General features: G+C 69.8%; 54 protein-coding genes, 2 tRNA genes and 1 other RNA gene (2 of these 57 only partly in view). 27 read left to right on the top strand and 30 right to left on the bottom strand.

Annotated features, from left to right (window positions below):
- Positions 1-130, bottom strand: partial view of a hypothetical protein gene (locus tag ACTJJ4_RS01825; RefSeq protein WP_440941767.1) — the start only. It extends 1,277 nt beyond the left edge of the window; only the first 130 of its 1,407 coding nucleotides appear in the window; its start codon is at positions 128-130; its stop codon lies off the left edge, out of view.
- Between the two features lie 125 nt (positions 131-255).
- Between ACTJJ4_RS01825 and ACTJJ4_RS01820 the strand changes: the two genes are divergently transcribed.
- Positions 256-966: a DUF4191 domain-containing protein gene (locus tag ACTJJ4_RS01820; protein WP_440941766.1), complete on the top strand. Its 711-nt coding sequence runs from the start codon at positions 256-258 to the stop codon at positions 964-966.
- A gap of 64 nt (positions 967-1,030) precedes the next feature.
- Here the strand turns inward: ACTJJ4_RS01820 and ACTJJ4_RS01815 are convergent, their stop codons facing one another.
- A complete protein-coding gene (locus tag ACTJJ4_RS01815) occupies positions 1,031-2,218 on the bottom strand; it encodes a RimK family alpha-L-glutamate ligase (RefSeq protein ID WP_285630659.1) in 1,188 nt (395 codons plus the stop codon).
- 25 nt (positions 2,219-2,243) lie between these two features.
- On the opposite strand from ACTJJ4_RS01815, the gene ACTJJ4_RS01810 reads away from it, so the two are divergent.
- Entirely contained in the window at positions 2,244-2,723 is a 480-nt protein-coding gene (locus ACTJJ4_RS01810) for an ATP-dependent zinc protease family protein (protein ID WP_285630656.1), read from the top strand.
- Positions 2,724-2,784: 61 nt separating this feature from the next.
- Here the strand turns inward: ACTJJ4_RS01810 and ACTJJ4_RS01805 are convergent, their stop codons facing one another.
- Entirely contained in the window at positions 2,785-3,201 is a 417-nt protein-coding gene (locus tag ACTJJ4_RS01805) for an RDD family protein (RefSeq protein ID WP_285630653.1), read from the bottom strand.
- Positions 3,202-3,318: 117 nt separating this feature from the next.
- Between ACTJJ4_RS01805 and glnA the strand changes: the two genes are divergently transcribed.
- Positions 3,319-4,743, top strand: coding sequence for a type I glutamate--ammonia ligase (gene glnA / locus ACTJJ4_RS01800; RefSeq protein WP_440941765.1), 1,425 nt, complete (start codon positions 3,319-3,321; stop codon positions 4,741-4,743).
- Positions 4,744-4,801: 58 nt separating this feature from the next.
- Here the strand turns inward: glnA and ACTJJ4_RS01795 are convergent, their stop codons facing one another.
- Positions 4,802-5,722 carry a DMT family transporter gene (locus ACTJJ4_RS01795; RefSeq protein WP_440941764.1) on the bottom strand — a complete coding sequence of 307 codons (921 nt, stop codon included), beginning with the start codon at positions 5,720-5,722 and terminating at the stop codon, positions 4,802-4,804.
- Positions 5,723-5,761: 39 nt separating this feature from the next.
- Between ACTJJ4_RS01795 and ACTJJ4_RS01790 the strand changes: the two genes are divergently transcribed.
- Positions 5,762-6,247, top strand: coding sequence for a MarR family winged helix-turn-helix transcriptional regulator (locus tag ACTJJ4_RS01790; protein ID WP_292702231.1), 486 nt, complete (start codon positions 5,762-5,764; stop codon positions 6,245-6,247).
- Positions 6,248-6,297: 50 nt separating this feature from the next.
- Here ACTJJ4_RS01790 and ACTJJ4_RS01785 read toward each other — a convergent pair whose 3' ends face one another.
- The 6 genes from ACTJJ4_RS01785 to ACTJJ4_RS01760 form a co-directional block, all read right to left on the bottom strand.
- Entirely contained in the window at positions 6,298-7,779 is a 1,482-nt protein-coding gene (locus ACTJJ4_RS01785) for a SulP family inorganic anion transporter (RefSeq protein WP_440941763.1), read from the bottom strand.
- Between the two features lie 71 nt (positions 7,780-7,850).
- Entirely contained in the window at positions 7,851-8,279 is a 429-nt protein-coding gene (locus ACTJJ4_RS01780) for a hypothetical protein (protein ID WP_440941762.1), read from the bottom strand.
- Positions 8,280-8,311: 32 nt separating this feature from the next.
- The gene (locus ACTJJ4_RS01775) at positions 8,312-9,247 is read right to left on the bottom strand and encodes a diacylglycerol/lipid kinase family protein (protein WP_440941761.1); all 936 of its coding nucleotides are present in this window, start codon (positions 9,245-9,247) and stop codon (positions 8,312-8,314) included.
- 21 nt (positions 9,248-9,268) lie between these two features.
- On the bottom strand, positions 9,269-12,241 hold the full coding sequence (locus ACTJJ4_RS01770) for a bifunctional [glutamine synthetase] adenylyltransferase/[glutamine synthetase]-adenylyl-L-tyrosine phosphorylase (RefSeq protein ID WP_440941760.1): 2,973 nt from the start codon (positions 12,239-12,241) through the stop codon (positions 9,269-9,271).
- A gap of 9 nt (positions 12,242-12,250) precedes the next feature.
- Entirely contained in the window at positions 12,251-13,588 is a 1,338-nt protein-coding gene (locus tag ACTJJ4_RS01765) for a glutamine synthetase family protein (RefSeq protein WP_285630633.1), read from the bottom strand.
- 2 nt (positions 13,589-13,590) lie between these two features.
- Positions 13,591-13,815 carry an SPOR domain-containing protein gene (locus ACTJJ4_RS01760; protein ID WP_292702247.1) on the bottom strand — a complete coding sequence of 75 codons (225 nt, stop codon included), beginning with the start codon at positions 13,813-13,815 and terminating at the stop codon, positions 13,591-13,593.
- Positions 13,816-13,882: 67 nt separating this feature from the next.
- On the opposite strand from ACTJJ4_RS01760, the gene ppgK reads away from it, so the two are divergent.
- Positions 13,883-14,629, top strand: coding sequence for a polyphosphate--glucose phosphotransferase (ppgK, locus tag ACTJJ4_RS01755; RefSeq protein WP_440941759.1), 747 nt, complete (start codon positions 13,883-13,885; stop codon positions 14,627-14,629).
- Positions 14,630-14,701: 72 nt separating this feature from the next.
- On the opposite strand, the gene ACTJJ4_RS01750 is transcribed toward ppgK, so the two are convergent.
- The 4 genes from ACTJJ4_RS01750 to ACTJJ4_RS01735 all read right to left on the bottom strand — a co-directional run bounded on the left by ACTJJ4_RS01750 (position 14,702) and on the right by ACTJJ4_RS01735 (position 18,060).
- Positions 14,702-15,001 (bottom strand): hypothetical protein, encoded by a 300-nt coding sequence (locus ACTJJ4_RS01750; RefSeq protein ID WP_440941758.1) that lies wholly within the window; start codon positions 14,999-15,001, stop codon positions 14,702-14,704.
- 137 nt (positions 15,002-15,138) lie between these two features.
- An RNA gene (gene rnpB / locus ACTJJ4_RS01745) (RNase P RNA component class A) lies at positions 15,139-15,504 on the bottom strand.
- Between the two features lie 29 nt (positions 15,505-15,533).
- The gene (locus ACTJJ4_RS01740; RefSeq protein WP_440941757.1) at positions 15,534-17,297 is read right to left on the bottom strand and encodes a bifunctional 3'-5' exonuclease/DNA polymerase; all 1,764 of its coding nucleotides are present in this window, start codon (positions 17,295-17,297) and stop codon (positions 15,534-15,536) included.
- Between the two features lie 28 nt (positions 17,298-17,325).
- Positions 17,326-18,060 carry a zinc ribbon domain-containing protein gene (locus ACTJJ4_RS01735; RefSeq protein WP_292702257.1) on the bottom strand — a complete coding sequence of 245 codons (735 nt, stop codon included), beginning with the start codon at positions 18,058-18,060 and terminating at the stop codon, positions 17,326-17,328.
- A gap of 93 nt (positions 18,061-18,153) precedes the next feature.
- On the opposite strand from ACTJJ4_RS01735, the gene ACTJJ4_RS01730 reads away from it, so the two are divergent.
- From ACTJJ4_RS01730 to ACTJJ4_RS01705, 6 genes are all read left to right on the top strand, one after another.
- Entirely contained in the window at positions 18,154-18,993 is an 840-nt protein-coding gene (locus tag ACTJJ4_RS01730; protein ID WP_440941756.1) for an aldo/keto reductase, read from the top strand.
- Complete coding sequence (locus ACTJJ4_RS01725; protein WP_440941755.1) at positions 18,990-19,943, top strand: methyltransferase family protein; 954 nt, start codon at positions 18,990-18,992, stop codon at positions 19,941-19,943. Before ACTJJ4_RS01730 ends, ACTJJ4_RS01725 begins: the two co-directional genes overlap by 4 nt.
- Positions 19,944-19,948: 5 nt before the next feature.
- On the top strand, positions 19,949-21,034 hold the full coding sequence (locus ACTJJ4_RS01720; RefSeq protein WP_440941754.1) for an acyltransferase family protein: 1,086 nt from the start codon (positions 19,949-19,951) through the stop codon (positions 21,032-21,034).
- 82 nt (positions 21,035-21,116) lie between these two features.
- The gene (locus ACTJJ4_RS01715) at positions 21,117-21,749 is read left to right on the top strand and encodes a hypothetical protein (protein WP_440941753.1); all 633 of its coding nucleotides are present in this window, start codon (positions 21,117-21,119) and stop codon (positions 21,747-21,749) included.
- 166 nt (positions 21,750-21,915) lie between these two features.
- A complete protein-coding gene (locus ACTJJ4_RS01710; RefSeq protein ID WP_440941752.1) occupies positions 21,916-22,962 on the top strand; it encodes an iron-containing redox enzyme family protein in 1,047 nt (348 codons plus the stop codon).
- Positions 22,959-23,165: a CDGSH iron-sulfur domain-containing protein gene (locus ACTJJ4_RS01705; protein ID WP_292702270.1), complete on the top strand. Its 207-nt coding sequence runs from the start codon at positions 22,959-22,961 to the stop codon at positions 23,163-23,165. The genes ACTJJ4_RS01710 and ACTJJ4_RS01705 overlap by 4 nt, the downstream gene beginning before the upstream one ends.
- A gap of 9 nt (positions 23,166-23,174) precedes the next feature.
- Here the strand turns inward: ACTJJ4_RS01705 and ACTJJ4_RS01700 are convergent, their stop codons facing one another.
- Both ACTJJ4_RS01700 and ACTJJ4_RS01695 read right to left on the bottom strand, forming a co-directional pair.
- Positions 23,175-23,732 (bottom strand): dihydrofolate reductase family protein, encoded by a 558-nt coding sequence (locus ACTJJ4_RS01700; protein ID WP_440941751.1) that lies wholly within the window; start codon positions 23,730-23,732, stop codon positions 23,175-23,177.
- Between the two features lie 47 nt (positions 23,733-23,779).
- Positions 23,780-23,852: transfer RNA gene (locus ACTJJ4_RS01695), tRNA-Val, on the bottom strand.
- A gap of 153 nt (positions 23,853-24,005) precedes the next feature.
- Between ACTJJ4_RS01695 and aceE the strand changes: the two genes are divergently transcribed.
- The 6 genes from aceE (at position 24,006) to ACTJJ4_RS01665 (ending at position 31,646) form a co-directional block, all read left to right on the top strand.
- Entirely contained in the window at positions 24,006-26,732 is a 2,727-nt protein-coding gene (aceE, locus tag ACTJJ4_RS01690) for a pyruvate dehydrogenase (acetyl-transferring), homodimeric type (RefSeq protein ID WP_440941750.1), read from the top strand.
- Positions 26,733-26,760: 28 nt separating this feature from the next.
- Positions 26,761-27,951 (top strand): PucR family transcriptional regulator, encoded by a 1,191-nt coding sequence (locus tag ACTJJ4_RS01685; protein WP_440942800.1) that lies wholly within the window; start codon positions 26,761-26,763, stop codon positions 27,949-27,951.
- 106 nt (positions 27,952-28,057) lie between these two features.
- Complete coding sequence (locus ACTJJ4_RS01680; protein WP_440941749.1) at positions 28,058-28,978, top strand: ACP S-malonyltransferase; 921 nt, start codon at positions 28,058-28,060, stop codon at positions 28,976-28,978.
- Positions 28,975-29,976 carry a beta-ketoacyl-ACP synthase III gene (locus ACTJJ4_RS01675; RefSeq protein ID WP_440941748.1) on the top strand — a complete coding sequence of 334 codons (1,002 nt, stop codon included), beginning with the start codon at positions 28,975-28,977 and terminating at the stop codon, positions 29,974-29,976. Before ACTJJ4_RS01680 ends, ACTJJ4_RS01675 begins: the two co-directional genes overlap by 4 nt.
- A 63-nt stretch (positions 29,977-30,039) precedes the next feature.
- Complete coding sequence (locus ACTJJ4_RS01670; RefSeq protein WP_193596127.1) at positions 30,040-30,288, top strand: acyl carrier protein; 249 nt, start codon at positions 30,040-30,042, stop codon at positions 30,286-30,288.
- Between the two features lie 122 nt (positions 30,289-30,410).
- Positions 30,411-31,646, top strand: coding sequence for a beta-ketoacyl-[acyl-carrier-protein] synthase family protein (locus ACTJJ4_RS01665; RefSeq protein ID WP_440941747.1), 1,236 nt, complete (start codon positions 30,411-30,413; stop codon positions 31,644-31,646).
- Between the two features lie 61 nt (positions 31,647-31,707).
- On the opposite strand, the gene yczE is transcribed toward ACTJJ4_RS01665, so the two are convergent.
- Positions 31,708-32,370: a membrane protein YczE gene (gene yczE / locus ACTJJ4_RS01660; protein WP_440941746.1), complete on the bottom strand. Its 663-nt coding sequence runs from the start codon at positions 32,368-32,370 to the stop codon at positions 31,708-31,710.
- A 95-nt stretch (positions 32,371-32,465) separates the two neighbouring features.
- Here yczE and yczR point away from each other — a divergent pair, with 95 nt between their 5' ends.
- Positions 32,466-33,869, top strand: coding sequence for a MocR-like transcription factor YczR (yczR, locus tag ACTJJ4_RS01655; RefSeq protein ID WP_440941745.1), 1,404 nt, complete (start codon positions 32,466-32,468; stop codon positions 33,867-33,869).
- Between the two features lie 148 nt (positions 33,870-34,017).
- On the opposite strand, the gene ACTJJ4_RS01650 is transcribed toward yczR, so the two are convergent.
- Together ACTJJ4_RS01650 and ACTJJ4_RS01645 are read right to left on the bottom strand one after the other, a co-directional pair.
- Positions 34,018-34,521, bottom strand: a complete 504-nt coding sequence (locus ACTJJ4_RS01650; RefSeq protein ID WP_285630577.1) for a DUF3145 domain-containing protein — start codon at positions 34,519-34,521, stop codon at positions 34,018-34,020.
- A gap of 183 nt (positions 34,522-34,704) precedes the next feature.
- Complete coding sequence (locus ACTJJ4_RS01645; protein WP_344289100.1) at positions 34,705-35,478, bottom strand: hypothetical protein; 774 nt, start codon at positions 35,476-35,478, stop codon at positions 34,705-34,707.
- A gap of 172 nt (positions 35,479-35,650) precedes the next feature.
- On the opposite strand from ACTJJ4_RS01645, the gene ACTJJ4_RS01640 reads away from it, so the two are divergent.
- Entirely contained in the window at positions 35,651-37,648 is a 1,998-nt protein-coding gene (locus ACTJJ4_RS01640; RefSeq protein WP_440942799.1) for a DUF262 domain-containing protein, read from the top strand.
- Positions 37,648-38,901 carry an alpha/beta fold hydrolase gene (locus ACTJJ4_RS01635; protein ID WP_440941744.1) on the top strand — a complete coding sequence of 418 codons (1,254 nt, stop codon included), beginning with the start codon at positions 37,648-37,650 and terminating at the stop codon, positions 38,899-38,901. The genes ACTJJ4_RS01640 and ACTJJ4_RS01635 overlap by 1 nt, the downstream gene beginning before the upstream one ends.
- A gap of 15 nt (positions 38,902-38,916) precedes the next feature.
- Here the strand turns inward: ACTJJ4_RS01635 and ACTJJ4_RS01630 are convergent, their stop codons facing one another.
- Positions 38,917-39,123, bottom strand: coding sequence for a hypothetical protein (locus ACTJJ4_RS01630; protein ID WP_440941743.1), 207 nt, complete (start codon positions 39,121-39,123; stop codon positions 38,917-38,919).
- Positions 39,124-39,264: 141 nt separating this feature from the next.
- On the opposite strand from ACTJJ4_RS01630, the gene ACTJJ4_RS01625 reads away from it, so the two are divergent.
- Together ACTJJ4_RS01625 and ACTJJ4_RS01620 are read left to right on the top strand one after the other, a co-directional pair.
- Complete coding sequence (locus ACTJJ4_RS01625; protein WP_440941742.1) at positions 39,265-40,122, top strand: DUF72 domain-containing protein; 858 nt, start codon at positions 39,265-39,267, stop codon at positions 40,120-40,122.
- Positions 40,123-40,190: 68 nt separating this feature from the next.
- Positions 40,191-40,454 (top strand): hypothetical protein, encoded by a 264-nt coding sequence (locus ACTJJ4_RS01620; protein WP_440941741.1) that lies wholly within the window; start codon positions 40,191-40,193, stop codon positions 40,452-40,454.
- A gap of 39 nt (positions 40,455-40,493) precedes the next feature.
- Here ACTJJ4_RS01620 and ACTJJ4_RS01615 read toward each other — a convergent pair whose 3' ends face one another.
- The 4 genes from ACTJJ4_RS01615 to ACTJJ4_RS01600 all read right to left on the bottom strand — a co-directional run bounded on the left by ACTJJ4_RS01615 (position 40,494) and on the right by ACTJJ4_RS01600 (position 43,349).
- Entirely contained in the window at positions 40,494-41,537 is a 1,044-nt protein-coding gene (locus ACTJJ4_RS01615) for a hypothetical protein (RefSeq protein WP_440941740.1), read from the bottom strand.
- A gap of 116 nt (positions 41,538-41,653) precedes the next feature.
- Positions 41,654-41,727, bottom strand: a tRNA-Ile gene (locus tag ACTJJ4_RS01610).
- Positions 41,728-41,778: 51 nt separating this feature from the next.
- The gene (locus tag ACTJJ4_RS01605) at positions 41,779-42,786 is read right to left on the bottom strand and encodes a YihY/virulence factor BrkB family protein (RefSeq protein ID WP_440941739.1); all 1,008 of its coding nucleotides are present in this window, start codon (positions 42,784-42,786) and stop codon (positions 41,779-41,781) included.
- A gap of 17 nt (positions 42,787-42,803) precedes the next feature.
- Positions 42,804-43,349 carry a gamma carbonic anhydrase family protein gene (locus ACTJJ4_RS01600; RefSeq protein ID WP_440941738.1) on the bottom strand — a complete coding sequence of 182 codons (546 nt, stop codon included), beginning with the start codon at positions 43,347-43,349 and terminating at the stop codon, positions 42,804-42,806.
- A 141-nt stretch (positions 43,350-43,490) separates the two neighbouring features.
- Between ACTJJ4_RS01600 and ACTJJ4_RS01595 the strand changes: the two genes are divergently transcribed.
- Positions 43,491-43,976 carry a Dps family protein gene (locus ACTJJ4_RS01595; protein WP_285630550.1) on the top strand — a complete coding sequence of 162 codons (486 nt, stop codon included), beginning with the start codon at positions 43,491-43,493 and terminating at the stop codon, positions 43,974-43,976.
- A 53-nt stretch (positions 43,977-44,029) separates the two neighbouring features.
- Here the strand turns inward: ACTJJ4_RS01595 and ACTJJ4_RS01590 are convergent, their stop codons facing one another.
- The 6 genes from ACTJJ4_RS01590 to ACTJJ4_RS01565 all read right to left on the bottom strand — a co-directional run bounded on the left by ACTJJ4_RS01590 (position 44,030) and on the right by ACTJJ4_RS01565 (position 50,529).
- Entirely contained in the window at positions 44,030-45,526 is a 1,497-nt protein-coding gene (locus ACTJJ4_RS01590; protein WP_440941737.1) for an amidohydrolase, read from the bottom strand.
- Complete coding sequence (locus ACTJJ4_RS01585; RefSeq protein ID WP_440941736.1) at positions 45,523-46,164, bottom strand: FMN-binding negative transcriptional regulator; 642 nt, start codon at positions 46,162-46,164, stop codon at positions 45,523-45,525. Before ACTJJ4_RS01585 ends, ACTJJ4_RS01590 begins: the two co-directional genes overlap by 4 nt.
- 71 nt (positions 46,165-46,235) lie before the next feature.
- Positions 46,236-47,714 (bottom strand): alanine/glycine:cation symporter family protein, encoded by a 1,479-nt coding sequence (locus ACTJJ4_RS01580; RefSeq protein WP_440941735.1) that lies wholly within the window; start codon positions 47,712-47,714, stop codon positions 46,236-46,238.
- Positions 47,715-47,818: 104 nt separating this feature from the next.
- Positions 47,819-48,817, bottom strand: a complete 999-nt coding sequence (locus tag ACTJJ4_RS01575; protein WP_440941734.1) for an Fpg/Nei family DNA glycosylase — start codon at positions 48,815-48,817, stop codon at positions 47,819-47,821.
- 1 nt (position 48,818) lies between these two features.
- On the bottom strand, positions 48,819-49,304 hold the full coding sequence (locus ACTJJ4_RS01570; protein ID WP_440941733.1) for a ribose-5-phosphate isomerase: 486 nt from the start codon (positions 49,302-49,304) through the stop codon (positions 48,819-48,821).
- A 31-nt stretch (positions 49,305-49,335) separates the two neighbouring features.
- Positions 49,336-50,529 (bottom strand): ferrochelatase, encoded by a 1,194-nt coding sequence (locus ACTJJ4_RS01565; RefSeq protein ID WP_440941732.1) that lies wholly within the window; start codon positions 50,527-50,529, stop codon positions 49,336-49,338.
- A gap of 134 nt (positions 50,530-50,663) precedes the next feature.
- Here ACTJJ4_RS01565 and pepN point away from each other — a divergent pair, with 134 nt between their 5' ends.
- From pepN to ACTJJ4_RS01545, 4 genes are all read left to right on the top strand, one after another.
- On the top strand, positions 50,664-53,234 hold the full coding sequence (gene pepN, locus ACTJJ4_RS01560) for an aminopeptidase N (protein ID WP_440941731.1): 2,571 nt from the start codon (positions 50,664-50,666) through the stop codon (positions 53,232-53,234).
- A 75-nt stretch (positions 53,235-53,309) separates the two neighbouring features.
- Entirely contained in the window at positions 53,310-54,374 is a 1,065-nt protein-coding gene (locus ACTJJ4_RS01555) for a mechanosensitive ion channel family protein (protein WP_440941730.1), read from the top strand.
- Entirely contained in the window at positions 54,329-54,814 is a 486-nt protein-coding gene (locus ACTJJ4_RS01550; protein WP_440942798.1) for a globin, read from the top strand. The genes ACTJJ4_RS01555 and ACTJJ4_RS01550 overlap by 46 nt, the downstream gene beginning before the upstream one ends.
- 31 nt (positions 54,815-54,845) lie before the next feature.
- Positions 54,846-54,860, top strand: partial view of an FAD-binding dehydrogenase gene (locus ACTJJ4_RS01545; RefSeq protein WP_440941729.1) — the 5' end (the start) only. It continues 1,644 nt past the right edge of the window; only the first 15 of its 1,659 coding nucleotides appear in the window; it begins with the start codon at positions 54,846-54,848; the stop codon falls past the right edge of the window.

Raw genomic sequence — 54,860 nt, 5'->3', positions numbered from 1 at the left:
TCTGCTCACCGTCGCTGACGAGGTCGCCCGTGAACGGCGACTCCCCGCCGTCGAGCCGGCGGATCAGGCGATGCGCTCCCGGCACGAGCCCGAACAGGGACTCCGGATGCTGCTCCTCGACGTTCTCCATCGCTCCATGAGAGCGCATGCCTGCGACCCGCGAGGGCCGGCATCGCGACGATGGTGGAGAAGTCACGGGATACCCGCGGCTGTGCAGGGAGAACGACAGGGCGATGACTCGGTAGGCTGGTACCCATGGCAAAGCGTGCTCCCGAAGCTGAGAAGCGTCCCGGCTTCTTCTCCCAGATCCGTTCCCTGTTCCGGTTCACCCGGGAGGTCTACGGCTGGCTTCCCTGGGCGCAGCTCGCCATCCTCATCGGCGGCGTGCTCATCGGCCTGATCCTCGGCTTCCTTGTCGGCGGCGGCGCCGTGCTCTCGCTGATCCTGTGGGCCGTCACCGGTCTGATGTTCGGCATCCTCGGCGCCATGTTCCTGATGACCCGTCTGTCGACCAAGGCCATGTACGCCAAGATCGACGGGATGCCCGGCGCCAGCGGCCACGTGCTCAGCACCAGCCTCGGCCGCAGCTGGCAGGCATCCGACACCCCCGTGGGGATCAACCCGAAGACCCAGGAGGCCGTCTACCGCGCCATCGGCCGCGGCGGCATCGTCGTGGTCGGCGAGGGCACCCGTGGTCGCCTCACCCGCCTCGTGAACGAGGAGCGTCAGAAGGCGCAGCGCGTCGCCAACGGCGTGCCGGTGACCGTGCTGTACGTCGGCCACGGCGAGGACGAGGTCCCGATCTCCGACCTGGCCAAGCGCATCAAGAAGATCCCCAAGGCGATCGACAAGGCCACCATGGCCGCTGTCATCCGCCGCATCGACTCCGTGTCGCAGTCGCTCTCGTCGCTGCCGATCCCCAAGGGCATCGATCCCACCAAGGTCCGCGCGCAGCGTCCGCGCTGATCCGCGCCGCACTGCACGCAGCGAACGGCCCCTCACTCCAGCGGAGTGAGGGGCCGTTCCGCATTCACTCCCCCAGCGGCTCCTTGGGGAGGCGGCGCACGCGGGGCCGGCGGCGACGCTTCTCCGGGATCATCGAGCGCATCTCCTCGAGCTTGCCGAAGCACAGCAGCCGGTCCTCGGCCTCGAGCACCACGTGCTTGCGCGGGTTCGGGATGACGCTCACGCCCCGATGCAGGGTGAGCACCGTGATGTCGCGGTCCCACAGCCCCAGGTCGCCCAGCTTCATGCCCACCTGCTCCGCACCGCTGTGCACCATGAGCTCGGCGACGCCGTAGCCGGTGGAGACGCTCAGCCGCTGACGGATGTCGATGTCGGGGAACGCCACCTGGTTCGCGATGTAGTCGATGATCGCGCCGGCGACGTCGAGGTTGGTGGCCGCCTCGATGCCCTGCAGTCCGGGCGAGGAGTTGACCTCCATGACCAGCGGGCCCTCGTCGCTCTCGAGCATGTCGACACCGGCCACTCGCAGGCCCATGATCTGCGCGGAGCGGACCGCGGTCTGCTCGTACACCGGGTCCAGCGTCACCGGCTCCACGCGCCCGCCGCGGTGCACGTTGGAGCGGAACTCGTCGCCCTCGGCGACCCGTCGCATCGCGGCCACGACCCGATCTCCGACGACCAGGGCCCGGATGTCGCGTCCGCGGCTCTCGGCGATGAACTTCTGGATCAGCACGTTCTGCTTGGTGGAGTGCAGCGTCTCGATGATCGCCTCGGCCACCTTCACCTGCGGAGCGAGGATCACGCCGATCCCCTGAGTCCCCTCCAGCAGCTTGATCACGACGGGGGCGCCGCCCACGCGCTCGATCGCAGGACGCACGTCCGCGCGGTTGCGCACGAAAGCCGTGGCCGGCATGGCGATGTTGTGGCGGGAGAGGATCTGGTTGGCCCGCAGCTTGTCCCGCGCGCTGGAGATGCCGTTCGCGGTGTTCGGCGTGTAGACGTCCATCTGCTCGAACTGACGCACCACCGCCGTGCCGAAGTACGTGATGGAGTTGCCGATGCGGGGCAGGATCGCGTCGTAGTCGCTGAGCTGCCTGCCGCGGAAGAACAGGTCGGGGGCGTCAGCGGTCAGGTCGATCGCGAACCGCAGGGTGTTCAGCACCTTCACTGTGTGACCCCGCTGCTGCGCGGCTGCGCGAAGGCGCTGGGTGGAGTACGACTGCGGTGCCCGCGAGAGAACGGCGATCTTCACAGATGTTTCCTGCCAGGATGTAGGGGTGAATCGGTCTTCTCATTCAAACACGTCCACGGGGTGGCGCGAGTGGGTGTCGCTGCCCGAGCTGGGTGTCGACTGGATCAAGGCCAAGATCGACACCGGCGCGAGGACCTCGTCGCTGCATGCGTTCGACGTCGAGGAGTTCACCCGCGACGGCGAGGACTGGGTGAGGTTCGCCGTTCATCCCTGGCAGGAGACCAGGGAGGATGCCGTGGTGCACGAATGCCCCGTCCACGATCGCCGCGCCGTGCGCAGCTCATCCGGCCACGCCGAGCACCGGATCGTGGTGCTGCTGCGGATGCGGCTGGTCGGCCACGACGTGCAGGGCGAGGTGACGCTCACCAACCGCGACGAGATGGGCTTCCGGATGCTCATCGGCCGCCAGGTGCTGCGCCGCGGCTTCGTCGTCGATCCCGCCAAGTCGTTCCTGGGCGGCCGTGCCCCGCGCGAGATGCGCCGGAGGAACCGCGGGCGCGACTGAGCCCGGCCCTTCTACAGGCTCCGGGATCCGACTCGACGGGGTCGCTGAGCCTGTCGAAGCATCAGGACCTGATGAGCACCGTGCCGGCGATCTTGTCGTGCAGACCGCGCTGATCGGCATCCCAGATGACGGCGGGGATGACGACCACCAGCAGGAGCGTGCGGACGATCGGACGCCACAGCCCGACCCAGCCGCCCCCGAAGCGGACCACGCGCATGCCGAGGATGCGATGTCCCGGGCTCCCCCCGGCGGTCGGGATGAACAGGATCTGCAGCACCGCGAAGACCATCATCGGCGCGAACTGGCGCCAGCCGGCCTCTGCGGGCAGCGCCAGCGGGTCGTATCCGAGGAAGCCGAGCGCGATGAGCGTCGAGGCGAAGTAGTCGATCGCCAGCGCGCCGATCCTGCGTCCGGGGCGGGCGATGCTGCGAGGTCCGGTGGCGGGCAGACCGAGGCGTTCACCGGGGTAGTCGTTCACTCCCCCAGCCTACCGAGCACACGTAACATGCCCGAAACATGGCGGACACGGCTGGGAAACTCCCAATGCATAACCTGCGTAAGGTTGATGCAACCGATACCCGATCAGGAGTCGTACATGTTCAAAGAGCCCGCAGACGTCCTTCGCTACATCGAGGAGAACGACGTCAAGTTCCTCGACATCCGTTTCACCGACCTTCCGGGCGTGCAGCAGCACTTCAACATCCCGGCGTCCACGGTCGACGAGGACTTCTTCCGGGACGGACAGCTGTTCGACGGCTCCTCGATCCGCGGGTTCGCGTCCATCCACGAGTCGGACATGCAGCTCATCCCCGATGTCACGACCGCGTACCTCGACCCGTTCCGCGAGGCGAAGACCCTCGTGATGGTCTTCGACATCTACAACCCGCGCACCGGCGAGATCTACAGCAAGGACCCGCGTCAGGTCGCCAAGAAGGCCGAGAAGTACCTCGCCTCCACCGGCATCGCCGATACCGCGTACTTCGCCCCCGAGGCGGAGTTCTACATCTTCGACGAGGTGCGCTACTCCGTCACCGCCGGCGAGAGCTTCTACAAGGTCGACTCCGAAGAGGCGGCGTGGAACTCCGGCCGCGAGGAGGAGGGCGGCAACCTCGGCAACAAGACGCCGTTCAAGGGCGGATACTTCCCGGTCGCTCCGGTCGACAAGACCGCCGACCTGCGCGACGACATGACGCTGCGCCTGATCGACGCGGGCTTCCACCTGGAGCGCTCGCACCACGAGGTCGGCACCGCGGGCCAGCAGGAGATCAACTACCGCTTCGACACCATGGTGCACGCGGCCGACGACATCCTGAAGTTCAAGTACATCATCAAGAACACCGCCCAGGAGTGGGGCAAGACGGTCACGTTCATGCCCAAGCCGCTCTTCGGCGACAACGGCTCGGGCATGCACACCCACCAGTCCCTGTGGCTGGACGGCAAGCCGCTGTTCTTCGACGAGGCCGGATACGGGCAGCTCAGCGACATCGCCCGCTGGTACATCGGCGGTCTGCTCAAGCACGCGCACGCCGTGCTGGCCTTCACCAACCCGACGCTGAACAGCTACCACCGCCTGGTGAAGCACTTCGAGGCCCCGGTCAACCTGGCGTACTCCGCCGGAAACCGCTCCGCCGCGATCCGCATCCCGCTGACGGGCTCGAACCCGAAGGCCAAGCGCATCGAGTTCCGCGTGCCGGATGCCTCGGGCAACCCGTACCTGGCCTTCGCCGCGCAGATGATGGCGGGCCTGGACGGCATCAAGAACCGCATCGAGCCGATGGAGCCCATCGACAAGGACCTCTACGAGCTTCCCCCGGAGGAGGCCAAGAACATCCCGCAGGTGCCGAACTCCCTGCTCGACTCGCTCGAGGCGCTCCGCAACGACCACGACTTCCTGCTCGAGGGCGGCGTGTTCACGCAGGAGCTCATCGACACCTGGATCGACTACAAGTACGAGAAGGAGATCCTGCCGATCGCGCAGCGTCCGCACCCGTACGAGTTCGAGCTGTACTACGGCGTCTGAACCGCGCCTCTCTGCCTCGAGGGCCTGACTTCTTCCCGGAGTCAGGCCCTCGTGGCGTCTATCGCCTCTTCACGACCTGTCGCTCTCCCTCCAGGACGACGGCGGTTCGGCGTCGAGCGTTGACGATCGCGATGCTGACCAGCACGAGCGCGATGCCCACGGCCTGGAGCGGTGTGAGGATCTCGCCGCCGGCGAAGACTCCGAGCGCGACCCCGGTGACGGGATTGAGCAGACCGATCACGCCGACGACTCCCGCCGGAAGGTGGCGGAACCCCGTGAACCAGCAGACGAAGCCCAGGGCCGTCGCGATCAGGCTCGCGTAGGCGAACGCGGCGACCTCGACCGGGGTGACGGCGGGAGGCGCGCCCTCGATCACGGCTGCGGCCACGAGCAGCTCGAGCCCTCCGACCACGAGCTGCCATGCGGTCACCGTGAGCACCGGAGTGTCGTCCTGCCAGCGCCTGGTGAGGATCGCGCCGATCGACGAGAGCAGCATCGAGGCGATCGACGCCGCGATCCCCCACCCGTCCAGGGCTCCGGTCGCCGTTCCGACGATCAGCAGCACGCCGGCACCTCCGATCACCGCGCCGACGATCACGCGCGGTGCGGGCCGCTCGTCGATCAGCAGCCACGCGGCTCCCGCGATCGCGATCGGACTCAGCGACATCAGTGACGCGGCGACACTGGACGGCAGCAGCTGGGCCGCCACGTACACCAGGCAGAAGAACAGCCCCATGTTGAGCGTGCCGAGCACGACGGAACGCCACCACCACGCCCCCGTCGGCAGGCGTCGAGCCACGAGCAGCAGCACCAGCCCCGCCGGCAGCGCGCGGATCGCCGACCCCCACAGCGGCGACCCGGCCGGAAGGTACTCGTGCGTCACGAAGTAGTTCGACCCGAACGCGATCGGGCCGATCGCCGCGACGAGCGGCCACCGGGCCCTGTCCCACGCACGTCGCGGCCAGCGGTTAGTTTCCATGGAAACCATTATATGTTCCGCGGAAACTATGCTGGATGCATGGGCACGAACGACCGAGTGGGAACCTTCATCGAGCAGTGGCGTCGCGAGCGCCCGGATCTCGATCCGAGCCCGATGGCCGTCATCGGGAGGATGCGGCGCATCTCCGACGACTTCACGAGCGAACTGATCAGGAACTATCGCCGCTTCGGCCTGGGCGAGGGCGAGTTCGACGTCCTCTGCGCTCTCCGCAGGGCGGGATCGCCCTTCGCGCTCTCGCAGGGCGACCTCGCCCAGCACACGATGGTGACAGCCGGCGCCACGTCCAAGCGCGTCGACCGGCTCGAAGCGGCCGGTCTCGTGATCCGCAGTCAGCGCGAGGACGACACCCGTGGCCGCATCGTCGAGCTCACGCCGGAGGGACGCGCGCTCATCGATGAGGCCTATCCTGCGCATCTGCAGACGGAGCGCCGGCTGCTCTCGTCTCTCAGCGACGAGGAACGCTCGCAGCTCGAGCGCCTGCTCCGCAAGCTCGTGCGCGACTGAGCTCCCCACACCCTCGACCGGCGCGGCCCCGTCGGCAGCCCCAGTGGCCCTCAGGCGCCCAGGTAGCCGCTCAGGCGGCCATGGAAGCGCTCGCTGCGAGCGTCGAGACCGGTGATGCTGATCGTGGCCCCACGGCGCTCGTAGCGCGCCGCGATCGAGTCCAGGGCGGCCACGGTCGAGGCATCCCAGATCTGCGCCGCACCCAGGTCGATGACCACGGACGCCGGATCCTCGGCGTACCGGAAGTGCTCGACCAGATCGTTGCTGCTGCCGAAGAACAGCGGTCCGCGCACGGCGTAGCGCACGCTCGCGCCGTCGGAGGACGGCATCCGCTCCACGCTGATCACGTGCGCCACACGGCGCGCGAAGAGGATCATCGCCAGGATGACTCCGGCGATGACGCCGTAGGCGAGGTTGCTCGTCAGCACGACGGTGCCGATGGTGACGACCATGACGATCGTCTCCGAGAGCGGCATCCGCCGCAGCGTCGACGGACGCACGCTGTGCCAGTCGACCGTGGTGACGGCGACGACCATCATCACCGCGGCCAGCGCCACCATCGGGATCTGCCCCATCAGCGAGCTCAGCCCGGTGACGAGGGCCAGCATGAACCCGCCCGCCACGAACGTGGAGATCCGCGTCCGCGCACCGCTGGTCTTCACGTTGAGCACGGTCTGCCCGATCATCGCGCATCCCGCGACGCCGCCGTAGAAGCCCGCGGCGATGTTGGCGACGCCGAGCGCCCACGACTCCCGCCCCTTGTGCGACGGGGTCTCGGTGATCTCGTCCACGAGCTTCGCCGTCAGCAGCGATTCCATCAGCCCCACCAGCGCCACGCTGATCGCGGTCGGCAGGATCAGCTGCAGGGTCGACAGATCCAGCGGCACATCCAGCGGGGTGAAGCCGGGCAGGCCGCCGCCGACGGGGCCCTCGTCGGCGACGTCGGGCACGGTCATCCGGCCGATGATGACGACCGCGGTCACCACCACGATCGCGACGAGTGGAGACGGAATCGCCGTGGTCAGCCTCGGCAGGAGGAGCACGATCGCGAGAGTCAGTGCGAACAGACCCCATACCGGAAGGCCCGCTCCGATGACGTGCGGCAGCTGCGCGACGAAGATCAGGATGCCGAGCGCGTTGACGAACCCGAGCATGACCGACCTCGGCACGTACCGCATCAGCCTGGCCAGCCCCAGGACTCCGAAGACGATCTGCAGGAGGCCCGCCAGGACGACGGTCGGAAGCACGTACTTCACGCCGTGCTCGTGCACGAGCGGCGCGATGACCAGTGCCACGGAGCCCGCGGCGGCCGTGATCACGCCGGGTCGCCCGCCGAGGAACGTCATCGTCAGGCAGAGCACGATCGACGCCACCAGGCTCGTCATCGGGTCGACGCCGGCGACCACCGAGAACGAGATCACCTCCGGCACCAGCGCGAGGGTCGTCACCAGCCCGGCGAACACCTCGCGGGAGAGCTGTCGCGGGCTGCGCAGCGCAGCGAGCACGCCGAACGTCGGGTGCGATGAGGGCATCGGGACTCCTGCCAGAGGGGACGCCCGATTCTATCCGCGCCGGTGGGCGCATCCGGCGCCCGAGGTCGACGTCAGGCCGACTCGTCCGCGAGCACTCGACGGTAGACGCCCGAGACGAGCTGCTGAAGCTTCCCGTCCGCAGGTGCGGCGGCGAGCCGCATCGTGAGCCGATCGCCGTCGGATGCCAGGACCATCACGTTGCGCCCGCGCTCCGAACGGCGCTCCAGGATCAGTTCGCCGTCCTCCCACGCGGACGATCCCGCCGAGACGGGGACGAACCCGTAGGAGTCGAACCACCACCAGCCACCGTCCGAGACCACGCCATGCCCGGTCATGTCCCCGTCGGCGCGATGCTCCGCGTAGTCCACGAGCAGGGTGCCTCCGGGTCCCGGGGTGAGGAGCAGCTCGGCCGTCGCGCGGCCGGCCGGCGTCCACGCCGTCGCGTACACGTCCTCCTGCCCCGCCCATCGTCCGTGGAGTGCCTCGAAGCCGCCGTCCATCCTGCGCCCGTCCTCTCCTCGGTCCGTGGCCGTCAGCACAGCACGCGGAGCGCGGCCGGCTGCACGCGCACCTCGAGCGCCGAGACGTCGCCGGCCTCCTCGCCGTCGATCTCGAACGCCGACGGCATGGAGAGCCGAACGCGGATGTTCTCGCCGGAGAGGTGCTGCGCGGCATCCGTGCTGACCGTCTCCTCATCGCGTGCGAGCACACGCCGGATGCCGTTGTCCCAGACGATCGTGCGCAGGGTCTGCATCCACTGGGCGGCGCCGTCGGCGCTCACGAGCAGCAGGTCCAGCCGGCCGTCGTCGGGCACGGCGTCGGGAAGCAGCGTCACGCCGCCCTGGATCGCCCCGCAGTTGCCGATCAGCAGGGTGTGGCCGCTGAGCACCTGCTCGTCCCCGTCGTCGATGCGGAGGGTGAATTCCATCGTCTCGGCGGCGGTGAGAGCACGCCCCATCGCCTCGACGTAGGCCAGCCAGCCCGCTCTGTCCTTCAGATCGTCGTCGGTCTCGGCGAGCATGTGCGCGTCCAGGCCCGACCCGATCATCACCAGGAAGCCCGTCTCGTCCTCCGCGTCGTCGGCGCGCACCCAGCCCATGTCGATGTCGCGCGTGCGGCCTGCGGCGATCGTCGTGAGCGCCTTCGGGATGCTCGCGAGCGGGATGCCGAGGTTGCGGGCCAGCAGATTGCCGGTGCCCTGCGGCACGATGCCCAGCGCGGGGGCGCCTTCTCCCTGCTGCGCGATGACCTCCGCCACCACCCGGACCGTGCCATCGCCGCCGACCGCGATGACCACGTCGCATCCGGCCCGCACGGCGGCCTCGGCCATCGAGCGCCCGGGGTCGTCTGCGGACGTCTCCCACCACTGCACGTCGTCATCCGCGGAGAACGCGGCCTCGACGGCATCCCTCAGCGCCGCCTCGTCGATCTTCGTCGGATTCCACACGATCCCGATGCGCTCGGACATGACTCCCCCTCGTGTTCCTTCTCAGCCGTAGAAATGGGTCTCGAACACCCGCCGGGCGCGACGCGTGACCCGAAGATAGTCCTCCTCGAGCAGCATGGCGCCGCGGTCAGGGTAACCCAGCAGGCGACCGACGCCGTCCAGCTCGCGGTGGTCGACCGGCAGCACGTCGCGCGTCTGGCCTGTGAGCAGCGTCATCGCCGAGCGCAGCCGGCTGCACAGCACCCAAGCCTCGCGCAGCCGCTCCGCCGCGGCGGCGGGCAGCAGGTCGGCGAGCACGGCGGCGTCCAGCGCCTGCAGCGTGGAGGTCGTCCGCAGGTCGGGGACCCGGTGCCCGTGCTGCAGTTGCAGCACCTGCACCATCCACTCCACGTCGCTGAGGGTTCCGGGGCCGAGCTTGAGATGCCGGCGAGGATCCACTCCCTGCGGCAGGCGCTCGCCCTCAACCCGTGCCTTGATGCGCTTGATCTCGCGCACGTCCTGCAGCGAGACCTGCTCGGGGAAGCGGATGCCGTCGGCGAGCTCCATGAACCGGCCGATGAGCTTCACGCTGCCGGCGATGCCGCGGGCGCGCAGCAGCGCCTGCGCCTCCCAGGACAGCGACCAGCGCCGGTAGTACTGCGTGTACGCCTCCAGGGTCCGGACGATCGGTCCGTTGCGTCCCTCCGGGCGCAGGTCGGCGTCCAGGTCGAGCGGCAGCCTGTGATCGGTCAAGTGCTCGCGCAGGCCTGCGACGATGCTCGCGGCCAGCTGCTGGGCACGCTGCGGCTCGACGCCGTTCGGCTCGTAGACGAACAGCACATCGGCATCCGATCCGAAGCCGAGCTCGGCCCCGCCGAAGCGGCCCATCGCGATGATCGAGAAGTCCAGCGCGTCGTCCTCGGGCGGCACGACCTCGCGCCGCACCGCACGCAGCGCGGCCTGGATCGTGGCCTCGCTGATCTCGCTGATGGCTCGCGCCATCTCATGAACGCCGACGTGATCGAGCACCGCGCCCATGGCGGTGCGCAGCAGCTCCCTGCGGCGCAGCGCCCGTACGGCCTTCATCGCCGGGCCGATCGTGGCGTGCCGGGTCTGGATGGCCCGCGCCTCCTCGTCCAGCGCCGCCCCGCTGCGCAGGGTGAGATCGCTCGCGGAGTCCAGCCACGCCACCGACTCAGGGATCCACTCCATGAGCTCACCGACGTAGCGCGAGCTGGAGAGCACACGGGTGAGTCGTTCTGCGGCCCCGGACGAGTCGCGCAGCATCCCCAGGAACCAGTGCGTGTCGCCGAGCCGCTCGCTGATCCGGCGGAACGCGATCAACCCGTAGTCCGGGTCGGTACCGTCTGCGAACCACCGCAGCATCACCGGCATGAGGTAGCGCTGGATGCTGGCCTTGCGGCTCAGGCCCGCGGTCAGCGCCGCGATGTGGCGCAGCGCGCCTGCCGGATCGCGGAAGCCGATGGCCGCCAGACGATCGGCGGCCTGCCCGGTGGTGAGCGCACGCTCCTCGGCGGGCAGCGAGGCCACAGCCGCGAGCAGCGGCCGGTAGAACAGGCGGACATGCTGCTCCCGCACGTCGCGCCGCAGGTTCTCCCACAGCTGGCGCAGGGCGGGGCCCGAGTCGGCCAGTCCCGTGGCTCGCGCCAGTCTGCGCATGCCGTCGTCGTCGCGGGGCATCAGGTGGGTGCGGGTCAGTTCGTGCAGCTGCAGGCGGTGCTCGAGCAGGCGCAGCACCCGGTACTGCTCGGCGAACGCCGCGCCCTCGACCCGTCCGATGTAGCCGCCTTCGGCCAGCGCCTCCAGCGACTCCAGGGTGCCGCGCGTGTGCAAGCTCGGGTCGCTGACGCCGTGCACCAGCTGCAGCAGCTGCACCGTGAACTCGATGTCGCGCAGGCCGCCAGGGCCGAGCTTGAGCTGGTACGGCACGTCATCGGCGGGGATGTTGTCCGTGACGCGCTCCCGCATGCGCTGAACGCTGTCGACGAAGTCCGACCTCTCGGCGCTGGTCCACACGCGAGGCTGCACGGCGGCGATGTACTCGGCTCCCAGCTGCGCGTCCCCGGCGAGCGGACGCGCCTTCAGCAGCGCCTGGAACTCCCAACTCTTCGCCCAGCGGTCGTAGTAGGCCTCGTGCGAGGCGAGGGACCGCACCAGAGCGCCCTGCTTGCCCTCCGGCCGCAGGGCGGCGTCCACCTCCCACAGCGGCGGCTCCGCGTCGATGCCGGAGAGCACACGCATGGTCTCGCGGGCGAGCCTGGTCGCCACGTCGATAGCGCGCGCCTCGCTCACGATCCGCTCATCGCCGGTGCCGGCGACGAAGATCACGTCCACGTCGCTGAGGTAGTTCAGTTCTCGGGCGCCGGCCTTGCCCATCCCGATGATCGCCAGCCTGGTCGCGGCGACCTCCGCTCGCGGGATCCCGGCGTCCGTCACGGTCGCGCGGGCGACGGCGACAGCGGCTTCGAGCGCGGCACCCGCGGCATCCGCGAGAGCTGCAGAGACGTCCGCGATGGCCGCTGTCGGGTCGGCGGATGCCGTGTCCGCCGCGACGATGCCCGCCAGCGCGCGGCGGTAGGCGATCCGGAGCCCGCCCTCGGGCCGGGCGGCTCGCGCGAACCCATCCTGCGCGTCGACGGCTGCGAGCAGCGTCTCGACGAGCTCCTGCGCGGTCGGCAGCTCTTCGCGCTGCACGAGGCCCGCGTCGAGCTGCTCGGGGCGCCGGGCGAAGAAGTCCGCGATGCCGCCGGAGACGCCCAGCACCCGCCAGAGCGCCGATCGGGCACCCGGATCCTGCAGCACCGTCCTGACCCGGGAGGGATCGCGACGGGCGATGCGCAGGATGCCCGCGACAGCGGCATCCGGGTCCGCGGCGCCCAGGCCGTCGATGAGCTCGGCGCGCTCCAGTCCGGTCAGCTCGGCCAGCTCGGAGAGCGCGGCCGACGCGGCCGTCAGCTCGACGAAGCCGAGCCGGGCCAGCGCCGACAGCGAGACGGACGCATCAGGTCGTGCCATGACTGGGACTCAGAGCAACCCGAGGTTGTTCTGCAGCTCGAACGGGGTGACCTGCCCGCGGTACGCCTCCCAGTCCTTGCGCTTGTTCAGCAGCACGTAGTTGAAGACCTGCTCCCCCAGGGTCTCTGCGACCAGCTCGGAGTCCTGCATGTACTCCAGCGCGTGGTCCAGGCTCGCCGGCAGTGGTGCGTACCCGAGGGCGCGGCGCTCCGAGTCGCTCAGCGACCAGACGTTGTCCTCCGCCTCGGGCGGGAGCTCGTACTCCTCCTCGATGCCCTTCAGACCGGCGGCCAGCATCAGCGCGTAGGCGAGGTACGGGTTCGCGGCGGAGTCGAGGGCGCGGTACTCCACGCGCGTCGACTGGCCCTTGTTCGGCTTGTACATCGGCACCCTGATGAGGGCCGAGCGGTTCGCGTGCCCCCACGTGACGAAGCTGGGGGCCTCGTCGCCGCCCCACAGGCGCTTGTACGAGTTGACGAACTGGTTGGTCACTGCCGCGATCTCGTTGGCGTGCCGCAGCAGGCCCGCGATGAACCGCCGGCCGGTGAGGGACAGCTGGTACTCCGCGCCCGCCTCGTAGAAGGCGTTCACGTCGCCCTCGAACAGCGACAGGTGCGTGTGCATGCCGCTGCCGGGGTGGTTGTTGAGTGGCTTCGGCATGAACGTCGCGTACACGCCCTGCTCGATCGCGACCTCCTTCACGACCGTGCGGAAGGTCATGATGTTGTCGGCCATGGTGAGGGCGTCCGCGTAGCGCAGATCGATCTCGTTCTGGCCGGGACCGCCCTCATGGTGGCTGTACTCGACCGAGATGCCGAGGTCCTCCAGCATCCGCACCGCGCTGCGCCGGAAGTCGTGCGCGGTGCCGCCCGGAACGTTGTCGAAGTAGCCGGCCGAGTCGACGGGGACGGGGCCGTCCGGCCCCACCTGCGAGGACTTCAGCAGATAGAACTCGATCTCCGGGTGCGTGTAGAACGTGAACCCGGCGTCCGCCGCCTTCGCGAGTGCCCGGCGCAGCACGTTGCGCGGGTCGGAGACCGCGGGGCGGCCGTCCGGGGTCGTCAGATCGCAGAACATCCGCGCGGTCGGGTCGACCTCCCCGCGCCACGGCAGGATCTGGAAGGTGGACGGGTCGGGCTGCGCGAGCAGGTCCGACTCGAACGTGCGGGTCAGGCCCTCGATCGCGGAGCCGTCGAAGCCAATGCCCTCCGCGAACGCGCCCTCCACCTCGGCGGGCGCGATCGCGACCGACTTGAGGGTGCCGATCACATCGGTGAACCACAGGCGCACGAACTTGACGCCGCGCTCCTCGATCGTGCGGAGGACGAAATCGCGCTGCTTGTCCATGCTCACTCGTCGTCGCCGGAGCCGGCGCGGGACGAGCTTCCCCAGGAATCGTCGGCGGCGTCGTCCTCCGCCCAGGCCCGCGACCTCTCCTGGAGCTTCTCCGGGGCATGCGCAGCCTCGTCGGCCGTGTCGAACGGACCCACCCGGTCGACCGCGGCGGAGAGCATGCCGAACTCCACCTCGCCCGTGCTGAGGTTGTACCAGTACTTGTCGTCGCCGTCAGCCATGTCAGCTCCTTCGTCGGGATCTGTCACGATCCTAATCGTCCGGACCGATCTGGATAGGCTGTTCGGCATGGCACAGCAGGCAATCGGCGTCGACATCGGCGGCACCGGCATCAAGGCAGGAATCGTCAACCTCGAGCACGGCACGCTCGACTCGGATCGCGTGCGTGTCGACACGCCCAAGGGCGCACGCCCCGCGGACGTGCTGGACACCGTGCGCGAGGTGCTGGACACGCTGGGCGTGACCGGTTCCCAGCTGCCGCTGGGCGTGGCCTTCCCCGCGATCGTCAAGCGCGGGCGGACGCTGTCAGCTGCGAACATCGCGCAGGACTGGGTCGGCTTCGAGGCCGAGAAGTTCTTCGAGGACGGCCTGGGCCGCCACATCGCGTTCGTCAACGACGCGGATGCCGCGGGCGTCGCCGAGGCGCGCCACGGTGCGGCACGGGATGCCATGGGGCTCACGATCCTGACCACGCTCGGCACCGGAATCGGCTCGGCCTTCCTCTACGACGGCGTGCTCGTGCCGAACACGGAGCTCGGCCACATCAAGCGCGAGGGCGAGTCCATCGAGAAGTGGACCGCCTACTCCGCCATGGAGCGCGAGAGCCTGTCCTGGGAAGCCTGGGGCGAGCGGCTGCAGGAGTTCTACAGCCAGATCGAGTTCCTGTTCAGCCCCGACCTGTTCGTCGTCGGCGGCGGCGTCTCCAAGCATCCGGAGAAGTTCCTGCCGCTGCTCGAGCTGAACACCCCGATCGTCGCGGCCGTGCACCGCAACGCGGCCGGCATCATCGGCGCTGCGTCGCTCGCCGCGGACTAGGACCCACGACATGCGGAAGGCCCCGATCGCATGATCGGGGCCTTCCGCATGCCTGTGGAGGTGGCACGTGACTCAGCGCATGTGCAGCCTGCGGGAGTGAGCTCGTCGCCCGCCGATCACGACGAGCGCGACCACGACCAGCACCGCGCCGGCGCCCGCGGCGACGACGGTGGGCGTCAGTTCGACGAAGGCCGCGGCCAGGCTCAGGATCGTCCCCACGATCCAGCCGGCGACGGGGATGCCGATCTCGTCGCTCCCCCTGATCAGCACGACGCAGGTGATGACCGCGCTGAGCGCGGCGATCACCGCCCCGGCGATCCCGACGGGCACCATCACGGCTGCGACCGCGAACTGGATGGCCAGCGTGTTCATCGTGCTCCCTGCGTGCTGTGCGTGTCCGACACGGGAAGAGACGCCGTGCCGGCCCTTTCATTACGCGGGAATCGGGATTCTCCCGAAGACGGAGAGACCCGTCCGACCGGGGAACCCCTGTCGGACGGGTCGAAATGCGAGCGGGCCGGCCTGTACGCCGGGTTCTGTTCAGGAGCTCGCGCTCCCTTGACGGCCATCTCTCTCGGCGACACGTTGCCGTGCCGCTCCAGCAACCTACCCGAGGACTCGGCGGGCCGCGTCGACGTCCTCTGTCTGGTCTTGCTCCGGGCGAGGTTTACCTGGCGGGACATGTCACCATGTCCCCCGGTGGTCTCTTACACCACCCTTTCACCCTTACCCCGCGTCACGAGGACGGGGGCGGTCTTCTCTCTGTGGCACTTTCTCGCGGATCACTCCGGGTGGGTGTTACCCACCGCCCTGCCCTGCGGAGCCCGGACGTTCCTCGGTGCGCTCTCGCGCCACGCGACCGTCCGGCCGACCCGCTCGCCCTCCGATTCTACCGGGACGCGCGTCACTTCCCCGCGTCGGCGCTGATGTGCAGATCCAGAGGCACGTCGATCGCGAACCCGGGGAACAGGCGTGCTGTCGCCGCCTCGGCGGCGCCGCGCACGGCGGACGCCACGGCATCCGCCTGCTCCGCCGGGCAGTGCACGATCACCTCGTCGTGCAGGAAGAACGCCAGATGCGCCCGCGTGGAGAAGACCGGGCCGGATGCCGGGGCGGGGGCGGATGCCGCCGGCAGCGCCATCAGGCGATGCCGGATCTCGGCGAGCCACAGCAGCGCCCACTCCGCGGCCGTACCCTGCACCACGAAGTTGCGGGTGAAGCGTCCGCGGTCCCTGGCGCGGCTGCGCGCACGCGACTCGTCCGCACCTCCCGCACCCGGATCGCTGGCCTGCGACTGCGCACGGCGCCAGGCCTCGTCCGGGCGCGGGGAGCTGCGACCCAGCAGCGTGCTGACGACGCCGCCCTCCTCGCCGGTGCGCGCCGCGGCGTCCACCAGGCCCATCGCCCGCGGATACACCGAGCGCAGTCGTGGCACGAGGCGACCGCTCTCGCCCGTGGTCGCGCCGTACATGGCTCCCAGCACCGCATACTTGGCCTCCTGGCGCGTGGCGACCGCACCCGAGCGCACGACCCCGTCGTACAGATCGGCGCCGCGCGCAGCATCCGCCATCGCGGCGTCGTGCGACATCGCCGCCAGCACGCGGGGCTCCAGCTGCGCCACGTCGGCGGCGACGAAGGTCCAGCCCGGATCGGCGTGCACGGCCGTTCGCAGCTGCCGAGGGATCTGCAGCGCTCCGCCGCCCGAGGATGCCCACCGACCGGTGACGACGCCTCCGGTCAGGTAGACCGGCCGGAAGCGATCCTCGTGCACCCACTCGTCGAGCCAGGCCCAGCCGTTGGCGGCGAACAGCCGCGACAGCTTCTTGTACTCCAGCAGCGGCTCCACCACCGGATGGTCGATCTCGGACAGCTCCCACTTCGAGGTCGAATCCACGAACACCCCGACGCGATGCAGCGCGCGCAGCACCCGCGGTGGACTGTCGGGGTTCAGGTCCGGGTCGTTCAGCGCATCCGCGATCCTCGTGGCCAGAGCCGCCATGCGCGCGGGCCGCGCCCCGCGCAGCGGCTTGGCCCCCAGCGCCTCCTCCAGGATGCGCTGGTGGATCGCCGTGCTCCAGGGCAGTCCAGCCGCGGTCATCTCCTCCGCGATCAGCGCGCCGGTGGACTCGGCGGCGCACAGCAGAGCCAGCCGGGCATCGGGCGCGCGGCCGAGAGCTCCCTGCTGGGCCCGCCACTGCGTCAGCGCCTCGTCGAAGTCGTCGGAGCGCGGCAGGCTCGGCAGATCGACCTCGAACAGACCCGGTTGCACAGCGGCGTCCTGCACCTCGTCGGTGCGCACCCACCGCGGCGACGGGGGCAGAGGCTCGGCCAGCGATGCCGTGTCCCGCAGGATGGCGTGGCAGAGCAGCAGGTCGTGCGCGCGGCGCAGCCGGATGCCGGACGCGAGCAGCGGCGGATAGAAGGTGCGCAGTGAGCGCACGGTCCAGCGCGGCGAGCGACGCTCCTCCAGCTCCCGCACGCGATCCGGCAGCTCCTCGTCCGAGACGCGCTCCGCCTCGACGGCCGCGAGCGGATCCTCCAGCACGGCCAGCATCCAGCCTCGTCCGTCAGCGGCGCGGGCCACCAGAACGTGCGGCGGCGTCGACGACGGTGCGGGCGAGCTCACGGCATCCGGTCTACCACCGACATCCGACGTCGTTCCCGTCATGAACCGGCGACGGTGCGCCGGACGCGCGTCACAGCCCGGACTCCTCCGTGCGCACGAGGATCGCCCCGCACTCGGGGCAGGAGAGCACCTCGTCCGGTGCGGCCTTGCGCACCTCGGTGAGGTCGGTGCCGGCGAGCACCATGCGGCATCCCTCGCAGACGCCGCGGCGCAGCAGCCCGACGCCGATCCCGCCGCGGGCGGAGCGCCGCTCGTACTCGGCCATCAGGTCTGCCGCGACGGTGCCGGCGAGAGCGGCGCGATCGCGGGTGAGGTGCTCGGACTCGGTCGCGGCGGCGGCCATCTCGGCCTTCGCCGCAGCGGTCAGCGCGGCGCCCTCCGACTGGGTCTGGTCGATCAGCGCCTGCTGGGCGTCGACGGCCGCCTGCGCCTCCTCCACGCGCCCCATGACCTCCAGCTCGGAGTCCTCGAGCATGGAGATGCGACGGGTCAGGCTGTCGATCTCGTTCTCCAGCGCCTGCGCCTGCTTGGGGTCGGTCGCCGAGGTCAGCCGCTCGCCGTCCCGATCACGGCGCTGGGTCGCGAGTGCCACGTCCGACTCCAGGCGCTTCAGCTCGGCACGCGCGTCGTCGAGGGCTCCCGCGAGGGAGGTCAGCTCGGCCAGCTGCTGCTTGCGCACGCCGGCGAGCTCGTTGATGCGTGCGCCCTGCGCGGGCTGCGTGCGAGCACGCTCCGCCTGCTGGAGCCGACGGTCGAGTTCGGCGATCTCGAGCAGGGTGCGCTGGTTCTCGGGAGTGGCTTTCACGCTGTCAAATCTATCCGGTGCGGGTGGTCCCGTCGACGCGCACCGCGTGAGCCCGGCGCGTAGGCTGGCGGCACGTCGATCCGGAGGAGTCCCATGGCCGCCATCCCTCAGTTCACCGCGCACAACGGCTTCGCCCTCCCCGCCGTCGGGCTGGGCACCTACGGTCTGCGCGGGCAGGCCGGAGCGGATGCCGTGGCCGAAGGCATCCGAGGCGGCTACCGCCTGATCGACACGGCGTTCAACTACGAGAACGAGGGGATCGTGGGCGCAGGGGTGGCGGCATCCGGAGTCGACCGCTCAGACCTCATCGTCACGACCAAGCTTCCCGGCCGCCATCACGAGAGCGCGAAGGCGCGCACCAGCATCGAGGAGAGCCGAGCCCGGCTGCACCTGGACGCGACGGACCTGCACCTGATCCACTGGCCCAACCCGAGCAGGGACCTCTATGGAGAGGCGTGGCGGGCGCTCGTCGACGCGCAGCGCGACGGCCTCGTCCGGCAGGTCGGCGTGTCGAACTTCCTCGCCGCGCACCTCGACCGCATCGAGGCCGAGACGGGCGTGCGGCCGGTCGTCAACCAGATCGAGGTGCATCCGTACTTCCCGCAGTCAGACGCTCTGGCGCTGCACGCCGAGCGCGGCATCCTGACTGTCGCGTGGAGCCCGCTGGGCCGCGCGAAGGAGGTCGTCGAGGAGCCCGTGATCATCGAGATCGCGCAGGCGCACGGCATCAGTCCCGTGCAGACCGTCATCGCCTGGCACGTCGCGCGAGGCACCGTCTCGATCCCCAAGGCGTCGTCGGCTGATCATCAGCGCGCCAACCTCGCCGCCGCGGCGGTCGTGCTGGACGCGGCCGAGGTCGAGGCGATCACGGCGCTGGGCCGAGCCGACGGCCGCCTGTTCGACGCCGACCCCGCCGCGCACGAGGAGATGTGACCCTCACCGCACGTCTGGACTCTCGCTGGGGGCGCGCGTACTTCGGCGCACAGGCCGCCGCGGGCGCGCTGTGGTGGGCTGCTGTCGCGCTCTCCCCCGGCATCCGGATGCTGACGCTCGGCGACCTCTCCGCGGGACTGGTCGCCGCAGTCGACATCCCCCTCTTCGTCGTCGCGTCTGCGCTCGCCGCTTTGGGGGTGAGGCTCGCCGCCGAGATCACGGCCGGCTGGACCGTGCTGGTCACGGCGGCGATGGCCCTGTACTCGACGATCACGTCGCTCGCGGGGTGGGGCTCCCTGCTCATGATCGCCGCGTCGGTCAGCTCGGTGGGCGCGCTGCTGCTGGTCCGGCTGAACCGGATTCCCTCGGAGTGGCTGCTGATCGGGCCGTTCCGGGCGCGCGAAGCCACGTCGGCGCCCCCGCGAACTCAGCTGCTGCGCACGGCCGGCCAGATCGTGGTCTTCTGGGGCGTCTGCCTCGTGGTCGTCCCCGCGGGCATCGCGCTCGTCGAGCTCCGGTGGGGACTGCGGATGCCGTTCCCGCCCGCCGTCGCGATCTCCGGCATCGTCCTCCTCGCGGCCGCCTCCGCGCTCGGCATCTGGTCGGCGGTCACGATGGCGGGGCACGGTGACGGGACCCCGCTGCCGGTCGCGACCGCCCGGCTGCTCGTCGTGGGCGGCCCTTACCGGTTCGTGCGCAATCCGATGGCCATGGCCGGGATCGCGCAGGGCGTGGCAGTCGGCCTGATGTGCGGCTCGTGGCTCGTCGTGATCTACGCGCTGTGCGGATCGCTGGTGTGGAACGACCTCATCCGGCCGTGGGAGGAGCGGGATCTCGTCGCCCGGTTCGGCGCCTCGTACGAGGCGTATCGCGACCACGTGTCCTGCTGGATCCCGCGGCGCCCACGCCGCCGTTCCTCCGGTTCCGTCAGCGACCCCCTCGTATACTGACCGGGATGTCCGAGCACACCGATTCCGCGTCCTCCCCGGCCCCTGCGACCCGCGCCGAGGCGCGCCGTGGCACCGACCGCAGCGGCGGCGGCGCCGACATCAGCCGAGCGCTGGACCGGCACGATCGCCGGATCGGATGGATGGACCTGCTGCGCGGACTCTCGATCCTGCTGGTGATCCTGCACCACAGCACCCAGATCACCGCCTACCGGATCGGCGAGGTGCCCGGCGCCTTCGAGTTCGTGAGCAACTTCTTCGCGCCGTTCCGCATGCCGATGCTGATGTTCCTCTCCGGGCTGCTGGTCGCGGGCTCGCTGCACGCGCCGACCGGCAAGTACGTCTGGGGCAAGGTGCGCCGCATCCTGTGGCCGATCTTCGTCTGGACGCTGGTGTACGCGGCGATGGAGTTCGTGGCGGAGCCGTCTCAGGTGAAGTACATGCCGTGGGAACTCGGCTTCTGGAACACCTACCTGTGGTTCATGCAGTTCATCTTCGCGTACTACATCATCGCGCTCCTCATGAAGTGGCTGCCGATCTGGGTGCTGTTCGCGGTGCCGTTCGTGCTGATGTTCGTGATCCCCGCCGACCTCGAGCTGCTGCGCCGCTTCTTCTATCTGATGCCGTTCTTCTTCCTGGGCGCGTTCATCGAGAAGCACTGGGACGAGTACGCCAAGCGCCTGAGCGTGCCGCTCGCGGCGGGACTCGCGATCATCCCGATCGGTGTCGGCCTGTACTCCGGTCTCATCGACCCGCTCTGGTACGAGCCCCTCTCGGCGGTGCCCGCGATGCTCGGGATCATGATCCTGGTGCGGCTCACCGCCGCCGCGCCGGATGCCCGCTGGCTGGCGCCCGCCCGGTTCGTGGGCAGGTACTCCCTGATCTACTACGTCTCGCACTACCCCGTCTTCGCCGCCCTGGGGTGGCTCGCGCTGAAGGCCGGGTTCGACAACCCGACGCTGGGTCTGCTGGTCATCTTCCTGGCGACCGTGGCGATCTCGACGGGCTTCGCCCTGCTGGGCCGCCGGATGCCGGTGAGCCTGCTCTTCGAGCTTCCGCGCCGCCTCTGGCCGGCGAAGAAGGCCGCCGCCTGACGCGCTGCCTGACAGCGTCTCTGGTGCTGTGAGCATGGAGGATCAGCCGCCCGTGCCGTGGTTTCGTCGTCATCCCCGGCGAATGATCATCGGTGTTCTCACGATCGTCGCCCTCGTCGCAGGCGTGATCGGGCTCGTTCAGATCTCGAACGCGGTCCGGGGCGGCTATGCGATCGAATACGCCGAGGTGATCAGCGCCGAGGACTATGCAGCGCTGGTCCGCGCTGTCGTCACGACGACCGGGAGCGACGAGGTGTTCGGGATCTCCATCGACCACGTCGAAGCCGCAGCATCCGACACGGCCGTTCCCGACGTGACGACATCCGTGGTCACCGCGCCGACCACGAGCCATCCCTTCGGGGCATCGTGGGAGTGGCGCGAGGGCGCACTCGTGCTGCTCGCGGCCCTGACGTCCGATGACACACCGGCAGGAGATGGCTCCTTCCCTCTCGGCGACATCGCCCCCGAGGAGTTGAACCTGATCGACCGTCGCATCCGCGACGCCATGCCGTACGGCGTCACCGAGGCGACCCTGACCGTTCAGAAGCACGGCGACGGCCCCGTGATCCGGGTGCACGCCCGCAACCGCGGCACGGATGACAAGGTCGATGCCCGCGCGACATCCGAAGGACGCATCATCGATGGCACCGTCTGCATCGCGACGGGCCACCACCGCGGTGGCGGCGTCACGTTCAGCTGTCATGCGGTGAAGTAGCGAAGGCGGAAGGGCTCCGACCCGGGTGGCTCTGGGGGTGGTCCCGAACGACTTCGCCCTCGGGCACGGCCGCGCGCGTAGCGCGCGACGGACGCCCCGGTCAAGGCCCTGCCGCGGCGCGGTGTCGTCATGGAGACTCGCCTCCTCGACGTATGGGAGGGCATCGATGACCATCACCGCACCCGCGCTCGCCGGCGCCGCCGTCCGTCCTCGGGGCCCGCTGGGCGAGGCCGTTCTGGACGCTCTGACCGCCGCGGAGCCCGCCGACCAGGAGACGCTGGCCCGGCAGGCCGAGGCCGCCCTGCGCTCCTGTTCGGGCATCACGACGGACGAGGACATCCAGCTCGCGCTCTTCCTGCTGTACGCCTCGGCGTACGGCACCCTGGACGGCCTCGAGGCGGACCGCGAGTGGGAGCCGGCGCTGATCGCCGTTCGCCTGATGCTCGAGAGCGCATTCGAACGGGCGCTGCGTGCCCGCGTCACGGTGCCGGACCTCCCGGAGCCGACCGCCGACGCCGTCGCGCGGGAGCTGTTCGCCCTCGTCGCCGCCGACGACGGGCCCAGCCTGTCCCGTCACCTGGCGAGGCGGGCCACCGCCGATCAGGCGCGGGAGTTCCTGATGCAGCGTTCGATCTACACGCTGCGCGAGGCGGACCCGCACTCCTGGGCGATTCCCCGCCTGTCGGGCTCGCCCAAGGCCGCACTCGTCGAGATCCAGTCGGACGAGTACGGCGGCGGGCGCTCGGATCGGGTGCACGCCGAGCTCTTCGCGAAGGCCCTGCGCGGCGCCGGGCTGGACGACACCTACGGCGCATACGTCGACGACGTGCCCGCGATCACGCTGGCCTCGCTCAACATGATGTCGATGTTCGGGCTGAACCGGCGGCTGATCGGCGCGATCGTGGGACACCTCGCCGCGTTCGAGATGACCTCCTCGATCCCGAACCGCCTCTACGCCGACGGGCTGAGACGACTCGGGTTCGAGGACGATGTCACGGACTACTTCGACGAGCACGTCGAGGCGGATGCCGTCCACGAGCAGATCGCGGCGCGCGACCTGGCCGGCGGCCTGGCCGCGCAGCATCCGCACCTCCTGCCGGACATCATGTTCGGCGCCGCGGCGTGCCTGGCGATCGACGGCGCCGTCGCCGGTCACATGCTGGATGCCTGGGAGGGGCAGTCGTCCTCGCTGCGCACGGCGGTGACTCCATGAGCGCGTCCGCACCGCAGCCGACGATCACGCCCTACCCGGACGGACCCCTCCTGCTTCGCGGCGACGTGGTGCTGCAGACCGCGGACGGCGAGGTCATCCCCCGTCGACGACGCACGGTGGCGCTGTGCCGGTGCGGGCTCTCGGCCATCAAGCCGTTCTGCGACGGCACGCACAAGGCGGCAGGCTTCCGCACTGAGGACTGAGGCCGCGGGTCAGCGGGCGCGCCGGTAGTGCATGTCGACCGCCCCGCTGCGCAACGGAGTCGCGGAGATCAGCTCGAGCCTGCGGGTGGCGGGCAGTCCGCCCTGGAACAGGGTCGGGCCGTGCCCGGCGATCATCGGCTGCACGAGGAAGCGGTACTCGTCGATCAGGTCCAGTCGGTCCAGCTCGTTGGCGAGCGAGCCGCTGCCCAGGAGCACTCCCGCGGGGGTCTCGTCCTTGAGCCGCTGCACGCCCTCGCGCAGATCGCCGGAAAGGTGGTGGCTGTTGCTCCATGGGAAGTCCGTGCGCGTCGACGACACGACGTGCTTGGGCTTGGCATCGAGCTTGACCGCCCACTCCCACATCGCGGGCGGAGCCTCCTCCTCGCCGCGGGCGACGGCAGGCCAGTAGCTCTCCATCATCTCGTAGGTGACGCGGCCCCACAGCATCGCGCCGGCCCCGTCCATCAGGCCCGTGAAGAAGGCGTGCGACTCGTCATCGGCGATCCCCTCGCGGTGGTCGACGCAGCCGTCCAGGGTGACGTTGAGGCAGAAGGTCAGGGTTCCCATGACGCGAGCCTAGGTCGCGGGAGGGACGCCCGCCAGGGGTCTCGATGTGGGCCCTGCCGGGATCGAACCGACGACATCCACGGTGTAAACGTGGCGCTCTACCAGCTGAGCTAAAGGCCCTCGGGTATCGATCCTAGCGGGAGCCCGTTGCGGCATCCGACCCGCGAACGGATATAGGCTGAGCACAGCGCGTGTTGTGCCGAGCCGACAAGGCTCCCCCACGTCGCTTCCCGTTTCCTTGGCACGACCTGCCAGTAAGACGAAAGGCTCCACGTGACCGTTCACGATCAGGATCCGTACTCTCAGGGCCCCCTCGACAGCGATCCGGAGGAGACCGGCGAGTGGCAGCAGTCGCTCGACGAGCTGGTCGACGCGAAGGGCCACGGTCGCGGGCGCGAGATCATGCTCAGCCTGCTGAAGCGCTCCAAGGACCTGCACCTCGGCGTGCCGATGGTGCCGACCACCGACTACATCAACACCATCGCTCCGGAGAACGAGCCGGAGTTCGGCGGCGACGAGGAGATCGAGCGCCGCTACCGGCACTGGATCCGCTGGAACGCCGCGATCACCGTGCACCGCGCGCAGCGCCCGGGCATCGGCGTGGGCGGTCACATCTCCACCTACGCCGGCGCGGCCTCGCTCTACGAGGTCGGCTTCAACCACTTCTTCCGCGGCCAGAACCACCCCGGCGGCGGAGACCAGATCTTCATCCAGGGCCACGCCTCCCCCGGCATCTACGCCCGCTCCTTCCTCGAGGGTCGCCTGAGCGAGGCCGACATGGACGGCTTCCGCCAGGAGAAGTCGCACGAGGGCCACGCACTACCCTCGTACCCGCACCCGCGCTCCATGCCGGACTACTGGCAGTTCCCGACCGTGTCGATGGGCCTGGGCCCGATCAACGCGATCTACCAGGCGCAGTCGAACAAGTACCTCGCCAACCGCGGCATCAAGGACACCTCCGACCAGCACGTGTGGGCCTTCCTCGGCGACGGCGAGATGGACGAGGTCGAGTCCCGCGGCCAGCTGCAGGTCGCGGCGAACGAGGGCCTGGACAACCTCACCTTCGTGATCAACTGCAACCTGCAGCGTCTGGACGGCCCGGTCCGAGGCAACGGAAAGATCATCCAGGAGCTGGAGTCGTTCTTCCGCGGCGCCGGCTGGAACGTCATCAAGGTGGTCTGGGGCCGGGAGTGGGACGACCTGCTCGCCCGCGACACCGACAACGCGCTGCTGAACATCATGAACGCCACCCCGGACGGCGACTATCAGACCTACAAGGCCGAGTCGGGCGCGTACATCCGCGAGCACTTCTTCGGCAAGGACGAGCGCGCCGCCGCCCTGGTCAAGGACTACACCGACGAGCAGATCTGGCAGCTGCGCCGCGGCGGCCATGACTACCGCAAGGTGTTCGCCGCCTACAAGGCCGCGCTCGAGCACAAGGGCCAGCCCACCGTCATCCTCGCCAAGACCGTCAAGGGCTACGGCCTGGGTCCGCACTTCGAGGGCCGCAACGCGACCCACCAGATGAAGAAGATGACGCTGGAGAACCTCAAGACCTTCCGCGACACCATGCAGATCCCGATCACGGACGCGCAGCTCGAGGAGAACCCGTACCTGCCGCCGTACTACCACCCGGGTGAGAACGACGAGACGATCCAGTACATGCTGGAGCGCCGTCGCGCCCTGGGCGGCTTCATCCCGGAGCGCCGCACGAGCCACACCGCGATCACGCTGCCGGACGACTCCACCTACGCGCTCCCGAAGAAGGGCTCCGGCACGCAGGAGATCGCCACCACCATGGCGTTCGTCCGACTGCTCAAGGACCTGCTGCGCTCCAAGGACTTCGGCAACCGCATCGTGCCGATCATCCCGGACGAGGCGCGGACCTTCGGCATCGACGCGTACTTCCCGACCGCGAAGATCTACAACCCGAACGGTCAGCACTACACGTCGGTCGACCGCGAGCTGCTGCTGGCCTACAAGGAGAGCCCCCAGGGCCAGATCGTGCACGTCGGCATCAACGAGGCGGGCGCCACGGCCGCGTTCACGGCCGCCGGCACCTCGTACTCCACGCAGGGCGAGCCGCTCATCCCGATCTACATCTTCTACTCGATGTTCGGATACCAGCGCACGGGCGACGCGCTGTGGGCGGCCGGCGACCAGATGGCGCGCGGATTCGTCATCGGCGCCACCGCGGGCCGCACCACCCTCACGGGTGAGGGTCTGCAGCACGCCGACGGCCACTCGCCGCTGCTCGCGTCGACCAACCCGGCGACGGTGTCCTACGACCCCGCCTACGGCTACGAGATCGCGCACATCATGCGCTCGGGCCTGGAGCGGATGTACGGCGGCAACCACCCGAACCCCGACGTCATGTACTACCTGACGGTCTACAACGAGCCGCTCGTGCAGCCAGCGGAGCCCGAGGATGTGGACGTCGACGGTATCGTGCGCGGCATCCACCGCATCTCGGTCGACTCCGGCGAGGGCCTGAAGGCTCAGCTGTTCGCCTCGGGCGTGGGCGTTCCGTGGGCGCTGGAGGCGCAGGAGCTGCTCCGCAAGGACTGGAACATCAGCGCCGACGTGTGGTCGGTCACCTCGTGGGGCGAGCTGCGCAACGACGGTCTCGCGGCCGACGAGCACAACTTCCTGCACCCCGAGGAGGAGCCCCGCACGGCCTACCTCACCGAGAAGCTGCAGGGCGCCGAAGGTCCCGTCATCGCCGCGAGCGACTTCATGCACGCCGTGCAGGACCAGATCCGCCAGTGGGTGCCGAACCCGTACTACACGCTCGGCGCCGATGGCTTCGGCTTCTCCGACACCCGCGCCGCGGCCCGTCGCTTCTTCAAGATCGACGGTCCGTCGATGGTCGTCCGCACCCTGCAGGCGCTGGCCGACCAGGGCAAGATCCAGCGCTCCATCGTCGGCGACGCGATCATCAAGTACGCGCTGCACGACGTGAACGCGGGCTCCAGCGGAAACGCAGGCGGCGAGAGCTGAATCTGTGACAGGTCCCACCACGTCGGCCATGGACAAGGCCGCCACTCTCGCCTGGCTGCGCCGGATCTCCGGTGACATCGCCACGGTGACGATCAAGCGGCTGGAGGACACCCTCCCGTGGTACGCCGACATGCCACCGGCCCGGCGGTCCGCCGTCGGGCTGGTGGCGCAGGCGGGGATCACATCCTTCATCCAGTGGTACGAGGACCCGTCCTCCACCCCCTGGATCGCGGCCGACATCTTCGCCGCAGCTCCCCGTGAGCTGCTGCGCAGCGTCAGTCTGCAGCAGACGCTGCAGCTGATCCGCGTGACGGTCGCGGTGACCGAGGAGCGCGTCGCCGGCCGTGGCGAGGACCTGCGCGAGGCCATCCTGCTGTACTCCCGCGACGTCGCGTTCGCGTCGGCGGACGTGTACGCCCGCGCGGCCGAGGCCCGCGGGTTGTGGGATGCCAGGCTCGAGGCGCTCGTCGTGGACTCGATCCTCACCGGCGAGGCCGATGAGGAGCTGCCCAGCCGCATCGCGGCCCTGGGCTGGCACGGTCACGGCGAGGTGTGCGTGCTGGTCGGCACGACACCCCCGCAGTTCGACGTCGACCAGGTCCGACGCACCGCGCGGCGCCTCTCGGTGGACGTGCTGATCGGCGTGCAGGGGTCGCGGCTGGTGCTCGTCGTCGGACGCGCCCGGGTTCCGGGCAAGGAGACGACGGAGGAGGAGCTGCCGTTCGCCGAGATCGCCCAGCGCCTGGAGCCGTCGTTCGGTCCCGGTTACGTCGTGCTCGGTCCCCCCGTCGCCGCGCTGGTGGATGCGGGGCAGAGCGCACGCGCCGCGCTGGCAGGTTTCGCCGTCGCGCGCGCCTGGCGAGGAGCCCCGCGCCCGGTCGAGGCGGACGACCTGCTCCCCGAGCGCGCCCTGGCCGGCGACACGCTCGCCAAGCAGACGCTGATCGAGCGGATCTTCCGACCGCTGCAGGCGCACTCCCCCGATCTGGTGACGACGCTGTGGAGCTATCTCGACAACGGGCGTTCGCTCGAGGCCACCGCCCGCGAACTGTTCGTCCACCCGAACACCGTGCGCTACCGCCTCAAGCGCGTCAGCGAGGTGATCGGCTGGGATGCCACCGGACCGCGTGAAGCGCTGATCCTGCAGACCGCGCTGATCCTCGGATCGATCGGAGCATCCGAGCCGAGCCGCCGCCGTGCGGCACCCCGCCGCCGCTGATCGCGACCCGCGGCACAGCATCCGCTGTACGCCACGCACAAGCGAATCGCGGATTCTTGTGATGAATCATCCACTGTCTCTTCGCCATCGTTGGCAGAATGGATGGGTGATCGTCGTCGCCTGCCCTGGACAGGGCTCCCAGACCCCCGGATTCCTCGCACCCTGGCTCGAGCTGGACGGCGTCGCCGAGCAGCTCGCCGAGTTCTCGGATGCCGCCGAGGTCGACCTGATCAAGCACGGCACCGAGTCGGATGCCGACACCATCCGCGACACGCGCATCGCGCAGCCGCTGATCGTCGCGGCGTCCATGGTCGCAGGCAAGCAGCTCATGCTCAGGGCCGGGCGGCGCCCGGACGGCCTCGCAGGCCACTCGGTCGGCGAGCTCGCCGCCGTGGCGGCCGCCGGTGTCATTCCGGGCATCGACGCCATGCGGCTCGTCGGCATCCGCGGCCGGGCCATGGCCGACGCCGCAACTCAGGTCCCCACCGGCATGAGCGCGGTGCTCGGCGGCGACGCCGATGATGTGCTCGCCCTGCTCGACGACCTGGATCTCACCCCCGCCAACTACAACGTCGCCGGGCAGATCGTGGCCGCCGGCGCGCTGGAGAGCCTCGCGAAGCTCGCGGAGAGCGCCCCGCGCGGCGTCCGCGTCATGCCGCTGCAGGTCGCCGGCGCCTTCCACACCTCCTACATGGGGTCCGCGGTGGACACGCTCCGCGCCGCCGTCGACGACGTCGTGGCGGACGACCCGACGATCACCCTCTGGTCGAACCGCGACGGAGCCGTCGTCACCGACGGACGCGACGCGCTCGACCGCATCGTCACGCAGGTGTCCTCGCCGGTCCGCTGGGACCTGTGCATGGAGTCGATGGCCCAGGCGGGCATCACCGGCTTCATCGAGGTCGCCCCGGCCGGCGCGCTCGTCGGCCTCGCCAAGCGCGGCCTGAAGGGCGTGCCCAGCGTCGCCGTGAAGACCCCTGACGACCTCGACGCAGCAGTCGCGCTGCTGAACGGAGAAGCAGCATGAGCGCCACCATCACCCAGGCCACCGGAGCCGCGCACACCCGGATCTACTCCGTCGGCGCCGCCCGCGGCGAGAACGCCGTCCCCAACGACGACCTGGTCGGCCCGATCGACTCCAGCGACGAGTGGATCCGCCAGCGCACCGGCATCATCACGCGTGCTCGCGCCGTGCCGGAGACCGACGCGATCGACCTCTCCTCCGCCGCAGCGTCGGAGGCCGTGCAGCGCTCCGGAGTCGACCCGGCAGACATCGACCTGGTCATCGTCGCCACCATCAGCAACCCCAAGCAGACGCCCTCGGTGTCGGCGATCGTCGCCGATCGCATCGGCGCGAACCCCGCGGCCGCGTACGACGTCAACGCCGCCTGCGCGGGCTACGCCTACGCCGTCGCGCAGGCCGATGCGCTCATCCGCGCCGGCGCCGCGCACTACGCCGTCGTGGTCGGCGCGGAGAAGCTGTCCGACATCGTCGATCCGACCGACCGCAGCATCTCCTTCCTGCTCGGAGACGGCGCAGGCGCCGTGGTGATCGGCCCCAGTGAGACCCCCGGCATCTCCGCCACCGTATGGGGCTCCGACGGGTCCAAGGCCGACCTGGTCGGCATGAACCACACGCTCACCGAGTTCCGTGACGGGACCTCGCCGTGGCCGACCCTCCGCCAGGAGGGTCCGAGCGTGTTCCGCTGGGCCGTCTGGGAGATGGCCAAGGTCGCCCGCGAGGCCCTCGAGAAGGCCGGCATCGAGGCGTCCGACCTCGCCGCCTTCATCCCGCACCAGGCGAACCTGCGCATCGTGGAGGAGTTCGCCAAGCAGCTGAAGCTCCCCGAGACCACCGTCATCGCACGCGACATCGAGACGACCGGCAACACCTCGGCCGCCTCGATCCCCCTTGCCACCCACCGTCTGCTCGAAGAGCACCCCGAGCTCAGCGGTGGTCTGGCGCTGCAGATCGGCTTCGGCGCAGGGCTCGTCTTCGGCGCGCAGGTGGTGGTGCTCCCCTGATCGGGAGCGCCTTCCCTAGACTGTTCACCGGTTCCGAAACCATTCCGAGAAAGAGGAAACACCATGGCTCTCACCACCGACGAGGTCCTCGCAGGACTTGCTGAGCTGGTCACCGACGAGACCGGCATCGACGCATCCGAGGTCGCGATGGAGAAGTCGTTCACCGACGACCTCGACATCGACTCGATCTCGATGATGACGATCGTCGTCAACGCCGAGGAGAAGTTCGGCGTGACCATCCCCGACGACGAGGTCAAGAACCTCAAGACGGTCGCCGACGCCGTCAACTTCATCGTCGCCGGCCAGGAGTAAGCACCACCGCGGATGCCACCCCCGCCGGCCCTGCACTCGACAGGCTCAGCAGCCGGTCAGCCGGCGCGGGGGGTGGCATCCTCCTTCTCCCCGAACCACCTCCCTCCTCACGAAGGACCTTCATGACCAAGCGCATCGTCGTCACCGGTATCGGCGCCACGTCCGCTCTGGGCGGCACGGCCCCAGAGAACTGGGCCAATCTGCTCGCAGGCAAGTCCGGTACGCGCACGCTGGAGCACGACTGGATCGAGAAGTACCAGATCCCCGTGCACTTCGCCGCCGAGGCGACCGTCCGTCCCGAGGAGGTGCTCCCCCGTCACGAGGCCAAGCGCCTCGACCCCTCGACGCAGTTCGCGATGATCGCCGCCCGCGAGGCCTGGGAGGACGCCGGTTCGCCCGAGGTCGCTCCCGAGCGCCTCGGCATCGACTGGGCCACCGGCATCGGCGGCGTGTGGACGCTGCTGGACGCCTGGGACACGCTGCGCGAGAAGGGACCGCGCCGCGTCATGCCGCTGACGGTTCCGATGCTGATGCCCAACGCCGGTGCGGGAAACCTGTCGCTGCACTTCAACGCCAAGGCCTTCGCGCGCACGGTCGTCAGCGCGTGCGCCTCCAGCACGGAGTCGATCGCGAACGCCTACGACCACCTGCAGGACGGTCTCGCCGACGTGATCATCGCCGGTGGCGCGGAGTCCGCGATCCACCCGATCACCATGGCGTCCTTCGCCTCGGCGCAGGCCCTGTCCCGCCGCAACGACGACCCGGCCACCGCCTCCCGTCCCGGCGCCATCGACCGCGACGGTTTCGTCATGGGCGAGGGCGGTGCGGCGCTTGTCCTCGAGACCGAGGAGCACGCCAAGGCCCGCGGCGCGAAGATCTACGCCTACCTGGTGGGCGGCGGCGTCTCCGCCGACTCGTACCACATCACCGGCAACGACCCCGAGGGTGCGGGCGCGGCCCGTGCCGTCGAGCAGGCGCTGGAGCAGGCGGGTGCCACCGCGGACGAGGTCTCGCACATCAACGCGCACGCCACGTCCACCCCGGTCGGCGACCCGAACGAGTACGAGGCGCTCAAGCGCGTGTTCGGCGACCGCATCGACGAGATCCCCGTCTCCGCGACCAAGGCGTCGACCGGCCACCTGCTGGGCGGCACCGGCGCGCTCGAGGCCGTGTACACGATCCTCGCGGTGCGCGACCGCGTCGCGCCGCCGACCATCAACATGACCGAGCCCGACCCGGCCGTCCCGTTCAAGCTCTCGACCTCGCCGCAGCCGCTCGGCGACGGCGATCTGCTCGCGATCAGCAACTCGTTCGGCTTCGGCGGCCACAACGCCGTCGTCGCGTTCCGCAGCGCCTGAACCGGTGCCGACACCAGGACGCCCCCGTGGATTCCCCGGGGGCGTCCTGCTGCTCCCGCCGTCAGTCCGCCGGCCGAGCGAGCGCAAGGGCGCGGGATGCCCGGATGCGGGTGAACACCGCGAGGAACCAGCCGACGAGCGGCCCCACTCCGAACGCGAACAGCACGGTTCCCACTCCGACCGGACCGCCCAGCAGGAAGCCGATCAGTAGGACGCCTCCCTCGAGCACGGTGCGGACCATCCACACAGGACGCCCTGTTCGCGCCACCAGTCCGGTCATCAGCCCGTCGCGCGGCCCGGGACCGAAGTCGGCGGAGATGTACAGGCCGGTGGCGAATGCGAGCAGCACCAGCCCGCCGACGAACATGGGCGCGCCGATCCAGACCGAGGGCGCGGGAGGCACCAGCCCGAGCGTGAGGTCGGCGCTGGGCCCGATCAGCACGGCGTTCAGCACCGTGCCGATCCCCAGCCGCTGACGCAGCGGTATCCACAGCAGGAGCACCACGGCGGCCACCAGGCAGGTCACCACCCCGAAGGCGAGGCCCGTGCGCTCGGCGATGCCCACGGCCAGCACGTCCCAGGGCGCCACGCCGATGCCCGCCCGCACCATCAGCGCCATGGCCGCGCCGTACAGGATGAGCCCGGAGAGCAGCTGCGCGAGTCGCTCGACGAGCTCGCGTCGACTCGAGGCTGCGATGGGCGTGAGGATCGACCGTGCGTTCATGAGTCCATGCTGATGCCGCATCCGGCGCCGCCACCGAGACCACTCCTCACAAAGTGGTCTGCTGATCTCGGTCCACTTTGCGGCATGCTGGGAACATGACGTCACGACTGGTCGATCAGCTCGGCGCCCAGAGCGTGGCTGGGGTGAGCGCCGCGGGCCTGGCGGACCAGATCCGCGCCCTGATCCTGGACGGGCGGATCACCATCGGCGAGCGATTGCCCAGCGAACGCGCACTGGCGACGGAGCTGCGCCGCTCGCGCTCGACCGTGACCCGAGCCTACGATCTGCTCGCGGCCGCCGGATACGCGGCGCGTGTGCACGGAGGTGGCACCCGGGTGGCGCTGCCGAACGGCTCCGTCGCGCCGAGCCCGTCCGACGACGAGACCGCGATAGACCTCTCCATCGCGTCGATGGACTCGACCCCCGGGCTCTACGACGCCACCGTGCGCTCACTGCCGCGCCTCGCCGCGCTGCGCGGCACGAGCGGCTATTCGCTGCAGGGATTGCCGGAGCTGCGGGATGCCGTCGCGCAGCGCTTCACCCAGCGCGGCGTTCCGACATCCGCCGAGGAGATCATGATCACCTCGGGCGCGCTGAACGCCATGAACCTGATCCTGGCGGCGATCGGTCGACGAGGAGAACGGGCCCTGGTCGAGCAGCCCACCTTCCCGCACGCGCTGGAGTCGCTGCGCCGCCACGGCTACCGGCTGCTGCCGACTCCGGTCGACGTCGACGGCTGGGATGCCGCTCACCTCATGGACCTGGTGCTGCGCAGCCGTCCCCACATGGCGTACCTCATCCCCGACTTCCACAACCCCACCGGGGCCACACTGCCCGATGCCGCACGCTCTCGGGTCGCCGCCACGGCACGCAGCGCCGGCACGCACCTCATCGTCGACGAGACGACGGCAGAACTCGACATCGACCGTGGATGGAGCCCGGTGCCGATGGGGGCATTCGGCCCCCACGTGCTCACGATCGGGTCGATGTCGAAGATCGCCTGGGGCGGCATGCGCCTGGGCTGGATCAGGGCGGAGCCCGGGATCATCGCGCGGCTGCTCGCCGTACGCCCCTCGTTCGAGCTGGGCACCGCGCTGCTGGAGCAGTGCATCGCCATCGAGCTGCTCGACGACATGCCCGCACTCCTCGGACATGTGCGAGAGCGGCTGCACGCGGGCCGCGAGGCCGTGGCCGCGGGCGTCGCCCGCATGGACGGTCTCGCGATGCCCACCGCCCCCGGAGGCCTGTCGACCTGGCTGGACCTCGGAGCACCCATCTCGACGCGGCTGGCGCTCAGCGCGCGGGAGCACGGGCTGATCCTGCCGCCCGGTCCGCGTTTCGCTCTGGGAGGGGTCCTGGAGCGACGCCTCCGGATCCCAATCACGCTCACACCCGAACGCACCACCACGGCGATGGACCGGCTGGCCGCAGCATGGACCGCCGTGCGCGACCGCACCGTCGACGATGCCCTCCCCCTGCAGCCCACAGCGGTGATCTGAGGCCGAGAGCGCCGGGGCATGACGAAGCCCCCTGCTTCCCCGCAGGGGGCTTCAGTCGTTATGCGGAGGATTCGCTTTCTCGGCATCCGGGAGGTGATCACCGGATCCCGTTACTCGGGCCTCCTCCGCACGTCCATGGGGCCTGTGGCTACCCGACCTTGTGGAGCCACACGACGCGCGCATCATCGCCGGCGTGACGGAACGGCTCGAGCTCCTCGTCCCACGCGGCGCCGAGGGCGACGTCGAGCTCCCGCTGCAGCTCGACCATGCTCCCCGCCGCGATCTCCATCGCGTAGCGGATGCGGTCCTCGCCGATCACCACGTTGCCCGCGGAGTCGGTCTGCGCGTAGTGGATGCCGAGGTCGGGCGTGTGCATCCAGCGGCCGCCGTCGTTCCCAGCCGTCGGGTCCTCGGAGACCTCGAAGCGCAGGTGCTCCCAGCCGCGGATGGCCGTCGCGATGGCGGAGCCGGTGCCGACCGGCCCATCCCAGTAGAACTCGGCGCGTCGGGTGCCCGACTGCACCGGCTGATCGCTCCAGTCGAAGCTGACGGCGCGACCGATAGCGCGTCCGACCGCCCATTCGAGGTGCGGGCAGAGCGCGCGTGGGGCGGAGTGGACGTACACCACTCCGCGTGCGTATCCCGTCGCCATGATCTCTCCGTTTCATCAGGTGCGTCTTCCCCTACGACCTGACCGAAGAACCTCGGCGAGCTATGCGGTTATGAGGCGATTATCGCCCAGATCCCGGGGAATGACAAGCATGTGATTCCCCCGAATGCGACAGCGGCCCCGATCCACGAGGGACCGGGGCCGCTGCGATGCGGATGCGGAGACTCAGGCCTCGCTCATCGCGAGCTTGGCCTGCTGGCCCTTGGCCGCGTAGTAGGCGGCACGCGCGGCGTCCTTGCGGGCCTGCTCGGCGTAGCCGTGCTCGAGCACGTCCTGCGGAACCTCGAACTGAGTGTGCTGGTCGGTGCCGTGGTACTTCTCGATGTAGGCGTCCAGCTCAGGACCCGAGGTCCACGAGGTGATCAGGTTGTAGCGCGGCTCGGTGCCGTTGTGCGTGGTCGCGTGCCACAGGCGCTGCGTGTCGATGATCAGCTGCGCGCCGGCGGGCAGCGCGATGCGCACCTCGCCCTGGGGGTCGGTGCGGTTCTCACGGAGGACGAAGAAGCTGTCCTTGTCGTCGGTCAGGTTGAAGAAGCCGCGCACGACCCAGCCGGTGCCGTCCGGGTTGAGACGGTTGTTGTCGTCCTGGTGAAGGTTGTAGAGGCAGTCGCCGTAGGGCGTGGGCTGCAGCTCGATCACGCGGCAGCGGCCGACGTTCGCGCCCGGCTCCTTGGCGCGGCGGGTCAGGTTCGGGGCCTTCTCGACCTGCGAGTCGATCCAGACGCCGTCCTTGTCGGTGCGCGGCGGCTTGTGGTTCCAGAAGCCGTTGCACTCGATCTCGCCCTTGGCGCTCGCGAGCGGGGCGAAGCGGGTGTCACCCGAGGACTTCCAGTCGTTGTACTCCAGGTCCAGCCATTCCTTGGGGTCGAGCTCCTGGGCGTAGCTGTCGAGGATGACGAATCCCTTTTCCTCGAGCGCTTCGGACTTGATGTATCCCATGATCCGAGTCATGTCCTTTCGTAGCGGGCCAGCACGTTTTAACAGGCCCTACTTAGGTAAGCCTACATCCGCCTCCTGGACACGCCCCAGAGGCCGACCGGAGAAAATCGGGCCGGACTAGACTCGTCCCGGCAGCGTTCATCTGCCCGCTGATCGGAGGATTCACGCAGTGATGGCAACGGCGACCAATGTCGACGCGACCGCGACGGGCACCATCGAATGGCTCGCAGCCCCCACGACCAACATCGTCGTCCCGGTGTATCAGCGCCAGTACCGCTGGGACATCGGCGCCTGCGAGAAGCTGCTCTCCGATGTCCGCACGGTCGCGGGCGAAGGGGCGGACCACCGGCACTTCATCGGATCGATCCTGTCCGCCGAGGACGCTGCGGGAGGCGACCTGGTGCTGATCGACGGGCAGCAGCGCGTGACCACGATCATGCTGCTGATCGCAGCCCTGCACCACACCATCCGCGAGACGGACCCGGTCATGGCATCCGATCTGGAGCGGGTCCTGGTCCGCGCCGATGACTCCTCTCGCACCAAGCTGCGCCCGCACCACGCCTGGGCCGATCTCTACGAGTCGGTGGTCCTGGACCGCCGCGACGACGCCGACCGGGAGTCGCGCTTCGACGACAACTACGCCTTCTTCCGCAGCCAGGTGCACGCGGACGAGGCCGCGCGGATCTGGCAGGGCCTGCAGCGGCTGGAGCACGTCTCGATCACGCTCGGCTCCTCGGCCAACGCGCAGCAGATCTTCGAGAGCCTGAACTCCACCGGCCAGCCGCTGCGGGATCACGAGCTGATCCACAACTACATCCTGATGGGCCTCTCGCACGCAGAGCAGCTCGACGTCGAGGAGCGGTTCTGGCTCCCGATCGAGCGGCACACCGGCGAGACCATCGGCGCGTTCTGGCGGCACTACCTGATGATGACGATGGGCCGCGAGATCGACGCCGCCGGCGAGCACGGCGTGTACGCCGCGTTCCGCGGATCGTTCGCCCGCCTCGACGTCGAGCACCTGCGCGCGGATGCCGGTCTCTGGCGCGAGTACGCCGAGATCTACGGCATCCTGCTGGACCCGTCCGGCGAGCCGGACGACGGCATCCGGCTGCAGCTGGAGCACGTGAACACGTTCGGGCGCACCTCCTATCCGCTGGTGATGAGCGCCTACGGCGACCACCGCCGCGGGCTGATCAGCCGCGCGGAGCTGATCGAGGTGCTCGAGTGGGTGCAGGCGCTGTTCCTGCGCCGCGCCATCGTCGGCCTCCCCACCGATCGCCTGATCGCCCGCCTGTGCCGCGCCCGGACGGAGGGCCGCGAGTCCCTGATGCGCGCGATCGCCCGCATCACCCCGTCCGACGAGCGCGTCAGCGCCGTGCTCAAGTACGGCGAGCTCCCCCACCCGGCATACGTGCTCGGCCGCATCGAGGGTGTGGAGGACGTCACGGACTTCGACGTCGAGGCGATCGTGCCGCCGGTGCCCGCCACCACGTGGAGCGGCGACGGGATCCGCCCGTGGACCGAGTACAGCGAGGACGAGCAGAACAGCCACCGCGCCCTGTCACCGACCCTCGGCAACCTCACCCTGCTCGAGGAGTCGCTCACGATGCGCGTGTTCGGCGCATCCTTCCCCGACAAGCGCGATCAGGCCTATGCCCGCAGCACCGTCCCCGCCACGCGAGAGCTGGCCGACGTCACGGCCTGGGGCACCGCCGCGATCTCGGAGCGGACCGTGCGGCTCTCGGCGGAGCTGGTGCGCATCTGGGCGCGCCCCGACGTCGGCGAGATCGACGACGACGGTCTGACGCCCGTGCTGGACGCCGTGCGCCGGCGCGGCTGGCCCGCCGGCTGGGATCGCGAGTTCGACTACTGCGAGTACCGCGGCGAGCACTGGGAGGTCAAGGACGTCAAGGCGCTGTTCAACCGCGTCTTCCGGCGTGCCTGGACCGACGACCGGCCCGCCGCGCTCGCCTACAGTGCGCGCCACGGCGGACCGCTGTACGAGTCGATGGCCTGGAAGGGCCACTGGGACACCCTCGCCGAGGGCTGCCATCTCTACATGGGATGGGATTCGAACTACATGATGACCGCCCTGCAGGGGGTGCTGGAGGAATCCGGCATCTCCGCAGAGGTGTTCGTGAAGTACTCCTACATCGGGAACGTGATGTGATGACGACGAAGACGACGATCCGCCGCATGCAGGGCCTGACGATCGAGGAGCACACCCTCACCGTCCCGCTGGTGTGGGGCGACCCGACCGACACCCGCACCATCGACGTGTTCGCGGCGGTCGTCTCCCGCGAGGGCGGCGAGGACCTCCCGTACCTGCTCTTCCTGCAGGGAGGGCCCGGGCACGAGGCGCCGCGCGCGTTCCAGAACTCGTCTTCGCCCGCCTGGCTGGACGCGGCTCTGAAGGAGCACCGCGTGGTCCTGCTCGACCAGCGCGGCACCGGCCGATCGACGCCGGTCGGAGACCGCGATCTGGAGCGCGGGTCGGATGCCGTCGCCGAGCACCTCACGCATCTGCGGGCCGACTCGATCGTGCGCGACGCGGAGGCCGTGCGGGAGCACCTGGGCGCTGAGACCTGGAACGTGCTCGGACAGTCCTTCGGCGGGTTCACCACGCTCGCGTATCTGTCGACGGATGCCGCGTCGCTGGACCGCGTGTACTTCACCGGCGGACTCAGCACGATCGACCGCGCCCCCGACGAGGTGTACGCGCTCTGCTACGACAAGATGCGAGACGCCTCGGAGCGCTACTACCGGCGCTTCCCCGAGCATCGCGACCGCATGCGCCGGCTGGTCGACCTCGCAGCATCCGGCGGCATCGTGCTGCCCGGCGGCGAGGTGGTCTCCCCCTCGCGCCTGCGCTCGTTCGGCTCGGCGCTGGGCACCAACGACGGCTGGCAGACGGTCTGGTCGCTGCTGGAGCTGGACCCGGCGTCGAACGCCTTCCGGTACGACCTCGCCGCGGCCATGCCGTTCGACGGCCGCAATCCGCTGTACTTCGCCTTCCATGAGTCCAGTTACGCCTCGGGGCATGTCACCCGCTGGTCCGCCGAGCGGGTGGAGCCGGCCGACTTCGTCGAGGACACCTCGCTGTTCACGGGTGAGCATGTGCGCCGGGAGTGGACCGAGACCGTTCCCGCGTTCCAGCCGTGGCGCGACGTGACGCTGGCGCTGGCCGAGCACGAGTGGCCGAGGATCTACGACCGCGCCGCGCTCGAGGCATCCGATGCACGCGGAGCCGCCGCCGTCTACGTCAACGACGTGTACGTGCCGATGGAGTTCTCACTCGAGACCGCCCGGCTGCTGCCCGGCGTGACCCCGTGGGTCACCAGCGAGCACGAGCACAACGGACTCCGCGGCGGGCCCGTCCTGGAGCACCTCGTCGATCTCGCGCACGGGCGCCGCGTGCGCTGACTCGCGGCGCGGGTCTCAGGGCTCGCGCTCGTCCTCGGCGTCCTCCGGGACGTCGATGGACTGCTCGGCGACATCCGCGGGGTCGGCCTCGACGCCGTCCGGGAGCGCCGGTGACGCGGTCCGCTCCGGATCGTCCGGCTCGTCCCAGTGGTCCCTGTCCTGCTCCAGCCGGTCGCCTTCGGCGGCCTGGCCGGAGAGCTCGTCGTCCGTCCTGCCGTTCATGCGCGCTCCTTCCCCTCGTCCTGACCTCCAGGATCCCTCCTGGTCGTCTCCCGCGGTAGGGGGATGCGGATGCGTGGCGTCAACCCCGGTGCGGGACGCACGCCATCCGCCTAGCGTGTCGAGATGGCGGAGGGAGAACGGATGACGACCACGGACACGGAGCCGGCTCGGGTCGGGGGTCGCGTCCGCGTGGGCACCTCCGGCTGGCGGTACGCCTCGTGGCGCGGCGACTTCTATCCGCGCGGGCTCGCGCAGCGCCGGGAGCTGAGCTTCATCGGCGAGCGGTTCTCGACGGTCGAGCTCAATGGCAGCTTCTACTCGCTGCAGCGGCCGGCCAGCTACCTGCGCTGGCGGGACAGCGTCCCCGAGGGCTTCGTGTTCGCGGTGAAGGGCTCCCGGTACATCACGCACATGCTGCGCCTGCGCGAGCCGCGCACCGCACTCGCGAACTTCTTCGCCTCAGGGGTGCTGGCGCTCGGGGACCGCCTGGGACCGATCCTCTGGCAGCTGCCTGAGCGACAGGAGTTCGACCGCGCACTGATCGAGGGCTTCCTCGCGCAGCTGCCCCGAACGACCGCCGAGGCGCTGGAGCTCGCCCGCGATCATGACGACCGGGTCGAGGGCCGCGCGCGGCTGGACATCGACGAGGATCGTCCGCTCAGACATGCCCTCGAACCGCGCTCGCTCAGCTTCGCGAATCCCGAGCTTCCTCCCCTCCTGACCGCGCACGGCATCGCGCTCGCCACCACCGACACCGCTGGACGCTGGCCGAGGTTCGAGGCGGCGACGGCAGACTTCGCCTATCTGAGACTGCACGGGTCGGCCGAACTGTACGCGAGCGGGTACACCGAGCCCGAGCTGCGGGCGTGGGCCGACACCTGCCGGCGCCTTTCCGCCGCTCCCGAGGGCCGCGACGTGTTCGTCTACTTCGACAACGACGCACAGGGCCACGCGCCGCACGATGCGGAGACGCTCGCCCGCCTCGTCGGCGACACCTGACGGAGTGGCCGAGCACGTCCTGTCAAGGCGCTTGTCGCGTCGGTCTCCTCCGCGCGACACTCGCCCTCATGACAGACACGACTCAGGGACCTGCAGACGATCAGCAGCCCAGCACGGACCAGCTGGAGGAGCCGAGCACGGAGAAGGAGCCCGACGAAGAGCCCAAGGCTCCCCCGCGGAACGATCCGGAACCTGACCACCAGGCCGTCGGGATCGGCGTGATCGGAGGCCCGCAGACCGACACGGACGGCGGTCGGAGCCCCGATCAGGTCGACGCAGCAGCCGACGGAGGCCAGGAGGACGACGCGCCGGACCAGGAGCAGCAGCGCTGAGGCGCGGTCAGTCCACCTCGGGCACCGGGGCCAGGGGCTTCAGTCGCAGACGCCTGACGCAGAGGCCCCGTGGATGACCGCCCACTCGGCCTGCAACTCATCGTCGTACCGGGGGCGGGGCCCAGGCACATCCGGAGCGCAGCCGGACGTGCTGATGCCGCCGATCACATCGCCCGGGCGACCGGCGATCGTCAGACCGTAGTCCGCACCGCCCGGCGCGGCGGCTTCGAGGATCGCGCGGATCGTCGGCCAGCCTGGTGTCCGGGTGATGGGCTGGCCCGGAGAGCCGGCCGGAACCAGGTCGGACGGGACCCGGAGGCGGAGCATCGGTGGTCGCCCGGGATTCACGTCCATGGTGAAGGCGAGCTCGCGGGCCGGATCGTCATTCGACAGGGCCTGGTAGACCGCCTCGAACCGCACCAGCGCCTCGTGCAGCGTGGCCGGTACAGGTGCCTCGACGGAGCTGGCGCTGTTCGTCGCAGAGGAGCCGCTGCCGATCTCCAGCACGAGACCGTCGGTCCTCGTGCGCATCCCGAACTCGTCGACGAGCGTCGCCTGCGCCGACGGGGAGAGACCGTCCTCGGCGATGGAGATCCGGTGGGAGTCGGCGACGGATGCGACGATCGGCACTCCCCCGGTCGCGCGTCCCAGCCACTCCTGCACGAACGCAGCGCTCGGGGCGGCTGCGCCGGGAGCGACGGAGAACGAGGCCCCGCTGCGTCCGGAGACCGTCAGCTGCAAGGGCGTCGCACGCGAGCCCTGGATCGCGTACTCCTCCGCGCCGCCGGGCTCTGACGACAGCCAGGCGGCGACGATCGCCCGGGCCTGCTCGGCCGTGGCCCCGCTCTCGAGCTCGACCGCCGTCCTCCGCCTGATCCCGGCATCGAACCCGCCGTCATCGACGACGCACGACGCCGTGCTCACGCCGGGGAGCGGCTCCAGCGACTCGCACGTGGCCGACGTCGCGCGCTCGGCCGCGGAGACGTCGACGGGTGACGAGCAGCCCGTGAGAGTCATCGCCGCCACGAGCGCTCCGACGAACCAGAACCGTCTCGTCATGCGGATCTCGATCGGCGGTCGCATGGCCCTCCCCTCCCAGCCCATGTCGCCATCGTAGGGGACCGCGAAGCGGTCGCCCGCGGCGATGGATCGTCCCCTCTGCACCGCGTGCGCACGCCGATGAGAGCGGACGATGTCGGTAGGGCGGGCGGGACTTGAACCCGCGATCGTTGGGTTATGAGCCCACTGCCTTCACCAGCTTGGCCACCGCCCCGTAGAGCAACAGCCTACCGGTGCCGCACCACGCGCATCGCCCTCAGGGATGTCAGCGTCGTGAACGCCGGAATCGTCGGGCCTCGCGCTCGTCCCGCAGGTCGTTCTCGGCGTTCCGCTCCATCCGGGTGGTGTCACGCAGCTCCACCTGCAGCTCGCGCTCCGCGGGGTGCCCGGCACGGAGCTCGCGGAGTCGCTCGAGCTCGGCGTCGACCAGCGCGCCCAGCAGGAGCGCCATGTTGCCGATCCACAGCCACACGAGGAAGATGACGATCCCGGCGAACGACCCGTAGATCCAGTCGTAGTGCGCCAGAGTGGCGACGTAGTACTCGAACCCGAACGACGTCAGCGCGAAGACCAGCACTGCCACCGCAGCGCCGATGCTGACCAGGCGGAAGTGCGCATGGGCGATGTTCGGCGCGAAGTAGTACAGCACGGCGATCACCAGGACGATCACCAGGACCAGCACCGGCCAGCGGGCCACCGCCCAGATGCTCAGCGCCACCTCCCCGGCACCGAGCGCCCGCCCCAGGGCCTCGGCGAGCGGCCGGCTGAGGCCCGCGATCACGGCGGCCAGCGCCACCAGCGCGAACACCGCGAGCGTGACCAGCAGGTGGATCGGCTTCGCCTTCCACAGCACCCGCCCCTCCGGCACGCCGTAGATCCGGTTGATGGCCCGACCGAGCGCCGTCACGTAGCGCGCGACCGACCAGAGCGCGAGGAGCAGCGAGAGCACGAGCACCCAGCCGGATCCGCCGAGCGACGCCACCTTCTCCAGCGCACGGCCGATGCCGACGAGCGCGGAAGGGGCCAGCACGTCCTTCGCGACGTCGAGCACGGCTCGCACGCCGTCCCCTCTGCTCCCGACCATGCCGATCAGCGAGAACGCGGCCACCAGAGCCGGGATGAGGGCGAGGACCGCGTAGAAGGTCAGACCGGCGGCCGCATCGGGTGCGGACGTCCGGAAGAATCCCCGGGCGACCCGCCGCACGACGAACGCGCCCTGTCCGCCCCGCGGACTCTCCGACGGCGTCTCCCCGTCCCCGTGCTCGGACCGCACGGCACGTCGTATGCCGCTCACGACGGGCGGCGGGAATCAGCCGCCGCATGCGTGTCGATGTGACCGAGGTAGATCTCGGCGTTGTCGATGAGGCCCTGGCGCTCCTCATCGGTCAGTGCGCGGCGCACCTTCGCAGGGACGCCGGCGACCAGCGAGCCGTCCGGCACCTCGGTTCCGCCGAGCACCACCGCACCGCCTGCGACCAGGCATCCGCGGCCGATCACCGCACCGCTGAGCACGACCGCGCCCATCCCGATGAGCGACCCGTCGCCGATCGTGCAGCCGTGCACGACGGCGTTGTGGCCGATCGAGACGCGTTCGCCGATCTGCACGCCATGTCCGCTGTCGACATGCACGGACACGTTGTCCTGCACGTTGCTGTCCGCGCCGACCACGATCGGGGCGGAGTCCCCGCGCAGCACGGCGTTGTACCAGACGCTCGCGCGCGACCCCAGGGTGACGGCCCCGACGATGCGGGCCCCGTCCGCCACGAAGGAGTCCTCCGCAAACTGCGGGGCACGGTCGGAGAGGGCGAGGACGGATGCCGTGGCTGCGATGCTCATGTAGGTGAGACTACCCTCAGAACCGCGGAATCACGCGGCAGAACGAGCGGGTAAGCGTTGCCTTCGCTTGGTTGCGGAATGTTCTCCGATGAGTAGCGTTGACGACATCAAGCTCGTTTCACAACGCATCCGGAGGACCTCATGAGCAAGGCACAGACCGTTCCCACCACCGCCGTCGACCCGACTGTGGCAGCCGCCGCCGCTCAGTTCCTCTCCCCCGTGGTCCTCGGACTCGAGGCCCTGACCGTCAACGGCAAGCAGGCGCACTGGCACGTCCGCGGCGCGAACTTCGTGGGCGTCCACGAGCTGCTCGACACCATCGTGGCCCACGCCGGCGACTTCGCCGACACCGCCGCGGAGCGCATCGTCGCCCTCGGCCTGCCGATCGACTCGCGCATCGGCACGGTCGCCGAGAAGGCCGGCGCCACCGCAGTTCCCGCAGGCTTCGCACAGTCCGACGAGCTCGTCCGCGCGATCATCTCGGACATCGACGCGATCATCGCCGACGTGAAGGCGGCCGTCGACGGTCTCGATGCCGTCGACCTCACCAGCCAGGACGTCGCGATCGAGATCCAGCGCGGCCTCGAGAAGGACCGCTGGTTCCTCGTGTCGCACATCGCGGCCTGACCGAGCGCAGCAGAAGGGGTGCCGGGGCGCGAGCTCCGGCACCCCTTCTGCGTTCAGGCGCGGTGCGTGATCCTGCCGCCGAGGACCGTGGCGGCGACCGGCATCGCCGCCAGCTGCTGACGATCGGCGGTGCGCGGATCCACCCCGCACAGAGCGAGGTCGGCCACCGCTCCCAGCGAGATCATCGCGTCTCCGTGGCGTCCGCTCGCGCGCAGCGCCGCGTCGACGGACACGCGCTCCTCGGGATGCCAGGGCGCGCGCTCATCGTCGGTGCGGAACACCGCGGCGGCGATCGTCGCCCACGGATCGAGGACGGCGACGGGGGCATCGGACCCGAAGCGCAGCGGCACACCCGCCTTCATCAGCGAGGCCAGCGGATAGGCGATCGCCTGCTGCTCGCGCCACAGGTCGTCGGCGAGGTCGCGATCGTCCACGGCATGCGCCGGCTGCACACTCGCCGCGACGCCCAGCCGCGCGAAGCGCGCGAGATCCGCGTGCCGAACCAGCTGCGCATGCTCGATGGTCCCGCGTGCCTGCGTGTATGTGAAGGCGTCCAGCGCGGATGCCACCGCACGGTCGCCGATGGCGTGCACCGCCACCTCGATCGCGGATGCCGTGGCGCGCATGAGCAGTTCGCGCAGCTCGTCCGGCTCGACGGTCAGTACGCCGAAGTTGCCAGGGTCGTCCGCGTACGGCTGGGAGCACGCCGCTGTGCGCGTGCCCAGCGAGCCGTCGGTGATGAGCTTGAGCGGGCCGACGTGCACCAGCCCGCCGGTGCCGGTCAGCTCCTCGCCGCTGCGCAGTCCCTCGTCGACGGCCCGCTGCAGACCGTCCTGGTAGAAGGCGAACTCGACCCGGTGGGTGTCGAACCCGGCATCCGCTCTGCGCCGCCACGCCTCGGCGTTCCAGGCCATGTCGAAGTCGACCATGCCGGTGACGCCCCGCGACGCCGCGCGTTCGGCGGCCGCCCGCACGGCGGCGTCGGCGGTCGCTGCATCCGCGGCGTTCAGCCTGCGCGAGATCTCGAAGGCGTCCTCCTCGCGGAGCACACCGTCGTCGTCCGCCCCGTCGAATCCCTCGAGTCGCAGCGCCGCGGAGTTCAGCCACACGCTGTGCACGTCGGCGTTGATGAGATACGCCGGCAGCTCGCCGGTCACGCTGTCGAGAAGGGCACGCGCGGGTCGGTCGGGCCACAGTCCGTCACGGAACCCCGCGCCGACGATCCGCCCGTCCGGCAGGGGCGCGACGCCCGACAGCATCCGAGCCGCCTCGGCCGCGCTCGTCGCTCCGCCGAGCGGCACGCGCTGGGCGTCGAGCGCCCATTGTACGGTGTGCACGTGGTGGTCCCACAGCCCGGGCACGACCCAGCTGCCATCGCCGTCCAGCGTCTCCGCTGCGGCACGCAGGTTGCCGGCGGGCGCGATGTCGGCGATCACCCCGCCTGCGACCAGGATGTCGACGGGATCGTCGCCCTCCGGCGAACTGAAGGGCAGCAGTTCGCGCCCCGGGCCGGCGAGGCGCACCGACCGGATCAGCAGATCGGCGCTCATCCGCGGTGCGCCAGACGTGCCTCGTGCGCACGGCGCATCTCCGCCGCCAGGGCCGGATGCGCGTACTCACCGCTGCCGTCGAGCTCGGCGATCACGCTCTCCACGATGCTGTCCGGCTTGTTCTGGCTCAGCTTGCGCTTCGCCGAGACCCGCGTGGGAGTCATCCGGAATCCGACCGTGCCCATCTCCAGGGCGTTCACGAACTCCTGGGTGTTCGGCGCCTGCCACATCATGCGCGGCTGCGGCAGCCTCCGCTCGAAATGCGTGACGAGATCGTCCAGGATCCTCAGGTTCTCCTGGGTGTCGACGAGCTCCGGGATGCCGGTCAGGTGCACCGCCGTGTAGTTCCAGGTCGGCACCGCGCGCACGTCGCCGTACCAGCTCGGCGAGATGTACCCGTGGGGACCCTGGAAGATCAGCAGCAGCTCCCGCTCCCCCAGGTGCAGCACCTGGTCATCGGGCTTGCCGACGTGACCGACCACCGTGAGGTCGTCGCGCTCGGGGTCCAGCAGCACCGGGTAGTGCGATGCGACCAGTCCGTCGTCGCCGGTCGCGACCAGCGTCGCCCAGGGGCTCTGCGAGATGACCCTCCGCAGCTCGGCGATGTCGGTCATGGCGAAGCTCGGATTCTGGCGCATGGTTCCAGATTAGGACCCGTGCGGCGGGGGGGGGGGGGTGGCCCCCCCACCCCCCCCCCCCCCCACCGCGGCTACCTCGTCCTGACGACGGGGACCGCCTGGGTCTTCCAGTCCTCGAAGCCCGCGTCGCCCGCCATGAAGGCGTTGACCTCGTCGGTCGTGGCCGTGAGCTTGGGATCGTTCGTCAGGTACTTCTTGGTCTCGCGCGCCACCAGGCCCGAGAGCACCAGCAGGCCGATCAGGTTCGGCAGCGCCATCAGTCCGTTCATCACGTCGGAGAACGCCCACACCACGCCCAGCTCGGTCGTGCAGCCGATGAACACCACCAGCGAGAAGATGATCCGGTAGGGCATGATCGCCTTCACCCCGACCAGCCTCTCCAGGCTGCGCTCTCCGTAGTACGACCAGCCGAGGATCGTGGAGCCCGCGAACAGCACCAGGCCGATCGTCACGATGTAGTGGCCCCATTCACCCGGCAGTCCGTGCGAGAACGCCTCGCCGGTCATCAGTGCGGGACTGATCTGCTCGCCCGTCGCCTCGTCGACCTTGTTCCACGTTCCGGTGGTGATGATCACCAGACCGGTGCAGGTGACGACGATGATCGTGTCGATGAAGGTCTGCGTCATCGACACGAGCCCCTGACGGACCGGGTGACTGGTCTTGGCCGCAGCCGCCGCGATCGCGGCCGAACCCATGCCGGACTCGTTGGAGAAGATGCCGCGGGCGACACCCATCTGCACGGCGACGATGATGAGCGAGCCCGCAAAGCCGCCCACGGCACTGGTGCCGGTGAAGGCCTCGCTGAAGATCTGCGCGAAGGCGGCCGGTACGCCGGCGATGTTGGCGATCAGGATGTAGATCGCACCGAGCACGTAGAAGATGATCATGACCGGGACGAGTCCGGCCGTGACACGGCCGATCGACTTGATGCCGCCGACCAGCACGAGCAGCGCGAAGACGGTCAGCACGATGCCGGTGACCCAGGTGGGCACGTTGAAGCTGTTCTCGAGGTTCGCGGAGATCGAGTTGCCCTGGGTCATGTTGCCGATGCCGAAGCAGGCGATCACGGCGGAGATCGCGAAGAAGATCGCGAGGAACTTGCCGAACCCGTTCTTGATGCCGCGCTCGAGGTAGTACTGCGGACCGCCGGACTTCTCGCCCGCGGCATCGGTGGTGCGGAAGCGCACCCCCAGGAACGCCTCCGAGTACTTCGACGCCATGCCCAGCAGGCCGGTGACCCACATCCAGAACAGGGCGCCGGGCCCGCCGATGCCGATGGCGGTCGCCACGCCGACGATATTGCCGGTGCCCACCGTCGCCGCCAGCGCCGTGGTCAGCGCCTGGAACTGCGAGATGTCACCGTCGGAACCGGGGTCCTTGCGGGTGAACAGGCCCAGCCGCAGGGCTGCGCCGAGCTTGAGGAACTGGATTCCACCGAGGCGGAACGTGAGGTAGAGCCCGGTTCCGAGGAGCAGTGGGATGAGGACCCACGGCCCCCAGATCCACGAGCTGACGTTCTCCAGAACGGCCTGCAGGCCGGATAGGTCCATGACTTCTCCTGTCGTGCGTCGTTGCGAAGGGATTCGGCCATCCTATTCACAGCCCGCACTCAGGTTCCAATATGCCGGCGTGGCGCTCGATCAGACCGGGCTGGTCAGCGCTGGCAGAACGGGCACCAGTACAGCTTGCGGGCACCGAGCTCCTCGAGCGCGATCTCCGTCCCGCACACCCGGCACGGCAGGCCGGCGCGGTGGTACACCCAGTGCCGGTCGTCGCGGCTGGCCATGGCTGCCCGGTACTGCTCGGGCGACAGGTCGTCCATGGTCATCATCTGGCCGGTCTCGACGCCGATCGCGAGCAGCCGCACCCAGTCGCGCCACAGCTGCCGCACGACCTCCTCCGGTACGTCACGTCCCGGAGTGTGCGGGTTGAGGCGCGCGCGGAACAGCATCTCGGCGCGGTACACGTTGCCGATCCCGCTGACGACCGCCTGATCCATCAGCAGCAGCGCGATGGCCGTGGGCTTGCGCCGCACGATGCGGACGAACCGCTCCTCGCCCTCGGCGGGATCGCCCACGAGCGGGTCAGGGCCCAGCTTCGCGACCGTGGCCAGCATCTCGTCCGGCGTCTGCAGCGCGCACGCGGTGGGACCGCGCAGGTCGGCGCACGTGGCATCCGTCAGCAGGCGCAGCCGCACCTGGCCGACCACCGGCGGCGGCCACTCGGCGTCCTCATCGGCGAGCCCCTTGGTCTGCTCCGACATGCGCACGCGCACGCGGGTCTTCCGCGGAGCGCCGATCGAGGTGAGCGAGTTCTCCCCCGCGTCATCGAGGATCACGCCGTCCAGATCGGTGCCGCGCTGATTGGTCTGCCCCATCCGTCCGTTGGCGGACGCGATGGTGGGGTCGACCAGGATCTCCCCGGCGAAGTCCCACGCGCCGTAGAGCCCGAGATGGACCCTCAGCCAGGTGTCGCCCTCGAACTCGAGGAACATCTGCTTGCCCACCGCCATCGCCTGCAGCATCTCGCGACCCTCGAGCACGGCGGCGCCCTCGGCGAAGCGGCCCTGCGGACTGGAGGCGTGCACCGGAAGTCCGACGAAGTTGCGGGCGAACTGGCGCGCGATGCGGTGGACGGAATGACCCTCGGGCATGTCAGGCGCGCGGGTCCGGGAGGAGCGATCCGTCCCGCTCGAAGTCGGCGATCTGGGCGATGCGCCGCGCGTGGCGCTCCTCGCCCGAGAACGGCGTGCCGATGAACGTGTCGATGAACGAGGTGACCTCGTCGAAGGTGTGCTGGCGCGCGCCGATCGAGATGACGTTGGCGTCGTTGTGCTCGCGGGCGAGCTCCGCGGTGGAGGTGTTCCACACCAGCGCCGCGCGGATGCCCTGCACCTTGTTCGCGGCGATCTGCTCGCCGTTGCCCGAGCCCCCGAACACCACGCCCAGCGCCTCGACGCCCGCGGTCTGGTCGGCGATCACGGCCTGCGCGGCACGGATGCAGAACGCCGGATAGTCGTCGAGCGCGTCGTACTCCACCGGTCCGTGATCGGTCACGTCGTGCCCTGCGGAGCGCAGATGCTCCTGCAGGCGGGTGGAGAAGTCGAGACCGGCGTGATCGGTGGCGATGTGGATGCGCATGGCGCCCATCCTACTTTCCGGTCCGTCCCGCTCAGGGCAGGATGCCGGCGGCGGCCGGCTTGAATCCGGCGCGCACGTTCTCGCAGCATCCGGGACGGCAGACGTCGAACGAACCGCCCACCGAGGCCACCCGCGCGCGATCGGCGTTCGGGCGTCCCTCCAGGCGCTCCTGGATGAGGTCGACGATGCCGGCGACGAACGCCGGCGACACTCCCGGCGTGGGTGTCCGCGTGAATCGCAGGCCGGCCTGCTCGGCGGCCTCCTTCGCCTCGGTGTCCAGATCCCAGAGCACCTCCATGTGGTCGCTCATGAATCCGACCGGCACGACCGCCACGGCCTCCCTGCCGCGCCCGGCCAGCTCGCCGATCACGTCGCACACGTCGGGCTCGAGCCAGGGCTGCGAGGCGGGGCCGGAGCGGGACTGGTAGACGAGCTCCCAGTGCACGTCCGCCGCGGCCGGCAGCAACCGCGCGACCCGATCCATCACCCAGGCGGCGACGGACTCGTGCTGCGCGGCGTAGGCGCCGCCCGGGCCGAAGTCGATGTCGCGGGGGCCGGAGCGCTCGGCATCCGCCGTCGGGATGCTGTGCGTGGAGAACAGCACCTGCACGGCGTCCGCGGGGACGCCCTCGGCGAGGAACGCGGCGACGGCGTCATGCACGCCCTCGACGAACGCCTGAACGAAACCTGGGTGGTCGTAGAACGGCCGGATCTTGTCGATGGTGACCACCCCGTCGTACTCCGTGCCGTCCAGTACGCGCGCGAAGTCCTCGCGGTACTGCCGGCAGCTGGAGAAGGAGCTGTACGCGCTGGTCGCGAACGCCAGGAGCGTGGTGTCGCCGTTCCCGGCGGCCTCCGCCACGGCGTCCTCCAGATACGGCGCCCAGTTGCGATTGCCCCAGTACACGGGCAGGTCGATCGAGCGCGCCTCCAGCTCGGCCTCGAGCGCGGCCTTCAGCGCGCGGTTCTGTCCGTTGATCGGGCTGACCCCGCCGAAGTGACGGTAGTGGTGCGCGACCTCCTCGAGGCGCTCGTCGGGGATGCCCCGTCCGCGGGTCACGTTGCGCAGGAACGGGATGACCTCGTCCTGCCCCTCGGGTCCGCCGAATCCGGCGAGGAGGATCGCGTCGTACGCGACCGGCTGCTCGATGAACGGTTCACCCCCGGATGCTGCGGAAGAGGCGTGCAGAACGACATCCGTTGCTTCAGGGATCACGCCCTCCATCCTTCCACTCCCGGCTATGAGCCAGCGCGGAGTCGCTTGCCCGACACGTCGCCTGGCGTAGGCTGTCAGGGTTGCCGTCGGCGCCAGCAGTGCCGACGAGGGACGACACCCCCTCACCACTGGGAGAAACAGCTGTGCCTGGAGAGAACCTCACCCGTACCGAAGCGCAGGAGCGCCGCGCCGTCATCGACACGCAGTCCTACCAGGTCTCGCTCGACCTGACCAAGGGCGCGGAGGTGTTCGGATCGCGCAGCGTCGTGCGCTTCACCGCCACCCCCGGCGGCGCGACCTTCATCGATCTGATCGCGAAGGAGGTACGGGAGATCTCGCTCAACGGCGAGCAGATCGACCCGAGCGAGGCCTTCGCCGACTCGCGCATCGCGCTGAGCGGCCTGCAGGCCGAGAACGTGCTCATCGTCGACGCCGACTGCCTGTACACCAACACCGGTGAGGGCCTGCACCGCTTCGTCGACCCCGTCGACGGCGAGGTCTACCTCTACTCGCAGTTCGAAGTGCCCGACTCGCGGCGCATGTTCGCGGTGTTCGAGCAGCCCGATCTGAAGGCCACGTTCCAGTTCACGGTCACCGCGCCCGCCGCGTGGAAGGTCGTGTCGAACTCGCCGACCCCCGAGCCGATCGTGCACGACGCCTCGACGGACTCCGGCACCCAGCAGACCGCGACCTGGGGCTTCGAGCCCACCCCGCGGATCTCCTCCTACATCACGGCCCTGATCGCGGGTCCGTACGAGGCCACCTTCTCCGAGCTCACCAGCGCTTCTGGCCGGGTCATCCCGCTCGGCGTGTACGGCCGCAAGAGCCTGTGGGCGCACCTGGACGCCGACTACATCTTCGACAAGACCCGTGAGGGCTTCGCGTACTTCGAGTCGAAGTTCGGCGTGCCCTATCCGTTCGCCAAGTACGACCAGCTCTTCGTGCCGGAGTTCAACGCCGGCGCCATGGAGAACGCAGGCGCGGTCACGTTCACCGAGACCTACGTGTTCCGCAGCAAGGTGACGGATGCCGTCAAGGAGCGCCGCGTCGTCACGATCCTGCACGAGCTCGCGCACATGTGGTTCGGCGATCTGGTCACCATGAAGTGGTGGAACGACCTGTGGCTGAACGAGTCGTTCGCCGAGTGGGCGTCCACCATCGCCACGGCCGAGGCCACCGAGTGGACCGAGGCGTGGACGACCTTCGCCGCCATGGAGAAGACCTGGGCCTACCGCCAGGACCAGCTGCCCTCCACGCATCCGATCGTCGCCGAGATCAACGACCTGCAGGACGTTCAGGTCAACTTCGACGGCATCACCTATGCCAAGGGCGGGTCGGTGCTCAAGCAGCTCGCCGCCTGGGTGGGCATCGAGGCGTTCTTCGCCGGTGTCTCGCAGTACTTCCAGAAGCACTCCTGGGGCAACACCGAGCTCAGCGACCTGCTCACCGAGCTCGAGGCCACCAGCGGCCGTGAGCTGAGCACCTGGGCGAAGAAGTGGCTGGAGACCGCGGGCGTCAACACGCTCGCGCCGGTCATCGCCGAGGACGCAGCCGGGGTCATCACCCGTTTCGCCGTCACGCAGACCGCTCCCGCCGACTACCCGACGATCCGCCCGCACCGTCTGGGCATCGGCTTCTACAACCTCGACGGCGAGGCGCTGGTGCGCACGCACTACGTGGAGGTCGACATCGACGGCGACCGCACCGAGATCCCGGAGCTGCAGGGCCTGCAGCGCCCCGACATGGTGCTCCTGAACGACAAGGACCTCGCGTACGCGAAGATCCGACTCGACGACCGCTCCCTGGCCACCGCGATCGAGCACCTCTCCGACATCAGCGATCCGCTGGCTCGCTCGCTCGTCTGGGGCGCTGCCTGGGATCAGACCCGCGACGCCGAGAGCCCGGCATCCGCCTACATCGACCTCGTGCTCGGCAACATCGGCCGCGAGACCGAGTCGACCACGGTGCGCACCACGCTCTCACAGCTGCTGCTGGCCGCCTCCAGCTACGTCACCCCCGAGAACCGCACAGCGGCGCGGGAGAAGGTCGCCGACGGCCTCTGGGCGCTCGCGCAGCAGGCGGAGTCCGGCAGCGACAGCCAGCTCCAGCTGGTGACGGCGTTCGCGAACACGCTGGTCACCCCCGAGCACGCCGGCGTCGTCGGGCGACTGCGCTCCGGCGAGGAGACCCTGCCGGGTCTGGACATCGACGCCGACCTGTCGTGGCAGCTGCTGAACGGCCTGGCAGCGATCGGCGCGACGGATGCCGCCGCGATCGACGCCGCACTGGCCGCCGACAACACGTCCAAGGGCGCCGAGTTCGCCGCGCAGGCACGCGCCGCGCTGCCGACGGCGGAGGCGAAGCAGGCGGCCTGGTCGTCGCTGATCGACAATGCCGACCTTCCGAACACGATCGTCCGCTCGGCGGCGCTCGGCTTCGTGCACCCCTCGGGCGTCGAGGTGCTCGGCGACTTCATCCCGAAGTACTTCGACATGCTCGTGCCCATCTGGGAAGGTCGCACCTACCAGATCGCCGACTACCTGGTCGTGGGCCTGTACCCGCGGTCGCTGGCCAGCGTGGAGCTGCGCGACGCGACCCGCGCGTGGCTGTCGTCCCATCAGGACGCGTCTCCCGCGCTGCGCCGCCTGGTGCACGAGAACCTCGCCGACGTCGAGCGGGCTCTGGCCGCGCAGTCCCGGGACGCCGAGGACTGATCCGCACGGACCACTCTGCGAGAAGGCCTCGGCGCACCCAGTGTGCGCCGAGGCCTTCTCGGTAACATCGAGATGATGAATCTCCACCTCGCAGCCGCAGCCGCCGAAGACCCCCTCAACTTCTGGGAGCAGACCCTGCAAGTGCTGGGTGCCGTCGGCGTGAACGCGATCTGGGTGGCGGTCATCATCGCGTCCTGCGTGGCCGCGGCGTTCGTCCTCCGCCTCGTCATCCGTCGGATCGTCAAGCGCATCGTGGACAGCGCCAAGAGCAAGGCCAGGGTCGACGACACCCAGGCGCTGGAGCGCTCGCCCCTCGCGGACATGCGGCTGGTGCAGCGCACGCGCACGCTCGGCACCATCCTCCAGAACATCGTCAACGTGATCCTGGTGGTCGTGGCGATCGTGCTGACGGTCAACCAGCTGAGTCCTTCACTGCTCGGCTCTCTGACGCTCCTCACCGCCGCCGTGGGTGCGGGCCTCGGCTTCGGCGCGCAGAACATCGTCAAGGACGTGCTGAACGGCCTCTTCCTGGTCGCCGAGGATCAGATCGGCATCGGCGACGTCGTGGATCTGGGCCTGGCATCCGGTGTGGTCGAGTACGTCAGCGTGCGCATCACGCAGGTGCGCGACGTGAACGGCACGCTCTGGTACGTGCGCAACGGCGAGGTGACGCGCATCGGCAACATGTCGCAGGGCTGGGCGCGCGCGATCATCGATCTCGGCGTGCAGCCGGATGCGGATCTCGAGCTCGTCGAATCCACGATGCTGGAGACCGCGCAGGGACTCGCCAAGGACCCGAAGTGGCGCACGCGCATCATCGAGCGCCCGGAGGTCTGGGGTCTGGAGTCCGTCACCGGTGACGCGCTGGTCGTGCGCGTGGTCATGAAGACCCGCGCCAATGCCATGGACGACGTCGCGCAGGAGCTGAGGGCGCGTCTGCGCCAGGCTCTGACCGAGAAGGACGTGCTGGTGCCCAGCCTGGCATCCGTCACCCTCTCCGGACTGGAGGGTGCGCGCCGCGTACGCGGCGCCAACCCGCCCAAGACCCGCCCGAACGCGATCACGGGTGTGCCCCCGGTCGCCGAGCGCGGAGTCTGGCGGCGCAAGAAGACCGGCGACAAGGAAGGCGACGCCAAGTGACGTTCTACGACGAGATCGGCGGTCACGCCACCTTCCAGCGCATCGTCGAGGTGTTCTACCGCGAGGTGGCAGTGGATCCGGTCATGCGTCCGATGTACCCGGAGGAGGACCTCGGCCCCGCCACCGAGCGTCTGACGATGTTCCTGGAGCAGTACTGGGGAGGGCCGGGCACGTACAGCGAACGCCGCGGACACCCGCGGCTGCGGATGCGGCACGTGCCGTTCCACGTCAACCCGGATGCCCGTGACCGCTGGCTCGCGCACATGCGCACCGCCCTCGACGAGGCGCAGCTCTCACCCCTGCACGACGCGACGTTCTGGGACTACCTGCAGCGCGCCGCGCACTCGCTCGTGAACACCTTCGAGGACTCCCCCGAACCCCCTCCGACGACGATCGGCCCCACGCAGGAGCGCCGTCCCGATCTCGGACTGACCTCCTGATCCCGCCCTCACCGACGACGAAGGAGTCGCCATGGCATCCCGCACC

Origin of the sequence: Microbacterium sp. 22195 (genome assembly GCF_052056515.1) — a bacterium.
In the GTDB taxonomy this organism is placed as follows: domain Bacteria; phylum Actinomycetota; class Actinomycetes; order Actinomycetales; family Microbacteriaceae; genus Microbacterium.
This window is presented reverse-complemented; position numbering and strand designations above follow the sequence as displayed.

What these genes read in the sequence shown, in the direction of transcription:
- ACTJJ4_RS01820 (WP_440941766.1), top strand. Translation starts at nt 256, where the DNA reads ATGGCAAAGCGTGCTCCCGAAGCTGAGAAGCGTCCCGGCTTCTTCTCC.
- glnA (WP_440941765.1), top strand. Translation starts at nt 3,319, where the DNA reads ATGTTCAAAGAGCCCGCAGACGTCCTTCGCTACATCGAGGAGAACGAC.
- ACTJJ4_RS01795 (WP_440941764.1), bottom strand. Translation starts at nt 5,722, where the DNA reads ATGGAAACTAACCGCTGGCCGCGACGTGCGTGGGACAGGGCCCGGTGG.
- ACTJJ4_RS01790 (WP_292702231.1), top strand. Translation starts at nt 5,762, where the DNA reads ATGGGCACGAACGACCGAGTGGGAACCTTCATCGAGCAGTGGCGTCGC.
- ACTJJ4_RS01785 (WP_440941763.1), bottom strand. Translation starts at nt 7,779, where the DNA reads ATGCCCTCATCGCACCCGACGTTCGGCGTGCTCGCTGCGCTGCGCAGC.
- ACTJJ4_RS01780 (WP_440941762.1), bottom strand. Translation starts at nt 8,279, where the DNA reads ATGGACGGCGGCTTCGAGGCACTCCACGGACGATGGGCGGGGCAGGAG.
- ACTJJ4_RS01775 (WP_440941761.1), bottom strand. Translation starts at nt 9,247, where the DNA reads ATGTCCGAGCGCATCGGGATCGTGTGGAATCCGACGAAGATCGACGAG.
- ACTJJ4_RS01770 (WP_440941760.1), bottom strand. Translation starts at nt 12,241, where the DNA reads ATGGCACGACCTGATGCGTCCGTCTCGCTGTCGGCGCTGGCCCGGCTC.
- ACTJJ4_RS01765 (WP_285630633.1), bottom strand. Translation starts at nt 13,588, where the DNA reads ATGGACAAGCAGCGCGATTTCGTCCTCCGCACGATCGAGGAGCGCGGC.
- ACTJJ4_RS01760 (WP_292702247.1), bottom strand. Translation starts at nt 13,815, where the DNA reads ATGGCTGACGGCGACGACAAGTACTGGTACAACCTCAGCACGGGCGAG.
- ppgK (WP_440941759.1), top strand. Translation starts at nt 13,883, where the DNA reads ATGGCACAGCAGGCAATCGGCGTCGACATCGGCGGCACCGGCATCAAG.
- ACTJJ4_RS01750 (WP_440941758.1), bottom strand. Translation starts at nt 15,001, where the DNA reads ATGAACACGCTGGCCATCCAGTTCGCGGTCGCAGCCGTGATGGTGCCC.
- ACTJJ4_RS01740 (WP_440941757.1), bottom strand. Translation starts at nt 17,297, where the DNA reads ATGACGGGAACGACGTCGGATGTCGGTGGTAGACCGGATGCCGTGAGC.
- ACTJJ4_RS01730 (WP_440941756.1), top strand. Translation starts at nt 18,154, where the DNA reads ATGGCCGCCATCCCTCAGTTCACCGCGCACAACGGCTTCGCCCTCCCC.
- ACTJJ4_RS01720 (WP_440941754.1), top strand. Translation starts at nt 19,949, where the DNA reads ATGTCCGAGCACACCGATTCCGCGTCCTCCCCGGCCCCTGCGACCCGC.
- ACTJJ4_RS01715 (WP_440941753.1), top strand. Translation starts at nt 21,117, where the DNA reads ATGATCATCGGTGTTCTCACGATCGTCGCCCTCGTCGCAGGCGTGATC.
- ACTJJ4_RS01710 (WP_440941752.1), top strand. Translation starts at nt 21,916, where the DNA reads ATGACCATCACCGCACCCGCGCTCGCCGGCGCCGCCGTCCGTCCTCGG.
- ACTJJ4_RS01705 (WP_292702270.1), top strand. Translation starts at nt 22,959, where the DNA reads ATGAGCGCGTCCGCACCGCAGCCGACGATCACGCCCTACCCGGACGGA.
- ACTJJ4_RS01700 (WP_440941751.1), bottom strand. Translation starts at nt 23,732, where the DNA reads ATGGGAACCCTGACCTTCTGCCTCAACGTCACCCTGGACGGCTGCGTC.
- ACTJJ4_RS01685 (WP_440942800.1), top strand. Translation starts at nt 26,761, where the DNA reads ATGGACAAGGCCGCCACTCTCGCCTGGCTGCGCCGGATCTCCGGTGAC.
- ACTJJ4_RS01675 (WP_440941748.1), top strand. Translation starts at nt 28,975, where the DNA reads ATGAGCGCCACCATCACCCAGGCCACCGGAGCCGCGCACACCCGGATC.
- ACTJJ4_RS01670 (WP_193596127.1), top strand. Translation starts at nt 30,040, where the DNA reads ATGGCTCTCACCACCGACGAGGTCCTCGCAGGACTTGCTGAGCTGGTC.
- ACTJJ4_RS01665 (WP_440941747.1), top strand. Translation starts at nt 30,411, where the DNA reads ATGACCAAGCGCATCGTCGTCACCGGTATCGGCGCCACGTCCGCTCTG.
- yczE (WP_440941746.1), bottom strand. Translation starts at nt 32,370, where the DNA reads ATGAACGCACGGTCGATCCTCACGCCCATCGCAGCCTCGAGTCGACGC.
- yczR (WP_440941745.1), top strand. Translation starts at nt 32,466, where the DNA reads ATGACGTCACGACTGGTCGATCAGCTCGGCGCCCAGAGCGTGGCTGGG.
- ACTJJ4_RS01650 (WP_285630577.1), bottom strand. Translation starts at nt 34,521, where the DNA reads ATGGCGACGGGATACGCACGCGGAGTGGTGTACGTCCACTCCGCCCCA.
- ACTJJ4_RS01645 (WP_344289100.1), bottom strand. Translation starts at nt 35,478, where the DNA reads ATGGGATACATCAAGTCCGAAGCGCTCGAGGAAAAGGGATTCGTCATC.
- ACTJJ4_RS01640 (WP_440942799.1), top strand. Translation starts at nt 35,651, where the DNA reads ATGGCAACGGCGACCAATGTCGACGCGACCGCGACGGGCACCATCGAA.
- ACTJJ4_RS01635 (WP_440941744.1), top strand. Translation starts at nt 37,648, where the DNA reads ATGACGACGAAGACGACGATCCGCCGCATGCAGGGCCTGACGATCGAG.
- ACTJJ4_RS01630 (WP_440941743.1), bottom strand. Translation starts at nt 39,123, where the DNA reads ATGAACGGCAGGACGGACGACGAGCTCTCCGGCCAGGCCGCCGAAGGC.
- ACTJJ4_RS01625 (WP_440941742.1), top strand. Translation starts at nt 39,265, where the DNA reads ATGACGACCACGGACACGGAGCCGGCTCGGGTCGGGGGTCGCGTCCGC.
- ACTJJ4_RS01620 (WP_440941741.1), top strand. Translation starts at nt 40,191, where the DNA reads ATGACAGACACGACTCAGGGACCTGCAGACGATCAGCAGCCCAGCACG.
- ACTJJ4_RS01615 (WP_440941740.1), bottom strand. Translation starts at nt 41,537, where the DNA reads ATGCGACCGCCGATCGAGATCCGCATGACGAGACGGTTCTGGTTCGTC.
- ACTJJ4_RS01600 (WP_440941738.1), bottom strand. Translation starts at nt 43,349, where the DNA reads ATGAGCATCGCAGCCACGGCATCCGTCCTCGCCCTCTCCGACCGTGCC.
- ACTJJ4_RS01595 (WP_285630550.1), top strand. Translation starts at nt 43,491, where the DNA reads ATGAGCAAGGCACAGACCGTTCCCACCACCGCCGTCGACCCGACTGTG.
- ACTJJ4_RS01590 (WP_440941737.1), bottom strand. Translation starts at nt 45,526, where the DNA reads ATGAGCGCCGATCTGCTGATCCGGTCGGTGCGCCTCGCCGGCCCGGGG.
- ACTJJ4_RS01585 (WP_440941736.1), bottom strand. Translation starts at nt 46,164, where the DNA reads ATGCGCCAGAATCCGAGCTTCGCCATGACCGACATCGCCGAGCTGCGG.
- ACTJJ4_RS01580 (WP_440941735.1), bottom strand. Translation starts at nt 47,714, where the DNA reads ATGGACCTATCCGGCCTGCAGGCCGTTCTGGAGAACGTCAGCTCGTGG.
- ACTJJ4_RS01575 (WP_440941734.1), bottom strand. Translation starts at nt 48,817, where the DNA reads ATGCCCGAGGGTCATTCCGTCCACCGCATCGCGCGCCAGTTCGCCCGC.
- ACTJJ4_RS01570 (WP_440941733.1), bottom strand. Translation starts at nt 49,304, where the DNA reads ATGCGCATCCACATCGCCACCGATCACGCCGGTCTCGACTTCTCCACC.
- ACTJJ4_RS01565 (WP_440941732.1), bottom strand. Translation starts at nt 50,529, where the DNA reads ATGGAGGGCGTGATCCCTGAAGCAACGGATGTCGTTCTGCACGCCTCT.
- ACTJJ4_RS01555 (WP_440941730.1), top strand. Translation starts at nt 53,310, where the DNA reads ATGAATCTCCACCTCGCAGCCGCAGCCGCCGAAGACCCCCTCAACTTC.